This is a genomic window from Streptomyces sp. NBC_00234, assembly GCF_036195325.1.
Lineage (GTDB): Bacteria > Actinomycetota > Actinomycetes > Streptomycetales > Streptomycetaceae > Streptomyces.
On record NZ_CP108101.1, the window covers coordinates 6,405,445 to 6,463,115 of the forward strand.

Here is a 57,671-nt window from a genome sequence, read left to right on the forward strand (position 1 = left end):
CTCGTGCGCTGTCCCGGGCCCGACTTCGGGCCGACCGGACTGAAAGACTGGGCCCATGGCCGAAGCATCGGAGGTCCCCGTGGTGTCCGAAGTCCCCGTGGTGTCGGAAGTCGAGCTCTCCGCAGGCGTGATCACGTACGAGGACACGGGCGGCGACGGGCCGGTGGTCGTCCTCCTGCACGGTGTCGCGATGGACGGTTCCCTCTGGCGCAACGTCGTCGACGGGCTCCGCACCGGCTTCCGGTGCGTCGTACCGACCCTGCCGCTCGGCGGGCACCGGAGGCCCATGCGGCCGGACGCGGATCTCTCCGTCCTCGGGGTGGCCCGGCTGGTCGCGGAATTCCTCGAAGTGCTGGACCTCCAGGACGTCACGCTCGTGATGAACGACTGGGGCGGGGCGCAGTCCCTCGTCGCGGACGGACGGGACCAGCGGATCGGCAAGCTGGTGATCACATCCTGCGAGGCGTTCGACAACTACCCTCCGGGACTGCCCGGTTCCAATCTCCACGCCTCCGCGAAGGTGCCCGGCGGGCTGCGTCTCGCCTTCGCCCTGCTGAAGCTGAAGCCCATGCGGCGGCTGCCCATGACCTGGGGCCGGATGTGCAAGCGGCCCGTCCCGCACGAGGTGATGGACGCGTGGTTCCGGCCGCTGTGGACCTCCGCGGAGATCCGCCGCGATCTGAGGAAGTACGTCCTCGGAGTGCCGCCCAAGGCCGAACTGCTCCGCTGGGCCGAGAAGCTCCGCGACTTCGACCGCCCGGCGCTCGTCGTCTGGGCGGCGGAGGACAAGGTCATGCCACCCGAGCACGGGCGCCGGCTCGCCGCGCTCCTGCCCCAGGGGCAGCTGGTGGAGGTCGCCGACAGCTACACGCTCATCCCGGAGGACCAGCCGGCTGTGCTCGCGGCGCACATCAGCGCGTTCCTGCTGAAGGGCCGGCCGGCCTGATCCGAAGGAGGAGGCCCCAGCCCCTCTCGTCGAACCGGCGCTCCGGCGACGGAGGCGCGGACGGCGTGAAGCGGAGCTGCGGTGGAGCTTAAGAAAACCTCGATGGACCTGCGGCGCGGGGTGCGGCAGATTGCTTCCTGACGGCAGAGAGTGGTGCGCGGAGCCGGACGTCCGACGCGCACGGCGACCTGCCGTACCTCATGTCTTCCCCGGGCCGCAGGCTTCTTCCCATGCCCCCGGCCCGGGGTACTCAACGCCGTACCAGGCAACAGGGAGCCACAGCCGTGAAGGCACTCGTGAAGCAGAAGGCCGAGCCGGGGCTCTGGCTGATGGACGTGCCGGAACCGGAGATCGGTCCCGGAGACGTACTCATCAAGGTGCTCCGCACCGGCATCTGCGGCACCGACCTGCACATCCGGGCCTACGACGGCTGGGCCCAGCAGGCCGTGCGCACCCCGCTCGTCCTGGGCCACGAGTTCGTGGGCGAGGTCGCCGAGCTCGGTTCCGACGTCGTCGACATCAAGGTCGGCGACCTCGTCAGCGGCGAGGGCCACCTGGTCTGCGGCAAGTGCCGCAACTGCCTGGCCGGCCGCCGCCACCTCTGCCGCTCCACCCTCGGGCTCGGCGTCGGCCGGGACGGGGCGTTCGCCGAGTACGTCGCCCTCCCCGCCTCCAACGTCTGGGTCCACCGGGTCCCCGTGGACCTCGACATCGCGGCGATCTTCGACCCGTTCGGCAACGCCGTCCACACCGCCCTGTCCTTCCCCCTGGTCGGCGAGGACGTGCTGATCACCGGTGCCGGACCGATCGGCATCATGGCCGCGGCCGTCGCCCGCCACGCCGGCGCCCGCAACGTCATGATCACCGACGTCAGCGAGGCACGCCTCGAACTGGCCCGCAAGGTCGGCGTCAGCCTGGCGCTCAACGTCGCCGACGAGACGATCGCCGACGGACAGCGGCACCTCGGACTGCGCGAGGGCTTCGACATCGGCCTGGAGATGTCCGGCCGCCCCGAGGCGATGCGCGACATGATCGCGAACATGACGCACGGCGGTCGCATCGCGATGCTCGGACTGCCGTCCGAGGAGTTCGCCGTCGACTGGTCCCGCATCGTCACCTCGATGATCACCATCAAGGGCATCTACGGCCGCGAGATGTACGAGACCTGGTACGCGATGTCCGTGCTGCTGGAGGGCGGCCTGGACCTCGCCCCCGTGATCACCGGACGATACGGCTACCGGGACTTCGAAGCGGCGTTCGACGACGCGGCGAGTGGTCGCGGTGGCAAGGTCATTCTCGACTGGACCGTCTGACCACGCGCATCCGGTCCAGCCACCCGACGTATCCAGCTACCGAGCCGGGAGACACCCCTCATGTTCGACTCCGTACGTGACGACGTGCGCACCACCCTCGACGAGATCAAGGCCGCCGGGCTCCACAAGCCCGAGCGGGTGATCGGCACCCCGCAGTCCGCGACCGTCGCGGTCACCTCCGGCGGACGCCCCGGCGAGGTCCTCAACTTCTGCGCGAACAACTACCTGGGCCTCGCCGACCACCCCGAGGTCGTCGCCGCCGCGCACGAGGCGCTGGACCGCTGGGGCTACGGGCTCGCCTCGGTCCGCTTCATCTGCGGCACCCAGGAAGTCCACAAGGAGCTGGAGCAGCGGCTGTCGTCGTTCCTCGGCCAGGAGGACACGATCCTCTACTCCTCCTGCTTCGACGCCAACGGCGGTGTCTTCGAGACCCTCCTCGGCGCGGAGGACGCGGTCATCTCCGACGCCCTCAACCACGCCTCGATCATCGACGGCATCCGGCTCTCCAAGGCCCAGCGCTTCCGCTACGCCAACCGCGACATGGCGGACCTGGAGACGCAGCTCAAGGAGGCGTCCGGGGCACGGCGCCGGCTCATCGTCACCGACGGTGTGTTCTCCATGGACGGTTACGTCGCTCCGCTGCGCGAGATCTGCGACCTGGCCGACCGCTACGACGCCATGGTCATGGTCGACGACTCGCACGCCGTCGGCTTCGTCGGCGCCGGCGGACGCGGCACCCCCGAGCTGCACGACGTCATGGACCGCGTCGACATCATCACCGGCACCCTCGGCAAGGCGCTCGGCGGTGCGTCCGGCGGCTACGTCGCCGCCCGCGCCGAGATCGTCGCCCTGCTGCGCCAGCGCTCGCGCCCGTACCTCTTCTCCAACTCGCTCGCTCCCGTCATCGCCGCCGCCTCGCTCAAGGTCATCGACCTGCTGGAGTCCGCGGGCGAGCTGCGCGAGCGGCTCAACGCCAACACCGCGCTCTTCCGGACCCGGATGACCGAGGAAGGCTTCGACGTCCTGCCCGGCGACCACGCCATCGCCCCCGTCATGTTCGGGGACGCGGCGAAGGCAGGCCGGATGGCGGAGCTGCTCCTCGAGCGCGGTGTGTACGTGATCGGGTTCTCGTACCCGGTCGTCCCGCAGGGCGCCGCACGCATCCGTGTGCAGCTGTCCGCCGCGCACTCCACCGACGACGTGAACCGTGCCGTCGACGCGTTCGTCGACGCCCGGGCCGCGCTGGCGGAGTAGCCCGCCGGGCTGTCCGGGAGTTCCCGCCGGACCTGGGACAATAGGGCACATGATCGATGCACGGCGGCTGCGTATTCTCCGTGCGGTGGCGGACCACCGCACAGTGACTGCGGCAGCCGCCGCGCTGTATCTGACCCCGTCCGCCGTGTCCCAGCAGCTCGCCGCCCTTGAGCAGGAGACCGGCCACCGGCTCGTCGAACGCGGCGCGCGCGGGGCGCGGCTCACGGCGGCGGGGGAGATCCTGCTGACCCACACCAACGCGGTGCTGGCCCAGCTGGAGCAGGCCGAGGCGGAGCTCGCGGCGTACAGCGCGGGCGTGGCCGGTACGGTCACGGTCGCCGCGTTCGCCACCGGTATCGGCCTCGTCCTCGCCCCCGCCATCACCGAGCTGAACCTGACCGCGCCCGGCATCCGGGTCCGGGTCCAGGACGCCGAGGGCGACGCGAGTGTGCCGATGGTGCTGGACCGGCAGGTGGATGTGGCGGTCGCCGTGGAGTACCGGGGTGCTCCGGGGGCGGACGACGCGCGGCTGACCCGGGTGCCGCTGTACTCGGAGCCGTTCGACGCGGTGCTGCCGGTGGACCACCGGCTGGCCGGCCAGGACCAGGTGGCGGTCGCGGACCTCGCGAAGGACCCGTGGATCGGGCCGTACCCCGGCAACCCCTGTCACGACGTGGTGGTCCTCGCCTGCGAGTTCGCCGGCTTCGAACCCCGCCTCGAACACTCCTCGGACGACTTCCGCGCGGTCGTCGCGCTGGCCGGGGCGGGCGCGGGAGTGGCGCTGGTGCCGAGGTCCGCGCTGCGCGGAGTGGACCTCACGGGCGTGGTCGTCCGCCCGGTGAAGGGCAGCGCGCCCACCCGCCGGGTCTTCGCCGCGGTGCGCCAGGGGGCGGAGGGCCACCCCCTGATCAGGCCGGTCCTGGACGCGCTGGGCGCGGCGGGCACCCGCGAGGAGAGTCTGACCACGCGTATTCCGTGAGCCGTACCCGGCTACGGGGCGTACCCGATGCCGGGGAGCGCCACCGACGGCGCCGCTCCGGCCCCGCTGGCTCACGCGGGCTGCAGCAGGTCCCAGCGGTTGCCGTACAGGTCCTCGAAGACCGCCACCGAGCCGTAGACCTCGTGCCGCGGCTCCTCCAGGAAGGTGACCCCGGCGGCTCGCATGCGCTCGTGGTCGCCCGCGAAGTCCTCGGTGTGCAGGAAGAAGCCGACCCGGCCGCCGGTCTGCGCCCCGACGCTCCCGCGCTGCGCCTCGTCCTTGGCGCGGGCCAGGAGCAGCCCCGTCCCCGCCGGCCCGCCGCGCGGGCGCACGACCACCCAGCGGGAGCCGTCGCCCCGGTCGGTGTCCTCCACCAGTTCGAAGCCCAGGGCGTCGCGGTAGAAGGTGAGGGCTTCGTCGTAGTCGGTGACGACCAGGGTGACGAGGGCGATATGTGACATGTCATACCTCAATGTGACGTGTGACGGTAGGGCGTGAAGTTGTACGTGACACTAACGCTCCCGCCGCCCGCGCCAGCACAATGACCGGCATGGACACGAGTGACCTCGCCGCCCTGACGGCACGTGCCCGGCTTCTCGCCGTGCCCGGCCGCCGGCGCATCCTCGGGATCGTCGGCCCGCCGGGGGCCGGCAAGTCCACGCTGGCCGCCCGGCTCGTCGACGCACTCGACGGGCTGGCCGTCCTCGTCCCCATGGACGGTTTCCACCTGGCCGGGGCCGAACTGGACCGGCTCGGCCGCGCCGACCGCAAGGGCGCCCCCGACACCTTCGACGCCGCCGGGTACGCGGCCCTCCTGCGGCGGCTTCGCGACCCCGGTGAGCCGGGACCCGTCTACGCGCCCGCCTTCGACCGTGCGCTGGAGGAGCCGGTCGCCGGTTCCGTGCCCGTACCGCCGGACATCCCACTTGTCGTCACCGAGGGGAACTATCTCCTGCACGACGAGGGGCCCTGGGCTCCGGTGCGCGGGCTGCTCGACGAGACGTGGTACCTGGACGTGGACCCTGGCCTGCGGGTCCGCCGGCTCGTCGACCGGCATGTGCGCTTCGGCAAGTCCCGCCCGTACGCGGAGCGCTGGGTGACCGGTTCCGACGAGCCGAACGCCCGCCTCGTCGAGCGGGGCCGCGCCCGAGCCGACCTCGTGGTGCGTCCACCAGACCCCACCCGCTGACGGACCGCACCCGCTGACACACCCCCCTGACCGTCCCCACCCCTGACCGGCCGGGTTTCTCCTTCCCGTTCGCGTGGGCGCGCCCGTGCGGGCAGGATGCTGAGTGCCGTGTCGCGCCGCCAGGAGGTCCGCATGTCCAGCCCGAACCAGCCCGTGCCGTTCACCGCCGACGACTACCGGGCGCGTATGGCCCGCGCCGTCGAGTCCGCAGCCGATGCGGGACTCGCGGGCCTTCTCGTCGCCCCGGGCCCCGACCTCGTCTACCTCACCGGCTACCAGCCGACCGCGATCACCGAGCGCCTCACCGTCCTCGTCCTCGCCGCGGGCCAGGACCCGATCCTCGTCGTCCCGACCCTGGAGGCACCGGACGCCGAGCGCGCCGTCGGCGCCCCGGCGCTCACGCTGCGCGACTGGACGGACGGGAAGGACCCCTACGCGGTCACCGCACCGCTGCTGGACGCCGCGGGACGGTTCGGGATCAGCGACAACGCCTGGGCGATGCACCTCCTCGGGCTCCAGCAGCTGCTGCCCGGAACGTCGTACGCCTCGCTGACCGAGGCCCTGCCCATGCTCCGGGCGGTGAAGGACGCCCATGAGCTGGAGCGGCTCACGGCCGCCGGAGCCGCCGCGGACGCCACGTACGAAGAGATCCTGAAGGTGCGTTTCTCCGGCCGCAAGGAGACCGACGTGGCCGCCGACCTGGCGGCGCTCCTGACCCGGTTCGGTCATTCCCAGGTCGACTTCACCGTCGTCGGCTCCGGCCCCAACGGCGCCAACCCGCACCACGAGGCGGGCGAGCGCGTCATCGAGCGGGGCGACATGGTGGTGCTCGACTTCGGCGGCCTCAAGCACGGGTACGGCTCCGACACCTCCCGTACGGTCCACGTCGGCGAGCCCACCGCCGAGGAGCAGCGTGTGCACGACATCGTCCGCGAGGCCCAGGAGGCGGGCTGCCGTGCGGTCGCGCCCGGCGTCGCCTGCCAGGAGATCGACCGGGCGGCGCGCGCGGTCATCACCGAATTCGGCTACGGCGAGCGGTTCATCCACCGCACGGGTCACGGCATCGGCGTCACCACCCACGAACCGCCGTACATGATCGAGGGTGAGGAGCAGCCGCTGGTGCCCGGCATGTGCTTCTCCGTGGAGCCTGGCATCTACCTCCCGGGGCGCTTCGGTGTCCGTATCGAGGACATCGTGACGGTCACCGAGGACGGCGGGCGCAGGCTGAACACCACCCCGCGCGAGATGGCGATCGTCGAGTAGCGGGCAGCGGGCAGCGGGCAGCGGTCAGCAGGCAGCGAGCTGCGGGGCGGCGCCAACGGCCCCGCACACGTCAGTCGTCGGCGAGCACCACGCACGACTCCGGCGGCAGATGCAGCAGCCCGTCCGCGCCCGGTGCCTCGACCGGTTCCCAGGCCGCCAGCACCCGGCCGCCGCCGCTGCGGTGCCGGCCGCCGCCCAGCGGGATGGTGGCCGGTTTCCCGGAGAGGTTGACCGCGACCCGCAGATCCCCCCTGCGGTACGCGAGCCAGCGGGCGGACTCGTCGAACGCGGTCTTCACCGTCGCCAGGTCCGGGTCGCGCAGGTCGGGCATCACGCGGCGCAGCGCGATCAGTTCGCGGTACCAGGCGAGCATGCGGGTGTGCGGCTCGCGTTCCGGTTCGCTCCAGTCCAGGCAGGATCGGTCCCGGGTCGCCGGGTCCTGCGGATCGGGAATCTCCTCTTCCGCCCAGCCGTGCGCCCCGAACTCGCGCCGCCTGCCGTTGCGCACGGCCTCCGCCAGTTGCGGATCGGTGTGGTCGGTGAAGAACTGCCACGGGGTGCGGGCGCCCCACTCCTCGCCCATGAAGAGCATCGGGGTGAACGGGCCCGTGAGGACCAGGGCGGCCGTGCACGCCTGGAGGCCGGGGGAGAGGGAGGCGGCGAGCCGGTCGCCGAGGGCCCGGTTGCCGATCTGGTCGTGGGTCTGCGCGTAGCCGACGAAGCGGTGGGCGGCGGTCCGGGTGATGTCGACCGGGCGGCCGTGCGTGCGGCCACGGAAGCTGGAGTACGTACCGTTGTGGAAGAAGGCGCTGGTCACGGTCTTGGAAAGGGCCGCGAGGGGGGCGGCGGCGAAGTCGGCGTAGTAGCCCTGGGACTCGTCGGTGAGCGCGGTGTGCAGGGAGTGATGGAAGTCGTCGTTCCACTGGGCGTGCAGCCCGAGGCCCCCGCTCTCGCGCGGCGCCGTCGTGCGCGGGTCGCAGAGATCGGACTCCGCGATGAGCGAGAGCGGCCTGCCGGTGTCCGCCGCGAGGGTGTCGACGGCCGTGGAGAGTTCCTCCAGGAACGTGAGCGCCCGGCTGTCGGCGAGGGCGTGCACCGCGTCGAGCCGCAGCCCGTCGAGACGGTAGTCGCGCAGCCAGGCGAGCGCGCTGCCCAGCAGATACGCCCGCACCTCGTCCGATCCCGGTGCGTCCAGGTTGACGGCGGAGCCCCACGGAGTGTGGTGGGTGTCGGTGAAGTAGGGGCCGAACGCGGGGAGGTAGTTGCCGGACGGGCCCAGGTGGTTGTGCACCACGTCCAGGAGGACGCCGAGGCCCAGGCCGTGTGCCGCGTCGACGAAGCGTTTCAGCCCGGCCGGGCCGCCGTACGGCTCGTGCACGGCCCACAGCGACACCCCCTCGTACCCCCAGCCGTTGGTACCGGGGAAGGGGCAGACGGGCATGAGCGAGACATGGGTGATGCCCAGCTCGGCGAGGTGGCCGAGCCGTTCGGCGGCGGCGTCGAAGGTGCCCGCCGGGGTGTACGTACCGATGTGCAGCTCGTACAGGACGGCGCCGGGCAGTCCGCGCCCCGGCCACTCGTTGCGCCAGACGTACGCGTTCTGGTCGAACACGGCGCTCTCGCCGTCGGGGCCGTCCGGCTGGCGGCGCGAGCGCGGATCGGGGTGCACGGGCCCGCCGTCCACCGAGAAGCCGTAGCGGTCCCCGTCGGCGGCCTCCGCCAGGGCGGTCCACCAGCCGGGCCGCGTCGCGTCGCGTTCCATCGACTGCGTACCGTCGGCCGTCCGGAGCCCGACCGTCTCCGCGTCGGGTGCCCACACCTCGAACTGCATGCGCCACTCCTCGTCCGTGAACCGGATGCCCCGGCGAAGGGCCCGCCCGTTCTGGCGATCAGGGTCTGCCCCAGATCATTGCCCTGACGGCCTTCGCTCATACGTAGCAAGGCCGGGCGGCGGTGGAAGGTCCCTCGTGCGGCTGGTACCCGGACCGGGGCCGGCGCGGTGACACCGCGCCGGCTTCGGCGCCCGGTCGTCGGGGACCCGGGCCGGACGAGACGCCCGGCCCGATCCGAACGACAGGGCCGAGGTCGTGTCCGCAACGTCTCGTCCGGCCGGCCTTCTGGTGGACGACGACACGTTGCGACACTCCCTAGACCAGGTGGATGCGCTCCTGCGTCACGGGATGGCCGGCCCGCGCGAACGCGGCGGCCATCGGCACGTTCCCCTGGTCGGTCGCGCCCGTGATGAACTCGGCGCCCTCGGCGACCAGGAAGTGCGTGCACTCCACGAGCAGGTCGTAGCCGTAGCCGTGCCCGCGTGCCTCCGGTACGACGCCGATGAAGCCGATGCACGGACCCGAGGGGTTGTGGGCGGGTACATGGAGCCCGGCCAGCTCACCGTCCGGCGTGTACGCCAGCTGCCACCAGGAACGCGGCGAGGGACACCAGTTGAAGAAGTCCAGCTCCTCCTGGGCCGCCGCCTCCAGGCCCCCGGGGCCCTCGATGGCCCGCCGGGCGTGCGCGTCCAGCGTGGCGGAGTGGACCCGGCGCAGGACGTCGAGGATCACCGCGTCGTCCGGCTCCGGGCGGAACGTCAGACGGCCGGGACGCTCGGGAAGGCCGCAGTCCGGCGTCCACAGGTAGCGGTACCGCTCGACGAGCGGCTTCATGCCCGCCGCCGTGGCGGCGGCGATGCGGGCCTCTGCCGCCGCGCGGACCTCGGGGACCTCCCGCCAGTTCGCGGGCAGGATCAGCTCGTACTCGGCGTACAGCGAGGAGCGGCGCAGCAGTTCGGCGCCCGCCTCGTCCTCGCCCTCGGCGAAGTCGAACCAGTTGAGCAGGACGGGTTCGGTGTCGTCGGGCCCCGACCACCAGGCGGCCCGGGCGACGACGGTGTCGTCGCGCAGGGCGATCCAGGTCCACTCGGGCCGGTACTCCCCGCCGTCGCGGACCGTGCCGTAGCGGTGTCCGAAAGCGGCGCGGCCGACGAGGTCGTCGTCGTGCAGGGAATCGAAGAGATGGGCGTCGCTCTGGGTGAGCGCGCGAATGACCAGATCGGTCATGGAAGTGTCCTCCGGGACGAAGCGTGTGCGCTCCTCGTCAGACGGAGTCCGACACCGCCCTGCGGGCGGGACGGGAGCGCGGGATCGAAGTGGTACGGGGGGTGGTGCTTGTGCTGGTACGCACTCTTCTCGCCTCCTTCCTCGACCGGGGCCGTCGACTTCGTGGCTCACCGTATACGTGGCCCGGCCGGGCCGTCCACGGGTTTTCGCGAGGTTCCGTGAACGGCCCGTCGGCGGGCTCCGGGGCGGTCAGCCCCAGACCATGTTGAACGCGCGCTCGAAGTTCACGTACCCCAGGCGCTCGAAGGACTTCGCCATCGGGACGTTGCCGAGGTCGGTCGCCGCCCTGATCCGGTCCACGCCCTGTTCGACGAGCACCCGGGTGCCCTCGGCGAGGATGTCGTCGATGTAGCCCTTGCCGCGGTGGGCGGGGAGTACGCCGATGTACGCGATGATCGGGTGGTAGTTGTTGCGCGCCGGAATCACGAATCCGACCGGCTCACCGTCGGGCAGCTCCGCGATCCGCCACCACTCCTGCGGCGTCGAATAGCCCGCGAACTCCTCGTCGTAGTGCTTCTCGGCGGCCTCGCGGGCACCGATGCCGGTCGCCAGGTCGGCCTGGCCGTGGGCGTCGAGGGTGCCCTCCATCACCGGGGTCATCAGCGCGACCAGGTCCTCGCGCCCGGTGACCGGACGGAACACCAGACGGCCCGGGTCGGCCGGAACCGGCGTACCCTCGCGCCACTCCAGGCGCAGCCGCTCGACCAGCATCCGGGCGCCGGTCTCCTCCATGACGCGTATCCGGGCCTCGACGACCTCGCGGGCCGCCGGGTCCTCTCGCCAGTCGGGCGGAATGAACCGGCCGTACTCGGGCCGCTCGACGTCGGCGGGCACGACGGCGGCCATGGCCGTCTCCAGCAGCCGCACGCCGATCTCCTGGCGCTCCTGCGCGGGCAGGGTGTCGTCCAGGTCGAAGAAGTCCAGCGCGAGAGGGGCGCCGCCGTCCTTCGACGTCCACCAGGCCACCCGGGCCACGACCTGCTCGCCCCGCAGGGCGACCCACATCCACTCGGGGCGGCGGCGGCCGGTGGCGAGGTCGTCCGCCAGCTCGTGGTCGAGAACGTAGGAAAGACGGCAGAAGAGACCGAGCTCGTCCGGGCCGCTGAGCGGACGGATGGTCAGTTCCAGTGGTGCTACGGGCACAAAGTCTCCTTGAGAGGGAGGGCCGTCCGCGTTCTCGCGCACGGCCCGCGGCGCAGACGCTAGCAAGCCGGGGACCGCGCAGGTCAGCAGGGCGGAAAGCAGAGTTCTTCTGGACACCTCGGCCCGGTCGGACCGACAATCAGGAATGTGACGTCCTCCTTCGAGTTCCACACGTATCCCGCGCGGCTCTCCGACGCCCAGCGCGACCGTGTTCTCGGTGTGCTCAGAGAGGGTGCGGCGCAGGGCAAGCTCTCGCACGACACGTTCATGCGACGCATGGATCTGGCCCTCACCGCCCGGCGGGCCGAGGAGCTGGACGCACTCACCTGCGATCTGGAGACCGGCGGGGGCTGGTCGCGCGGCCTGTTCCGTGCCGTCGGCGGTGTGTCGGCCTTCTCCGTACGGCTGCGCAGGGCCTGGCAGTCCGAGCGGCTGCCGAAGCTCCTGCTGCCCGTACCGGGCCCGCGCCCCCTGCTCATCGGCCGCGACCCGGGGAACGGACTGCGGCTCAGCCACGAGACCGTCTCCCGGATGCACGCCGAACTCACCGCGCACGGAAGCCGGTGGATCCTGCGCGACCTCGGCTCGACGAACGGCACCTGCGTCAACGGCCAGCGGGTCACCGGCTCGGTCCCGGTGTGCGACGGGGACCAGGTGAGCTTCGGACGCATGAGCTTCCGGCTCACCGCACCCGCGCGCAAGCCGCTTGCCTGACCGCTGACATGCCCGGCTCCCCCTCGGGGGAAAGCGCCCGGGGGGTGGGTGGGGACAGCCATAGAGCCACTGGGCGGGCAGCCCCAATGACCACCGACTTCCCGGACGGGACGCTGATCGACGACAGATACAGCGTCCAAGGGGAGGTGCCCGCATGACGGGCAGAAAGCCGGTCACGGTTCGCATCGCACGCTGGTGTGCGACCCATCCGTGGCGAGCCGTCGTCGGGTGGCTCGTCTTCGTCGTCGTGTGCGTCGGCGCGGGCACGGCGGTGGGCACCAACAAGGCCACGTTCGAGGACTTCTGGGTCGGTGAGGCGGGACGCGCGGAGCAGCTCGCCGCCGGGAGCGGGCTCACCCCCGAACCCGTCGAGCAGATCCTCATCACCGGGAAGGGCGCGGCCCCGGCCGGCGGCACGGCCGGTTCGGCCGACGCCCGCTCCGCCGCGCAGGACATCACGGTACGGATGAGGGAGCTGCCCGCCGTCGTCTCGGTCGCCGCTCCCCGCGCCGCCCGCGACGGCTCGGCCCTCATGGTCGCGGTCACCCTGCGGGGCGACAAGGAGACCGCGAAGGAGGACGTCGACACCCTGCTCGCGCAGACGGCCGAGGCCCGGCGCGCGCACGAGGGGCTGCGGATCGAGGAGACGGGCAGCGCCTCCATCTCCAACGGGGTCAACGACAAGCAGGGGAAGGACCTCCAGCGGACCGAGGCGATCAGCCTTCCGGTGACGTTCGTGATCCTCTTCGTGGTGTTCGGGGCCGTGCTCGCCGCCGGAATCCCGGTGCTGCTCGCGCTCTCCGCGTTCGCCGGAGCGGTCGGTCTGTACGGACTCGCGACCTGGGTCACGCCCGACGCGGGCGGCGCCGCCCTCAGCGTGATCTTCATGATCGGTATGGCCGTCGGGGTCGACTACTCCCTCTTCTACCTGAAGCGGGCCCGCGAGGAGAGGGAGCGGTCAGGGGGCACCATCAGCCATGCCGCCGCGGTCGAACTAGCCGCGGCGACCTCGGGGCGCGCGGTGGTCGACTCCGGCATCGCGGTCGTGCTGGCGCTCGGCGGCCTCTACCTGATGGACGACGTGATCTTCTCGTCCATCGCCTCCGGCGCGATCCTCGTGACGCTGGTCGCGGTCGCCGGGTCGCTGACCGTGCTGCCCGCACTGCTCACCAAGCTGGGGCGCCGCCTCGACAGCCGGGCGACCCGGCGCGGCACGGCCACGGACCGGCGGGGACGCCCGGCGGGCGGCAGCCGGACGTGGGCGGCGATGCTGCGCCCCGTGATGCGCCGGCCGCTGGCCACCCTGCTGATCGGTTCGGCGCTGACGGCCGCGCTCGCCCTGCCCGTGCTCGGCATGAAGATGGGTACCGAGGGCAAGGAGACCTTCCCCGACAGCGTCCCCTCGGTCGCCGCCTACGGCAGGCTCGTCGAGGCGTTCCCGTCCGAGGGGCCCGCGCACCTCGTCGTCGTACGGGGCGCCGAACCCGCTGCCGCGCTGCGGAAGTTGGCCGAACGGGTGGCCGGTGAACCGCTCTTCGCCCATGACCGCGAACCGCGGCCGACCACGTCCGAGGACGGGCGCACCGCCCTGCTGCGGCTGCCCGTCCCGTACGCCCAGAACTCGCAGGAGGCCACCCGCTCCCTGGAGCTGCTGCGCACCGAGCTGATCCCGGAGACGGTCGGGAGGACCGCGGGCTCCGAGGCCGTGGTCAGCGGGGAGATCGCGGGCGGTGTGGACTACGCGGAACACCAGCGGGGCCGGCTGCCGTGGGTGATTCTCTTCGTCTCGCTGACGACGCTCGGGATCATGTTCGCCGCGTTCAGGTCCGCCGCCCTCGCGCTGCTCGGCGTGGCCCTCAACCTGGCGGCGGTGATGGTGTCCTGGGGTGTGCTGACCCTGGTCTTCCAGGGAACCTGGGCGGACGGGCCGCTCGGTTTCGAATCGCTGGGCTTCGTCGGATCACGCACCCCGCTGCTGGTGTTCGCGATCCTGGTCGGCCTCTCCACCGACTACCAGATCTTCGTGGTGAGCCGGATCAGGGAAGCCGTACGGCGCGGAGTGCCGACCCGGCAGGCCGTCGTCGAGGGGATCGCCGGCTCGGCCGGTGTCGTCACCAGCGCGGCCGTGATCATGGTGTCGGTCTTCGCCAGCTTCCTCTTCATCGACCGGGTGGAGATGAAGCAGATCGCGGTGGGGCTGACCGTGGCGGTGCTCTTCGACGCCGTGGTCCTGCGGGCACTGATCCTGCCGTCCGCCCTGGCCCTGCTCGGTGACCGCTGCTGGTGGCCGGACCGTCCGGCGCCGAGGGACGTGAGCGACGGCCCGCACCGGGATCGGCCGGGCGGCCACCGGCACGGGGACCACGCCGTCACCGGCCACGGAAGCGGCGCCCCGAAGGACTGACACGGGGCGGTGGGGGGAAGCGGCTGCCCGTGCGGCAGCCGCTTCCGCCGTCACCCGAACGGCCGCACGCCCGCTGCGGCCGGGGCCCGGCAGTGGTCGGCTGGGGGCACACGCGTCGGACGGCGACGCTCGCACTCGGGGGGTACGGATGCAGATCGGCCCACCCGCGGAGCCCCCCGGCACCGACAGTTCCCGGTTGCGGCCGGCGGCCGGCTCCCGCACCCGGGCGGGTGCGGCGGGACCCAGCGTCCTGATGCCCGGCGCGGACCGGGACCCTTACCGGCTGCACCTCTACCGCCGGCTGCGCGAGGACCACCCGCTGACGTACGACGCGGGCCTCGGCGCCTGGCTGCTCAGCCGGTACGCCGACGTCGCCGCCGCACTCACCGATCCCCGGTTCGCCGGATACCCGTACGAGGGCGCGCCCCGCGGCGGCCCCGCGCCCCTCGGACTCTGCGGCGGCAGCCTCGCCTGCGGACCACTGCCCCGCGGCGCCCGGCACCGGCCCGCCGCGGAACCGGCGCACCGCAGCGCCGTGGAGCGGACCGCCTACGTCCTGGCGCGCCGGATAGCCGACCGGCAACAGGCCGATCTCGTCGCGGAGTTCTGCCACTGGCTGCCGTTCGCCGGCGCCCTCACCGTGGCCGGGCTCTCCTGCGACGGGCCCGCCGGACCGTCCCGCGAGACGCTTCCCGTCCGGACGGCCCACGCCTCGGCGGCCACCTGCACCGTGCACACCGCCCTCCGTGAGACCGCACTCGCCTCGTTCCTCGCCAACGTGGTGGACGAGCCCTGCCTCCTGGCGGTCCTCGGCACCGACCCGGACCTGATCGCGGGCGCCTGGACGGAGACCCTGCGCCGCGACCCTCCCGTACAGATAGTCCTGCGCCGCACGCTGACGGACGTCCCGGTCAGCGGCGGCGTCCTCCCGGCCGGGGCACCCGTCGCCTGTCTGATCGGCGCGGCGGGCCGTGACCCGGACCGCTTCGCGGCACCCGACCGCTTCGACCCCTTCAGGCCCGACCCGGGCCGGCTCACCACCGGCCCGGCCCACTGCCCGGCCGTACTCCTCGGCCGGCTCGAAGCCGAACACGGGCTGCACGCCCTGCTCGACGCCATGCCCGGCATCCGCTGGGCGGAGGGGTTCCGCCCCACCGCCACCGGGCTCCTCACCCGAGGTCCGCGGACCCTTCTCGTACGGCCCTTCTGAGCAGTGCCACCGGCCGCTCGGCGAACAGCTCGGCCACCGCGACCTCCGGTCCCGCGAACTCCCGTCCGGGCGACAGCAGATCGTGCCACGGCCCCTCGTCCGGCAGGGCCAGCACCGTGCCGCGCCAGCCGCCCTCCTCCGCGAGGCGCAGGGACAGCCGGGTCACCGCGGTGACCGCCTCGCCCGACCGGGCGAAGGCCAGGCAGTGGGCCGCCGCCGGGCCGCGCGCCGCCAGCGGGGTGTACGTCCCCGACTCCCCGAACAGCTCCGGCCGCTCACGCCGCAGGCCGAGCGCCGCGACCGTGACCGCCGTCTTCTCGTCCGCCTCGCGGTCGGGCTCCCGGAACGGCCTGCGGTTGTCCGGGTCGACCAGGGCGACGTACTCCCGCTCCGTGCCCTGGTACAGATCCGGCACGCCCGGCATCGTCAGCTGCACCAGGGCCGCGCCCAGCACATTGGCCCGCACCTGGGGACCGAGCGTGGCCGCGAACCGCGTCAGCAGCGCGTGTGAGGGCCCCGCTCCGCTGCCGGGCCCGGCGGCGACGAAGTCCGTCACCGCCCGCTCGTACGCCGGATCGGGTTCGGTCCAGCTGGTGAACAGACCGGCCTCCCGTACGGCCTTGAGCAGCGCGGGTTCCAGCCGCGCGGCCAGCTCTCCGGGCGGCAGACCCGCGCAGCCGTACGCGGACTGCCACGCCTGCCAGGCGAGCTGCGGATCGGGGGCAGCCGCCGAGGTGGCCCGGGTCAGCTGCGCCACCAGGGACGACCACTGCTCGGGGCACTCCGAGAGCACCGCGATCCGGGCCCGCACGTCCGCGCTCCGCTTGGTGTCGTGCGTGGTCAGCACCGTGCCCGTGGCGGGCCAGTCACGGGCGATGCGGGTGCAGAACGCGTGGAACTCCTCCGGAGCGACCGCGGGAAGGCCGGGATCGCCGCCCACCTCGGTCGCCGAGATCAGCGGTACGTAGCGGTAGAAGGCGGTGTCCTCGACCGACTTGGCGTGCAGCGCGGACGCCGTCTGTGCGAACCGGGCGCAGAACGCCGTCTGCGCGTCGCCCTCGCCGAGCCGTCCGAGCGCCAGCTCCCGCACCACGTCGACGGCCGTCGCCTCCTCGGGCACGGAGAACACCGCCTTCGCGTCCCGTACCGCCTCGGCCGGAAGCGCCGACTCCGCGAGCTCCGTGACCGGGCCGCCCGCGGTGACGTACGGCCGGTAGACCGGAATCCGGACGAGCAGTTCGGTGACGGCAGCGCGCAGCGCCCAGGGGGCGTGGTCGCGCAGGGCGGGGTCCTGGGCGCAGACCTCGGTGGCGAGCCGGGTCAGCCACCGCGTCTCGGCAGCCAGTTCGTGGTTCACCACGCGGTACGCGGCCCGGCGCACCGTCGCCGTCCAGTAGCCCCCGCGGTCGCCGGGCGGTCCGGCGAAGTCCCGGTACCTGCCGAGCAGGTCCGCCGCGCCCGTCGGATCGGTGAAGAGGCCGTCGATCCGGTGGAGCGCGTCGTACCCCGTCGTACCGGCGACCGCCCAGCCCGCGGGCAGTGCTTCGGAGCCGGTGAGGATCTTCTCCACCACCGTCCACGCGCCGCCGGTCGCCGCGCTCAGCCGCTCCAGGTAGGCGGCGGGTTCCGCCAGCCCGTCCGGGTGGTCGATCCGCAGCCCGTCGACGACGCCGTCGCGCAGGAGTTCGAGGATCTTGCCGTGGGTGGCGTCGAAGACCTCGGGGTGTTCCACGCGCACCCCGATCAGTTCGGAGATGGTGAAGAACCGCCGGTAGTTCAGCTCGGTGCGGGCGAGGCGCCACCAGGCGAGCCGGTAGTGCTGGGCGTCCAGCAGCTCGGGCAGCGGCAGGCCGGCCGTCCCCTCGCGCAGGGGGAACTCCTGGGTTCCGTAGCGCAGCACCGGCGCGCCGGAGCCCTCCGCGGTGCCGGTCGCGAAGGTGCCGATCTCGTCGCCGAGCGGCCCCGCGAGCACGGGCAGCAGGACCTTGCCGTCGCCGGCCGTCCAGTCGATGTCGAACCACCGCGCGTACGGGGACGCCTGTCCCTCGCGCAGCACCTCCCACAGCTGCCGGTTGTGGCGGGGCGCGGCGGCCATGTGGTTGGGCACGATGTCCAGGATCAGTCCGAGGCCGTACTCCCGGGCGGTGGCGGACAGCTGCCGCAGCCCGGCCTCGCCGCCCAGCTCGGCGCGTACGCGGCTGTGGTCGACGACGTCGTAGCCGTGCCGTGAGCCGGGTACCGCCTCCAGGACGGGCGACAGATGCAGATGGGAGACACCGAGCGCGGCGAGATACGGCACTGCCTTACCGGCAGCGGAGAAGGGGAAGTCCGGTTGGAGCTGGAGCCGGTACGTGGCGGTGGGCGTCATGAACACGTAAGTACCCACCGGAGGGCCGTCTGTGTCACGGCCCTCACGGAAGGACCCCCTCCGGCGGCATCGGATTCACCCGCCGGAGGGGCCCGTTTCGCTAGGCCGGGCGCTTCAGCACCGTCAGACTCCGCCCGATCAGCGTGACGCGCTCGCCCGCCGAGACCTTCGGCCCGGTGCCCGGCGGCACCCCGTCCGGGCGGGCCGTGTCGACCACGATCTGCCACTGCCGACCGTGGTTCACCGGAACGGCGAATTCGAGGGTGTCGGCGCTGGCGTTGAACATCAGCAGGAACGAATCGTCGGAGATCCGCTCGCCACGCGGACCCGGCTCCGAGATCGCGTGCCCGTTCAGGAAGACCGTCAGGGCCTTGGCATGCGCGGCCTGCCAGTCCCGCTGGGCCATCTCCTTGCCCTCCGGTGTGAACCACGCGATGTCGGAGAGCTCGTCGTGCGTACCCTCCACCGGCCTCCCGTGGAAGAACCGGCGGCGCCTGAAGACCGGGTGGTCGCGGCGCAGCCACACCATGGCCCGGGTGAACTCCAGCAGACCGGTGTCCGCGCCCGGGCCGTTACCGGCCTCGTCCTCGTCCTCCTCGTCCTCCGCCGCGCGGGCGGCTGCGGGATCGGGCCAGTGGACCCACGCCAGTTCGTTGTCCTGGCAGTAGGCGTTGTTGTTGCCGTGCTGCGTACGGGCGAACTCGTCCCCGTGGCTCAGCATCGGTACACCCTGGGACAGCATCAGCGTGGCGATGAAGTTGCGCATCTGGCGGTTGCGCAGCTCCAGTACCTCCTTGTCCTCGGTGTCGCCCTCGGCCCCGCAGTTCCAGGACCGGTTGTGGCTCTCGCCGTCCCGGTTTCCCTCGCCGTTGGCCTCGTTGCGCTTGTCGTTGTACGAGACCAGGTCGTGCAGGGTGAAGCCGTCGTGGCAGGTGGTGAAGTTGATCGAGGCGAGCGGGCGCCGTCCGTCGTCCTGGTACAGGTCGGACGAGCCCGTCAGCCGCCCGGCGAACTCGGCCAGCGTCCGGGGTTCGCCCCGCCACAGGTCCCTCACCGTGTCGCGGTACTTGCCGTTCCACTCGGTCCACAGCGGCGGGAAGTTCCCGACCTGGTAACCGCCCTCGCCGACGTCCCAGGGCTCGGCGATCAGCTTCACCTGGCTGACCACGGGGTCCTGCTGCACCAGGTCGAAGAACGACGACAGCCGGTCCACCTCGTGGAACTGGCGTGCCAGCGTCGCCGCGAGATCGAAGCGGAACCCGTCGACGTGCATCTCGGTCACCCAGTACCGCAGCGAGTCCATGATCAGCTGCAGGACGTGCGGCGACCGCATGAGCAGGGAGTTCCCGGTACCGGTGGTGTCCATGTAGTACCGCTGGTCGTCGGCCAGCCGGTAGTACGAGGCGTTGTCCAGGCCCCGGAAGGAGAGCGTCGGTCCGAGGTGGTTGCCCTCGGCGGTGTGGTTGTAGACCACGTCGAGGATCACCTCGATGCCCGCCTTGTGCAGGGCCCGGACGGCCTGCTTGAACTCCAGTACCTGTTCGCCGCGGTCGCCCCAGGAGGCGTACGCGTTGTGCGGGGCGAAGAAACCGATGGTGTTGTAGCCCCAGTAGTTCGCGAGGCCCGCGTCCGCCAGACGATGGTCCTGGACGAACTGGTGCACCGGCATCAGCTCGATCGCCGTCACACCCAGCTCCGTCAGATGGGCGATCACCTCCGGGTGGGCCAGCCCCGCGTACGTACCGCGCAGTTCTTCCGGCAGCCCCGGGTGCAGCATCGTCAGGCCCTTCACATGGGCCTCGTAGATCACGGTGCGGTGGTAGTCCGTACGGGGCGGCCGGTCGTCGCCCCAGTCGAAGTACGGGTTGACCACGACCGAGCTCATGGTGTGCGGAGCGGAGTCCAGGTCGTTGCGGGCGTCGGGCCGGCCGAACGGATAGCCGTACACCGCCTCGCCCCACTCGATCTTCCCGGAGACCGCCCGCGCGTACGGGTCGAGCAGCAGCTTCGCCGAATTGCAGCGCTGTCCGCGCTGCGGCTCGTAGGGTCCGTGCACCCGGAAGCCGTACCGCTGACCCGGCATCACTCCGGGCAGGTAGGCATGCCGGACGAAGGCATCGGTCTCGCGGAGTTCCACCGCCGTTTCGGAACCGTCGTCGTGCAGGAGGCACAACTCGATTCGGTTGGCGGCCTCCGAGAAGACCGCGAAGTTGGTGCCGGCGCCGTCGTACGTGGCACCGAGGGGATACGCCTGTCCCGGCCAGACCTGCATAGATATGACTCTTCCACTTCTGATCCGGGTGGTGCGGGGTCTTCCTCCCGATACTCCCCGAAAGTAGGGCGTGCGCCTAGCACGTCGGCCGGTGCTGTCAACATCGGACTCTTCGGTACCGCTCCGGACAGGAATCCGTGCGCCCCGTGCGCCGGACCGTGCGCCGGGTGGTCCGGGGCGGGGTGCCTAATCACTATGAATCGGCTCACTCCACCCGATCTCGCCGAAGGGAACAGGCTTGATTCACATAGCAGTTGGGAAAGCAGCCTGCCCATCGGGCTGCACCGGCTCACCCTCGCGGAGTACCCTTCCTTGATCGTTGGTGGGGGAGTGGAAGGCGGTACGCGGGTGAGCTCGGGAGGTTTCGAGCTGCCCCCAGGTGACCCAGGTCACGAGGGGGAATCGACCGATGCCCCGCCGGGGGCGGTATCCCTTGCACAGCCCATGGAGATAGGCGCGGAGCTGGACTGGGGAGCGGATGCCTGGAGCGAGGTGCGTACGCGCGCCCAGCGGGCCGGCCGGGCCTACATCTGGCTGAATCTGGTCGAACAGAGGCTGCGCGCCGTGGTCGCCGCGGTGCTCCGGCCCATCTACGAGCCCGTGCACGGCGAGGACTGGGTGGTGGCCGCCGCGGGGCCGGCCGGGCAGGAGTGGGTGCAGCGCGCCGTCGCGGTCCGCGAGGTCTCGCGCCGCAAGGGCTATCTGCTCGACCCGGCCGACGACAACGTCCTCAGCTTCCTGACGCTCCCGCAGCTGCGGGAACTGATGGTCCAGCACTGGCCCTGCTTCGAGCCCTACTTCGACGACCGCCGCGACGTGGAGCTGGCGCTCGACGAGCTGGAGGTGGCGCGCAACGTGGTCTCCCGCAACCGCGCGCTGAACGAGGCGGTCCTCGCCCAGGCCGAACGGGCCTCCGCACGCCTTCTGGAGATCCTCGGCAGCGGGGCGGCGGTCCCGTCCGCCGACCGGCTGCCGGTGGACGCCGTCGAGGAGCTGGTCGGCGACCGGTACGCCGACGTGGTCTCCGTCCACCCCGACCGGGTACGGCTCCAGCGCCAGCTGCCCGCCGAGGACCTGTTCGGCGGCGCGCGGCGCCTCGACGCGATCGGCATAGGGCTCAACCTGCTCGTACAGAACTTCTCCGGCCGCCGGCTGGTCAGGCTCGCCGAATCGGGCTGCCGGGTCCGGCTGCTCTTCATCAACCCGGCGAGCAGTGCGGTCAAGCGCCGGGAGCGGGAACTGGGGCTCAAGAAGGGCGAGCTGAGCCGGGCGGTGGAGATGAACATCCTCCACATGCGCCGGGTCCGCTCCAAGCTCCGCGATCCGGGGGCCTTCCAGATCCAGGTCTTCGACGAGACCCCGCGCTTCACCGCGTATCTCGTGGACGGCGACGGTCCCGACGCGGTCGGGGTCGTCCAGCCGTATCTGCGGCGCGCGCGTGGCATGGAGGCGCCCGTGCTCGTGCTGCGGGGCGGAGGCCGCGCGGTGGTCCGGGCGGGCCAGGACAGCGAGCACGGGCTCTTCGAGATCTACCGCGAGGAGTTCGAGTCGGTCTGGACGGACTCCCGGCCGGTGTCCTGAGCCGTTCCGTTCCGCGGCCTTCGGGGCCACCGCCCCGAAGCGTTGTCAGTGGTGCGTGCGATGGTGGTCGTCATTCGGGGGAGAGCACCACGTAGGAGGTACGGGATGGGCTGGCACAGGGAGCCACTGGTCGGCTTCGACCTGGAGACGACGGGTACGGAGCCGCTGGAGGCGCGGATCGTGACCGCGGCGGTCGTCGAGGCGGACGGCCGCGACGGCGAGCCGCTGCGCCAGCGCACCTGGCTGGCCGACCCGGGCGTCCTGATCCCCGCGCAGGCTTCGGCGATCCACGGCATCAGCAGCGAGCGGGCGGCGGCGGAGGGCCGGCCGGTGCGCGAGGTGGCGGACGAGATCGCCGAGACCCTCGTGGACTACTGGCGCCGGGGCGTGCCGGTCGTCGCGTACAACGCCGCGTTCGATCTGACCCTGCTGACGGCCGAGTTGCGGCGCCACGGGCTGCCGTCGCTGAGCGACCGGCTCGGCGGGGCCGGGATCGGCCCGGTCGTCGACCCGTACACCATCGACCGTGCCGTCGACCGCTACCGCAAGGGGAAGCGCACGCTGGAGGCGGTCTGTGTCGAGTACGGGGTGGTGCACGGGGGCGCCCACGACGCGGGCGCGGACGCGCTCGCCGCGGTGCGCGTGGCGTACGCGATAGCCGGGCGGCACGGCTCGGTCGCCGCGCTGACCCCCGCCGAACTTCACGAGCGTCAGATCGGCTGGTACGCGGAGTGGGCGGCCGGCTTCCAGCAGTTCCTGCGCCGCAAGGGCACGGCCGACGCGGTGATCGACGGCCGCTGGCCCCTGCGCGAGCCGGCGCCGGTGGCGGGCTGAGCGTCGGTCCGCCCGGAACGGCCTCGTATCCGGGCCACATACACACCGTCAAAGACCCCAAAAGGGGCAAATGCCGCCTCGCGGCGTAGATTCACTCCCGTTGGATGGGCGATGCGGCAGATTCCGGCCGCCTCCTGACGGGACCCGTGGCACCCTCCCCCTGTCTGTCGGCCGTCCTTCCCAGTTCCTGGACCACGCCGCACGACGAGGGAAGACATGAGCCACGCCGACACCGGGACCGACGCGGCCCCGGGAGTCCCGACCGCGGCCAAGCTGACGCTGCTGACCCTGACCATGATGGTGGTCGGCTCGATGGTCGGCGCCGGAGTGTTCTCGCTGCCGCGCCGCTTCGCGCAGGAGACCGGTGTCGCGGGCGCCCTCATCGCCTGGGCCATCGCGGGCACCGGCATGCTGATGCTCGCCTTCGTCTTCCAGGCGCTCGCGATCCGCCGGCCCCGGCTCGACGCCGGTGTGTACGCCTACGCCAAGGCCGGATTCGGTGAGTACCTCGGCTTCTTCGCCGCGTTCGGGTACTGGGCGAGCGCCTGCGTCGGCAACGTGACCTACTGGGTCCTCATCATGTCGACGGTCGGGGCGATCTGGCCCGCGCTCGGCGACGGCGACACCGTGCTCGCGGCGGCGCTGTCCTCGGTGGGGCTCTGGTGCTTCTACCTCCTCATCCGCCGGGGCATCAAGGAGGCCGCGGCGATCAACCGGATCGTGACGGTCGCCAAGATCGTCCCGATTCTGGTCTTCGTCCTCCTCGCGCTCTTCTCCTTCGACGCCGACGTCTTCGCCGACAACTGGGCCGGCGCGGACTACGCCGGCTCCCTGTTCGACCAGGTGCGCGGCACGATGCTGGCCACGGTGTTCGTCTTCCTCGGTGTCGAGGGCGCCAGCGTCTACTCGCGCCACGCCAAACGCCGGGAGGACGTCGGGAAGGCGACGATCCTGGGCTTCCTCAGCGTCTTCTCCGTCTTCGCCTCGGTCACGATCGTCTCGTACGGGGTCATGCCGATGGGTGAGATGGCCGAGCTGCGGCAGCCGTCCATGGCCGCCGTCCTGGAATTCGCGGTCGGCACCTGGGGCAGTGTCTTCGTCAGCGTCGGCCTGATCGTCTCCGTCCTCGGGGCGTACCTCGCCTGGACGCTGATGGCCGCGGAGGTGCTGTTCGTCGCGGCCAAGGACGACGACATGCCCCGGTTCCTGCGCCGCTCCACCGCCGCCGACGTTCCCGTGCCCGCGCTCCTGATGACGACGGTGCTGACACAGGTCGTGCTGGTCATCACGCTGTTCTCCGACGACGCGTTCAACTTCGCGCTCGATCTGACCAGCGCCCTGACGCTGATCCCGTTCCTGCTCGCCGCGGGCTACTCGCTCAAGATCATGCTGAGGCCGGAGGAGGGCGACGCGGCCGACGGCCGCAGGCGCGACCTCACCGTGAGCGTCGTCGCGACGCTCTACACCGCGTTCCTGCTGTACGCGGCCGGCCTGAAGTTCGTCCTCGTGTCCTTCATCGTCTACGCCCCGGCGACGATTCTCTTCGTCATGGCCAGGCGGGAGCAGGGCAAGCAGCTGTTCTCCCCGGGCGAGCTGGTCATCCTCGCCGTGTCGGTCGCCGGCGCGGTCCTGGGCGTCGCGGCGCTCGCCGTCGGCTGGATCAGCCTCTGACGACCGACCGACCGACCGACCGACCGATCGACCGACCGGCGGGCTGGACCTACTGACCGGCCGCCGGCCGCGCCACCACCCGAGTCCACTCCGGAAAGGCACACCGTGACAAGCCTCGACACCACCGCCACCACACCGTACGGCGTCCACTCGGAGGTCGGCCGGCTCCGCAAGGTCCTTGTCTGCGAGCCCGGGATGGCCCACCGCCGTCTCACCCCCACCAACGCCGACGATCTGCTCTTCGACGACGTCATGTGGGTCGAGAACGCCCAGCGCGACCACGCGGACTTCGTGAACAAGCTCCGGCACAGGGGCGTCGAGGTCGTCGAGCTGCACGACCTCCTCGCCCGGACCATGGCGATCCCCGAGGCGCGGAACTGGCTCCTCGACCGCAAGATCACCGCCAACGAGGTCGGCATCGGACTCCTCGACGACACCCGCGCCTTCCTGGAGACTCTCACCCCGCGCCAGCTGGCCGAGCATCTGATCGGCGGCCTCGCCACCGCCGACCTGCCGGACGAGTTCCGCTCCGGATACGTGGCGCTCGCCCGGGAGTCCACCGGAGTCCGCGAATACCTCATGCCGCCGCTGCCGAACACGCTCTACACCCGGGACACGACCTGCTGGCTGTACGGCGGTGTGACCCTCAACCCGCTGTACTGGCCCGCCCGGCGCGACGAGACACTCCTGATGAAGGCGGTCTACCTCTTCCACCCCGACTTCATGGACGCCACCGTGTGGTGGGGCGATCCGGAGCGGGACTGGGGCCAGGCCACCTTCGAGGGCGGCGACATCATGCCGGTGGGCAACGGCGTCGTCCTCATGGGCATGAGCGAACGCACCTCGCGACAGGCCATCACCCAGGTCGCCCGGTCGCTGTTCGCGAACGGGGCGGCCGAGCACGTCATCGTCGCGGGCATGCCGAAGCTGCGGTCCGCGATGCATCTCGACACCGTGTTCACCTTCGCCGACCGCGACATCGTCACGCTCTACCCGGCGATCATGGACGCCGTCCACACCTTCTCGCTGCGTCCGGGCGACAAGGCCCCCGGTATCGAGATCACCGACGAGGGGTCACGGGCCTTCGTCGACGTGGTCGCCAAGGCGCTCGGACTGCCGGAGCTCCGGATCATCGAGACGGGCGGCGACGTGTACGCCTCCGAGCGCCAGCAGTGGGACAGCGGCAACAACGCCGTCGCGCTGGAGCCCGGCGTGGTCTTCACGTACGACCGCAACACCCAGACCAACACCCTCCTGCGCAAGGCCGGTGTGGAGGTCATCACCATCGTCGGCGCCGAACTGGGCCGCGGTCGCGGCGGCGGGCACTGCATGACCTGCCCGCTGGTCCGCGACGCGGTGATCTTCTAGGACCTGTCGCCCAGGTCCTCAGAACGGGTACCAGCGCACCTCGGGGTCGCCCTCGCGGAGCGACGCCACACGCCGGCGGAACTCCACGAGCGCCTTCTCGTTGGCCGGGGCGTGCTGCGCGACCCAGGCGCAACTCGCCGTCTCCCGGGCGCCGCGCAGGACCGCGCAGCCGTCCCACTCCCGGACGTCCCAGCCGTACGCCGCGGTGAACGCGTCGTACGCCGGGGCGGGCAGGCCGTACCGGTCGCGCGAGAGGGCCAGGACCACCAGGTCGTGTTCCCGGAGATCCGACGAGACCGTCTCCAGGTCGACCAGGACCGGTCCGTCCGGGCCGATGTGGACATTGCGGGGGAGCGCGTCGCCGTGGATCGGGCCCGGCGGCAGATGCGGGGTGAGGGCGGCGGCCGTCGCCGCGAAGTCGTCGCGGCGCTCGCGCAGGAAGCGGGCGTCCTCCGGGTCGATCGCGTCGCCCGCCAGCGTCAGCCAGCGCTCGACACCGCCGAGCAGCTCGCGTCGCGGCAGCGTGAAACCCTCGGGCGCGCCCAGCGCGTGCACACGGGTCAGCAACGGAGCCAGATCCCGCGGCTCGGCGGGCCGTACGGCGGGCGGGAGCCGGTGCCACAGCGTCACCGGGTGACCGTCGACGAGCCGTACCCCGGGCTCGGCGGCGCGTACGGCGGGGACGCCGGAGGCGGCGAACCACTGGGCGACGGCCAGTTCGCGTTCGGCCCGTTCCCGCAGCTCCGGGTGGCGGGCGGCGTCCCGGCCGACCTTGACCACCAGGTCGCCGACGGCGAACACGGCGTTCTCGCCCAGCGCGATCAGTTCCGCGTCGCCGTGCAGTCCGGCCGCGCTCAGTACCTCGCGCGCACGCATCTCGTTCATGGTCCCGATTTTCGCATCCCCGCAGGCCACCTTGACGAACGGACGGCCCGTCAGCACGATGACGGAGGCCACCTGGACGGCCAGACCGGAATGAATCCGATGCAATGGAGCAAAGGAGTCGAATCCGTGACACTGGCGACCGCAACGGAGCGGTCCGGACATAACGGTCCACGCGGCGGACAGCCCGGCCGGGAACGCCGGGCCGGACGGGAACGGCGGACCGGACGTGACCGGGCCGCCTGGTTCCTGGTCCTGCCCGCCCTCATCCCGATCCTGGTCCTCAGCGTCGGACCGCTGCTCTACGGCATATCCCTGGCCTTCACCGACGCGCAGTCCGGCCGCACCCGGTCCACCCAGTGGATCGGCGGGCTCAACTTCCAGGACCTGCTGCACGACGCGCTCTTCTGGGACTCGTTCCGGATCGGCCTCCTGTGGGCGGTCGGTGTCACCGTCCCGCAGTTCGTGCTCGCCCTGGGCCTCGCCCTGCTGCTCAGCCAGAACCTGCGTATGCGCTGGCTGGCGCGAGCGCTGGCGATCATTCCGTGGGCGATGCCCGAAGTGGTCGTCGGCATCATGTGGCGGCTCGTCTACAACCCCGACGCGGGCATCCTCAACGAGACCATCCGCGATCTCGGGCTCGGCGACGGCCGGGACTGGCTGACCGGCCTTGCCACCGCGCTGCCCGCCGTCATCGTCGTCGGCGTCTGGGCCGGCATGCCGCAGACCACCGTCGCGCTGCTCGCCGGACTGCAGAACACCCCGCACGAACTCCACGAGGCGGCGGCCCTGGACGGCGCGGGGGCCTGGCGCCGCTTCCGTACGGTGACCTGGCCGGCCCTCAGGCCGGTCGCCCTCGCCATCACCGCGCTCAACTTTATCTGGAACTTCAACTCCTTCGCGCTGGTCTACGTCCTGACCAACGGCGGCCCCGGTGGCCGCACCCGGCTGCCGATGCTCTTCGCGTACGAAGAGGCGTTCCGGTACGGCCAGTTCGGCTACGCCGCCGCGATGGGCTGCGTGATGGTCGCGGTGATCTCCGTGATGCTCGCCTGCTATCTCGTCGGCCGTCTCAGGGGAGGCGAGGACACGTGAGCCTCCGTACCAGCAGATCCGCCCGCGCCGGGCAGTACGCCGCGCTGCTCTGCTACCTCGTCTTCCTGGCGTTCCCGTTCGCCTGGCTGATCTCCACGGCGTTCAAGCCCGCCCGCGAACTGGGTTCGCTGCACCCGACCTGGATTCCCGAGCATCCGACCCTGGACAACTTCCGGCAGGCGTTCGACGAACAGCCGCTGCTCCAGGCCGCGGGCAACTCCCTGGTCGCGGCCGTCTCCGCCGCTCTGATCGCGGTTGTGATCGCCACACCCATGGCTTATGTGATGGCCCGCCACCGCGGCAGGCTGTCGAACGCCGCCACCGGCTGGGTCGTGGTCAGCCAGGCGTTCCCCTTCGTCCTGGTGATCATCCCGCTCTTCCTGATCCTCAAGAACCTGCATCTGATCAACTCGTTGTGGGGGCTGGTCATGGTGTACGTCGTCTGGTCGCTGCCGTTCGCACTGTGGATGCTGGCGGGGTACGTGCGTGCCGTGCCGCCCGAACTGGAGGAGGCGGCCTCCGTCGACGGCGCGGGAAAGCTCCGGACCCTGGTCTCCGTGACCGCCCCGCTGCTCGCCCCGGGCATCGTCGCCACGGCGCTCTTCGCGTTCATCACCGCGTGGAACGAGTTCTTCTTCGCGCTCGTCCTGCTCAAGACACCGGAGAAGCAGACCCTGCCGGTCGTCCTCACCCACTTCCTCGGCGCGGAGGGCGTGGCCGACCTCGGGCCCCTCGCCGCCGCGGCCTTCCTCGCCACCCTCCCCTCCCTCGTCCTCTTCGCGGTCATCCAGAGGCGGATCACCGGCGGTATGACGGCCGGGGCGGTGAAGAGCTGATGCGCGCACTCACCCGTACCGCCGCCGTCGTGGCCACCGCGCTGACCCTGCTGCTCAGCGGCTGCTCCGGCGGCGGGGAGCGGCCGGACGGCACGATCAGGCTGAGCTTCCAGTCGCTGGCCTGGCAGAAGGAGTCCGTCGAGGCCAACAAGCAGCTGGTGAAGGAGTGGAACGCGGCCCACCCCGACATCCAGGTGGACTACGTCCAGGGCAGCTGGGACAACGTCCACGACCAGCTGCTCACCTCCTTCGAGGGCGGTGAGGCGCCGGACGTCATCCACGACGCCTCCGACGACCTCGCCGACTTCGCGTACGGCGGCTACCTCGCCGACCTGCGCACTCTCCTGCCGGACCGGCTCACCGCGGACATTCCGGAGCAGTCCTGGCGCACCACCACGTTCGACGGCGGGGTCTACGGCGTCCCGTTCCTCCAGGAACCCCGGGTCCTGATCGCCAACACCAAGATCCTCGCCTCCTCCGGGGTGCGCATCCCGACCCCGGAGAAGCCGTGGACCTGGCCGGAGTTCCGGCAGATCACCAAGGAACTGACGGGCAAGGGGCGGTACGGGATCGCCTGGCCGCTGAAGGAGCCGGTCTCCGTCACCCTCAACCTCGGCCTCTCCGCCGGAGGGCAGCTCTTCCACCGGGGCGCGGACGGCAAGGTGACCATCCGCTTCGACGAGGGTGACCAGGTGATCCCCGGAACCGTTCACGACCAGGTGACCACCGACCGCAGTGCCGCGCGGACGGCGCTGGGCATGGGCGGCTCCGACACCCTTCCCGGATTCTTCGGCGGCAGGTACGCCATGGTCCCGCTGGGCTTCGCCTACCGGCAGCAGATCGTCGAGCAGGCACCCGAGGGATTCGAGTGGACGGTCCTGCCCGCCCCGGCCGGCTCCGACGGGCTCGCCCAGGGGGTGAGCCCGCAGACCCTTTCCGTGGCCGAGGACAGCCCGTACAAGAAGGAGGCGATGCGGTTCGTCGACTTCCTGCTGCGGCCCCCGAACATGGTCCGGCTGGCCAAGGGCGACTGGATGCTCCCGACCGGCACCGAGGCCCTCGCCGACCCCGCACTGCACACCGCCGAGAACGGCTGGTCGACCGGTACCGCGCTGGCGAAGGCACTGCGCCCGGCGCCCGCCCAGTCCGTACGCGGCTACCCCGAATGGAAGGACAAGGTCGCGACCCCCGCCCTCCAGGAGTACTACAGCGGGGCGATCGGCACCGAGGAGCTGAGGAAACGCCTGGTCGAGGACGGCAACCGGGTCCTGGCCCGCTACCAGCGCTGAGCGGCCCGCGCCTATTGAGTGGACGAGACGTCTCGTCTTGCCTAGGGTGAGCGCATGACGGAATCCCCGCGTGCGCACATCGCCATGTTCTCCATCGCCGCCCACGGGCACGTGAACCCGAGCCTCGAAGTCATCAGGGAACTCGTCGCCCGCGGGCACCGCGTCAGTTACGCCATCCCCGCTTCGTTCGCCGAGAAGGTCGCGGCCACCGGAGCCGAGCCGGTGCTCTACACCTCGGTCCTGCCCGTCGACGACGACCCGGAGGCATGGGGCACCGAACTGATCGACAACATCGAACCGTTCCTCGAGGACGGCATCCAGGCGCTGCCCCAGCTCGTCGCCGCCTTCGAGGGGGACGAGCCGGACCTCGTCCTGCACGACATCACCTCCTACCCGGCCCGCGTCCTCGCCCACCGCTGGGATGTCCCCGCCGTCTCCCTCTGGCCCAACTTCGTTCCCTGGGACGGGTACGAGAAGGAGGTGGGCGAGCCCATGGCCGCCGGCCTCAAGCAGACCGAGCGGGGCAGGGCCTATTACGCGCGCTTCGACGCCTGGCTCGCGGAGAACGGCCTGGGCGAGGTGCCGGCGGACGACTTCGTGTCCCGTCCGCGCCGGGCCGTCGTCCTCATCCCGGAGGCGCTCCAGCCGCACGCCGACCGGGTGGACCGCACCGTCCACACCTTCGTCGGCGCGTGCCAGGGCGACCGGGCCGACCAGGGGGAGTGGCGGCGCCCGGCCGGCGCCGAGAAGGTCCTGCTGGTCTCCCTCGGCTCCTCGTACACCAAGCAGCCCGCCTTCTACCGCGACTGCGTCGAAGCCTTCCGTGATCTGCCCGGCTGGCACGTGGTGCTCCAGATCGGCGCCCACGTCGATCCGTCCGAACTCGGGGACGTACCCGCCCATGTGGAGGTGCACTCCTGGGTGCCGCAGCTCGCGGTGCTCAGGCAGGCGGACGCCTTCATCACCCATGCGGGCGCCGGCGGCAGCCAGGAGGGGCTGGCCACCGGCACGCCGATGGTCGCCGTTCCGCAGGCCGTCGACCAGTTCGCCAACGCGGACATGCTCCAGGGACTCGGTGTCGCCCGGCATCTCCCGATGGAGGAGGCGAACGCCGGGACCCTGCGCGAAGCCGTGCTCGCCCTCGTCGGCGATCCGCAGGTGGCGGCCAGGTCGGCGGCCGTGCGGAAGCGGATGGCGGAGGAGGGCGGCACGCGGCGGGCCGCCGATCTCATCGAGGCCGAACTGCCCGCGTGACGAGGGGCCCGCGGGCCCGGTTCAGCAGGCAGGGGTGCAATCAGGCCGTCTCCACTCGCCGTTCGGCGAGCCCGGAGGCGGCCTTTGCTTTCCGCGGGGCGGTCGCACCCGGTCATCGCGAGGCAAGATCCCTGCGCATAAAGGCAGTTGACGGCTGTGTCCGACTTGGCCGGGCGTGGCCGATTTCTTATTACGAAACCTTGTTGAGTAAGTCACAGCTGCATGAAGGTCTTGATCTGAGCGTGTCAATCGGTCAGGGTTTCGAGCCAGCCCCCGGAGATCTTCCGGCCGAGGGCCAATCCCCCCACAAAGAATGACGAGGAGATCCCTCTTCATGGCAACTCACAAGCGCGCACGCCGGATCAAGCTGACCGCGGCCATCACCGCGGTGGCGGCGGCAGCCGGAGTCACCCTTCTCTCCACCTCGTTCGCGGGAGCCGCACCGGCACCCGCGACGGGCACGGTCTACGGCGCGGACGCGGCAACAGCCGTCTCCGGCAGCTACATCGTGATGCTGGACGAGAAGGCGGACAAGGCGAAGCTGGCCCAGGAGTACGGCGGCAAGCTCAAGCGGAACTACAAGTCCGCGATCAACGGCTTCTCCGCCAGCGGCCTGTCGAAGAACGAGGCCGAGCGGCTCGCCGCCGACCCGGCCGTCGACAAGGTCGTCCAGAACAAGAAGTTCACGATCAACGCCACCCAGGACAACCCGCCGTCCTGGGGTCTCGACCGGATCGACCAGGCCGAGACCGCCGGTGACAAGGCGTACACCTACCCGGACGCCGCCGGTGAGGGCGTCACGGCGTACGTCATCGACACCGGTGTCCGCGTCACGCACAGCGACTTCGAGGGCCGCGCCACGTCGGGCTTCGACGCCGTGGACAACGACGACAACGCCGACGACGGCAACGGCCACGGCACGCACGTGGCCGGCACCATCGCCGGAGCCGCCCACGGAGTCGCCAAGAAGGCGAAGATCGTGGCGGTCCGGGTGCTCGACGACTCGGGCTCCGGGACCACCGAGCAGGTCGTCGCGGGCATCGACTGGGTCACCGCGAACCACCAGGGCCCGTCCGTCGCCAACATGAGCCTCGGCGGCAGCGCGGACCCCGCGCTCGATGCCGCGGTGCAGAAGGCGATAGCCGCCGGCGTCACCTTCGGGGTGGCCGCCGGGAACGAGTCCAGCGACGCCGGCGAGGGCTCGCCCTCCCGCGTCCCGGAGGCCATCACGGTCGCCTCGTCCACGGTGGACGACGAGCAGTCGTCGTTCTCCAACTTCGGTTCGGTCGTGGACATCTACGCCCCTGGATCGGACATCACGTCGGCGTGGAACGACAGCGACGACGGCACGAAGACCATCTCCGGTACGTCCATGGCGACTCCGCACGTCGTCGGTGCCGCGGCCGTCTATCTGGCCGGACACCAGGACGCCACTCCGGAGCAGGTCGCGACGGCGCTGACCGAGGGGGCCACCCCCGACGCCATCTCCAACGCGACCCAAGGCACCGCGAACAAGCTGCTGAAGGTCGTCGAGTAACCGACCGTGAGCAGTGGCCGGGCGGCGGTCGGCAACCGCCGCCGCCCGGCCGCACCGAATCCGCGACCGCCGCGCCCTCCCCCACGGGGCGCGGCGGTCGCTCCGGCCGGGAGCATCGTCCTATGGTGTGCCCATGACCACGACGTACACGGTTTCCCCGCGGGGAACCGATGCGAGGCGGCCACACGGGTGCGGTGGAATCGTCCTGACAACCCGTGGCCGGAACGCCCCTGCGGAACCTGTGGAGATGACCCGTGACTGAACCGTCGCCCGCCGTGGCAGCAGCCATCGACGGAGAGCTGCGGCTCCTCGATCCGGTGGTCCGTGCCTCCGCGGACCTCCTTGTCTCCCTGCTCCACCCCGAGTTCCGCGAGATCGGCACCAGTGGACGGCTCTGGAACCGGGATTCGATCATCGCCGCCCTGACCGCCGTCGACGCCCCGAGCCCCGGCCCGCTGACGGCGTCACGGATGCGGGGCGTCCAGCTCTGCACCGACCTCGTGCACCTCACCTTCGACACCGAGTCCAAGGGCCTGCACTCCCACCGCAGTTCCCTGTGGCGGCTGACCGGGGACGGCTGGCTCCTCTTCTTCCACCAGGCCACGCCGTACGTCGACGATCCGTTCGCCGAGGTCTGACCTCCCTGTACGCCCCCGCCTCCGGCCGGACCGGTCGGAGGGGGCGGGACTCCCCGCCGCGAGAGGTTTAGGTTAGCCTTGCCTTCGTTTTGGCTGGAGGTGCGCGGTCGGGAGTCTCGTTTCCGACGCTCCGGGGATCCCGAGGGGGAAGGCGAGTGGGGGCTGACACGCCCGGGCGCGGCATCATCCGCCGCGCCGTCGCGGGGCAGCGCAGGGACGTCGTCGTCGGCTCCGTGCTCGGCGCGGCCCACCAGACCGGCGAGGCACTCGTCCCGGTACTGATCGGTCTCGTCGTCGACCGTGCCGTCGTCGACCCGGACGGCGGGGCGCTCGCGCGCTGGCTCGTCGTCCTCGCCCTCGTCTACGCGATGCTCTCGTTCGGATTCAGGTTCGGTGCCCGAGCCGGTGAACGCGCCGCCGAACAGGCCGCGCACCTGCTGCGCCTGGACGTCGTACGCCGGGTACTGGCACCGCACGGCGGGGCGGAGGCGGGGCGGCCGGCCGGCGCCCTGGTGAACGTCGCCACCGAGGACGCCCGCCGCGTGGGCGCCGTGAACATGGCCCTCACCCTCGGGATCGCGGCCGTCGTCGGCGTAGTCGCGGGCGCGGTGCTCCTGCTGCGGGCCTCCGTCCCGCTCGGGCTGCTCGTCCTGGTGGGCGCCCCGGTCCTGATGGCGCTGGGCCACTTCCTCGCCCGGCCCCTGGAACACCGCAGCGAGGCCGAACAGGAACGGGCCGCCCACGCGTCCGGAGTCGCCGCCGACCTCGTGGCGGGAGTCCGCGTACTCAAGGGCCTGCGCGCCGAACGCGCCGCAGTCGACCGCTACCGGCACACCAGCCGGGCCTCCATGGCGGCCAACGTGCGCGCCGCCCGGGCCGAAGCCCTCCAGAGCGGCCTGATGCTGACGCTCACCGGCCTCTTCATCGCCCTGGTCGCCCTCGTCGGCGCCCGCCTCGTCCTCAGCGACTCCATCGGCCTCGGCGCCCTCGTCTCCGCCGTCGGACTCGCCCTCTTCCTGCCCGGACCGATCGGCATGCTGGCCTGGGTCGGCGCCGAGTTCGCCAAGGGACGGGCGTCCGCGGCCCGGATCGCCGACGTGCTCGCCGCACCCGGGGAGTCCACCGGAGGCACCGGGATGGTCGCCGTGCCCGTACGCGGAGAGCTGCGGCTGCGCGGACTCTCCCACGACGGACTCACCGGACTCGACCTCACCGTCGAGCCGGGCGAACACCTCGGTGTCGTCGTCACCGACCCCGGCCACGCCGCCGCACTCCTGAACTGCCTGGCCCGGCGCGGCGACCCGGCGGCCGGCACCGTCGAACTCGACGGCATCCCCCTCACCGGCCTGGACCCGGACTCCCTGCACGCGGCGCTCCTGGTGGCCGAACACGACGCGCAGCTCTTCGACGGCACCCTCCTGGACAACGTCACCGCCGCCGCGCCGCCGGGAGCCGACCCGCTCCCCGCGATGACCGCCGCCGCGGCGGACGAGGTCGCCGCGGCCCTGCCCGGCGGCACCGCCGCTCAGGTCGGCGAGCGCGGGCGCTCCCTCTCCGGAGGCCAGCGCCAGCGCGTCGCCCTCGCCCGGGCCCTGGCGGCCGACCGCCACGTCCTGGTCGTCCACGACCCGACCACCGCGGTGGACGCCGCCACGGAGGCCCGCATAGCCACCGGCATACGGACCGCCCGGACCGGCCGCACCACCGTGCTCGTCACCAGCAGCCCCGCCCTGCTCGCCGCCACCGACCGCGTCGTCCTCATCGACGGCGGCACGATCACGGCCCGCGCCACCCATCAGGACCTGGTCCGCGACAACTCCGTCTACCGCGCGGCGGTGCTCACATGACCACGCCCCCCGACGGCAGGGAACTCCTGCCCGTCGCGTCCGCCGCCCGCACCCGGGCCGCGCTGCGCACCCTCGTACGTCCCGACCGGGGCCGGGCCGTCGCCGGACTCGGTGTCCTGATCGCGGCCACCGCCGTCGGCCTCCTCGTCCAGCCGCTCCTCGGTCACGTCGTCGACATCGTTGCCGAGGGCCGCCCCGCCGCGGCGCTCACCCAGCCGGTTCTCCTGCTCGTCCTGGTCGCGGTCGTCCAGGGCGTCACGACGACGGTCGGGCTGACCCAGGTGGCCCGCCTCGGCGAGACCGTCCTGGCCCGGCTGCGCGAGCAGTTCGTCGAACGCGTCCTCACCCTCCCCGCCGACCGGCTGGAACGCGCCGGGGCCGGCGACCTCACCGCCCGCGTCACCGGCGACGTCGCCCGGGTCGCCGAAGCCGTCCGCTCCGCCCTGCCCGAACTGGCACGCTCGGTCCTCGCGATCGTCCTCACCCTCGGGGCGCTGGCCCTGCTGGACGTACGGTTCCTGCTCGCGGCCCTCCTCGCCGTCCCCGTACAGGCACTCACCGCCCGCTGGTACGTGCGCCGCGCCGTCACCCTGTACGCCGACCACCGGGTGGCCAATGGCGCCCAGCAGCAGCAGCTCCTGGAGACCATCGGCGGCGCCACGACCGTACGGAGCCACCGGCTGGAGCGGCAGCACACCGAGCGGGCGGCCAAGCGCTCCGGCGCCGCCGTCGAGCTGACGATGCGCGCGGTCCACCTCGTGCTTGGCTTCTACGGGCGCCTCCACATCGCCGAGTACATCGGCCTGGCGGCGGTCCTGGTCACCGGGTTCGTACTGGTCGGCGACGGTGCCGTGTCGGTGGGTACGGCCACGGCCGCCGCCCTCTACTTCCACAGCCTGTTCGGGCCGGTCAACGCCGCGCTCGTGCTGCTCGACGACGCCCAGTCGGCGGCGGCCGGACTCGCCCGGCTCGTCGGAGTGACCGACCCCGGCGGCGAGGGGACGCGGGACGCCCCGCCGGCCGCCCACCTCCCGCGGCAGCGGACGACGTCCGCCGCGGCGGCGGCCGTCACCGTCGACGCGGTCAGCCACGCCTACGGCACCGGACGCCCCGTACTGCACCAGGTGTCGCTGACCCTGGCACCCGGCGAGCACGTCGCGCTGGTCGGCACCAGCGGGGCCGGGAAGTCCACGCTGGCCCGGCTGGTGGCCGGCGTCCAGCAGCCCACCGAAGGAACCGTCCACGTCGCGGGCGCCGCCGAGGGCCCCTCCGTCGTCCTGGTCACCCAGGAGGTCCACGTGTTCACCGGCACCCTCGCCGAGGACCTCCGGCTGGCCCGGCCCGCCGCCACCGACGAGGAACTGCGCACAGCGCTGTCCACCGTGAACGCCCTGGCCTGGGCCGAGGCCCTGCCCGACGGGCTCGGCACGGTCGTCGGCGAGGGCGGCCACCGCCTCGACGCCGCCCGCGCCCAGCAACTCGCCCTCGCCCGGCTCGTCCTGGCCGACCCACCGGTCGCCGTGCTCGACGAGGCCACCGCCGAGGCGGGCAGCGCGGGCGCCCGCGACCTGGAGCGCTCCGCGCAACAGGCCCTCGCCGGACGGACCGCGCTCGTCGTCGCCCACCGGCTCACCCAGGCCGTGGCCGCCGACCGGGTCGTCGTGCTCGACGGCGGCCGGGTCGTCGAGAGCGGCACGCACACCGAACTCCGCGACGCGGGCGGGCCGTACGCCGCCCTGTGGCGGGCCTGGTCCGGCAGCCGGACCGCACCGCACCCCTGATCACCCGGCGGCCCGGCCCGGACACACCGCCGTACCGACCCTCCCCGACGTACCGAACCCACCGAAGGACTCCGTCATGTTCCGCTTGTTCCAGCGCACCCGGCTGACCGCCGTGGCAGCGTCCGCCCTGCTGATGTTCTCGGTGGCCGCCTGCGGCTCCGGCGACGGCGACGACGGCGGGACGGCCGACGGCGGCTCGGCGAAGAAGGGGGCCTTCCCCGTCACCCTGACGCACAAGTACGGCAGCACCACCGTGAAGTCGGAGCCCAAGCGCGTCGTGACCGTGGGCCTGTCCGACCAGGACGCCGCCCTCGCCCTCGGCACGGTCCCCGTCGGCACCACCGAGTGGTTCGGCGGCTACCCGGGCGCCATCGGCCCCTGGGCCCAGGACGCGCTCGGTGGCAGGAAGGCGCCCACCGTCCTCAGGGACACCGGCACCGGACCGCAGGTCGAGAAGATCGCCTCGCTGCGCCCCGACCTGATCCTGGCCCTCTACTCCGGCCTCACCAAGGACCAGTACCGCACCCTCTCCAAGATCGCCCCGGTCGTCGCCCAGCCCAAGGACCTCCCGGACTACGGCATCTCCTGGCAGGACCAGACCGAGGCCGTCGGCAGCGCCCTCGGCAAGGCCGACGAAGCCACCGCGCTCGTCGCGAAGACCGAGAAGCACATCGCCGACGTCGCCGCGGAGCACCCCGAGTTCAAGGGCGCGAGCGCCGTCATGGCGACCCCGTACGAGGGCACGTTCGTCTACGGAACCCAGGACAACCGCTCGCGTCTCCTGAACTCCCTGGGCTTCGCGCTCCCCACCGACCTGGACAAGGTCATCGGTGACGCCTTCGGCGCCAACATCAGCAAGGAGCGCACCGACCTCCTGGACACCGACGCCGTCGTGTGGCTCGTCACCGACGTGGCCAAGGACGGCAAGAAGCTGCACGCCGACCCGCTCTACGGCGACCTGAAGGTGGCCAAGGAGGAGCGCGAGGTGCTGGTCGACTCGAACAGCGACTTCGGCAACGCGGTCTCGTTCGTGAGCCCGCTCAGCCTCCCGTACACCGTCGACCGTCTGGCGCCCCTGCTCTCCGCGGCCGTCGACGGAAAGCCCGCCACCAAGGTCACCGCGCCGGCCTCCTGACCGGCCGGATCACCGACCAGCCCCTGTGACCCGCCCCCTGTGACCCGCCCGTGAGGAACCCGGACCGTGGAGCAAGCCCCGTGACCCGCCCCGCCCGATGGCGCCCCGCTCTGCTCGTGGCCCTGCTCGTCGCCGCGCTGGTGGTGCTCGGCCTGCTGTCGATCGGTCTCGGCGCTCTGCGGATCCCTCCCGGCCAGGTGATCGACGCGCTGACCGGCCACCCGGCCAGTGAGCGGATCGAGGACATCATCTGGTCGGTGCGCGTTCCCCGTACGGCACTCGGGCTCGCCGCGGGTGCCGCGCTCGGCCTGTCCGGCTGCGTGATGCAGGCGCTGACCCGCAATCCGCTGGCCGACCCGGGCATCCTGGGGGTGAGCGCGGGGGCGGCCTTCGCCATCGTGCTCTCCGCCGGGGTGGCCGGGATCGGCTCGCTGTTCGGCTACATCTGGTTCGCGTTCGCCGGGGCCATGGCCGCCAGCGTCGTGGTCTACCTGTTGGGGCGGCTGGGACGTTCCGGGCCCACCCCGGTGAAACTGGCGCTCGCCGGAATCGCGGTGACGTCCGTACTGTCCTCGCTGACCAGCGCCGTCGTCCTCACCGACCCCGACGCGCTGGACCGCTTCCGGTTCTGGTCGGCCGGCTCGCTCGCCGACCAGGAAACCTCCACGGTCCTGAGCATCCTGCCCTTCCTGGGGGTCGGGGCCCTGCTCGCACTGGCGAGCGCCCCGGCCCTCAACAGCATCGCCCTCGGCGACGACGTCGCCGCCTCGCTGGGCCGCCGGCTCGGCCTCGTCCGGCTCCAGGGCGTGCTGGCCATCACCCTGCTGACGGGCGCCGCCGTCGCGGTCATCGGCCCCGTCGTCTTCATCGGCCTCGTCGTCCCGCACGTCGCACGGGTCCTCGCCCAGTACGCCGGAATCGGCCCCGACCACCGCGCGCTGCTGCCCCTGTCCGCGGCGCTGGCCGCCTGTCTGCTGCTCGCCGCCGACATCCTCGGGCGGGTGATCGCCAGGCCCGTCGAGGTACAGGCCGGGATCATCGTCGCCTTCATCGGCGGACCGTTCTTCATCGCCCTGGTCCGCCGGCGCAAGCTCGCGGAGGTATGACCATGACCCCCCGTGCCCGTCCCGCCCCGGCGGACGACGCCCAAGTACCCGCCCCGCGCGCCTCCGTGGGCGGGCGGCCGTTCCGGCTGGCCAGGCCGCCGGTCTCCGGCATCCTGCACCCGCGGCAGCTCGCGGTGACCGCGGCCCTCGCCGTCGCCGTGTTCCTCGCCCTGTGCTGGGACGTGTCGGTCGGCGAGTACGGCATCCCCCTCACCGATGTCGCCCGGGCGCTGCTGGGATCCGGCGACGCCGGCACCCTGCTCGTCGTCCAGGAACTGCGGCTGCCCCGGGCCATGGTCGGGCTGCTGGCCGGCATCGCGTTCGGAATGTCCGGCGCCCTGTTCCAGACCATGACCCGCAACCCGCTGGCCAGCCCCGACATGATCGGCCTCACCCAGGGCGCCGGGACCGCCGTGGTGGCGGGCATCGTGCTCGGCTGGGACTTCGGGCCCGGCACCCAGGCGCTCGGCCTCCTCGGCGCGCTGACCAGTGCCCTCCTCGTCTACGGGCTCGCCTGGCGGCGCGGCACCACCGGCTACCGGATCATCCTGGTCGGCATCGGCGTGTCCTGGATCTGCCTCAGCACCACCGACTTCCTCCTCGCACGGGGCGGCAGGTTCCAGGCGCAGGAAGCCCTCGGCTGGCTCGTCGGCAACCTCAACGGCCGCGACTGGCAGCAGGCCGGACCCCTCGCCGCAGCCCTCGCCGTGCTGCTGCCCGCCGCCCTGCTGATCGGCCGTCTGATGCGGACGCTCCAGCTCGGCGACGACGTCGCGACCGGGCTGGGCACCCGTGTACAGACCGTGCGGTTCGTCGTCCTGCTCACCGGCGTCGGCCTGGTGGCCTTCGCGACGGCAGCCGCCGGACCGATCGCGTTCGTCGCGCTGGCCGCTCCGCAGATCGCCCAGCGGCTGTGCCGCACGGCCTGGCCGCCGCCCCTGGCCGCCGGACTCACCGGCGCCCTCGTCGTCCTCGCGTCCGACGTCGTCGCGCGCGAAGTGATCCCCGGCACCGAACTGCCCGTGGGGATCGTCACCGGTGTGCTCGGCGCCCCGGTACTGCTGTGGTTGCTCATCCGCGTCAACCGCGCGGGCTCAGGAGGCTGAACCGATGTCCGACGCCGAACCCGACCTCCGGGCCGAGGGCCTGCACCTGGGCTACGACGGCCGTCCCGTCGTCACGGACCTCGACCTGGCCGTGCCGCCGGGCCGGGTCACCGCGATCGTCGGCGCCAACGCCTGCGGCAAGTCCACCCTGCTCAGGGCGCTGGCCCGGCTGCTGGCCCCGCGCGAAGGAGCCGTCCGGCTGGACGGCCGCGCGCTGCACTCCATCCCCACCCGGGAACTCGCCCAGCAGCTCGGCATCCTCCCGCAGTCACCCGTCGCCCCCGAGGGCCTGACCGTCATCGACCTGGTCAACCGGGGACGTTCGCCGCACCAGACCTGGTGGCGGCAGTGGACCAAGGCCGACGAGCAGGCGGTGCACGACGCCCTGGAGGCCACCGGCACCACCGACCTGGCCGACCGCGCCGTCGACGAACTCTCCGGCGGACAGCGCCAGCGGGCCTGGATCGCGATGGCCGTCGCCCAGGGCACCCCGGTCCTGCTCCTCGACGAGCCGACGACCTATCTCGACCTGGCCCACCAGATCGACGTGCTGGACCTGGTCACCGACCTCAACCGCCGCGAGGGCCGCACCGTCGTGATGGTGCTGCACGACCTCAACCAGGCGTGCCGGTACGCGGATCACGTCATCGCCATGAAGGCGGGCCGCATCGTGGCCGAGGGAGCACCCGAGGACGTCATCACGGCCGCGACGGTGGAGGACGTCTTCGGACTGCGCTGCCAGGTCACCGCGGACCCGGTGAGCGGCACCCCGCTCGTCATCCCGGTCGGCCGGCACCACACCCCAGCAAAGGCATAGGGCCCCGCGAAAGCGGGGTCAGGCGCTGAGCGCCGTCCGCCGTTCGGACCGCGCCGCGTCGTAGCGGTCCACCAGCAGCCGGGCCAGTTCCGGCGCGGCGCCCAGGACTCCGGCGAGCACATCCGCGCCGGCCTCCGCCGCACCCGCGGCGATCCGGTCCGGCAGACGGCCGGGCGCGATGACGTACGGGGCGACCGCGACGCGGCGCACCCCGTCGGCCCGAAGGGCCCGCACCGCGTCAGCGGTGCGGGGAAGAGATGCGGAGGCGAACGCAGGCCGCACGGCGCACCAACCGGTGTGCCGCAGCTCCCGCGCGATTTCAGCGATCACTGCGATCGCCTCCGGGTCCGTGGAGCCCGCCGAGGCCAGGACGAGCCCGGTCGAGCCCTTGTCGCCGGGGGAGACCCCGGCCTCGTACAACCGCTGTTCCAGCGCCGCGTTCAGGAGCGGCGAAGGGCCAAGGACCTCGGCCTGCCGGACGCGCAGCCGCGGCAGACGTGTCCGGGCCTCGCGCAGCACCGACGGGATGTCGGTCTTGGCGTGGAAGGCCCGGGTGAGGAGCAGGGGCAGGGTGACGACGTCCTGCGCACCCTCGGCGGCCAGGCGTTCCAGCACCCGGGGCACCGAGGGCGCGTTGAACTCCAGGAAGCCCGTTTCCACGCGCAGCCCCGGCCGCAGCGCCCGTACCCGCTCGGTGAGCGCGTGCACGGTCGCCGCGTGCCGCGGATCGCGGCTGCCGTGGGCGACGACGAGGAGGACGGGGGACGGCATACCGGTACTCAGCCCTTCACGAGGAGGCCGCGGCTGCGCAGGACCCACCGCTCCAGCGGACTGAAGATCAACAGGTCGATCGCGATGCCGACGAACAGGATGAGGAGGATCGAGAGGAAGATCCCCGGCATGTCGAAGTTGTTGCGGCCGTTCTCCAGCAACTGCCCCAGCCCCAGGCCGAGATCGGGGGAGGAGGCGATGATCTCCGCTGCCATCAGGGAACGCCAGGAGAAGGCCCAGCCCTGCTTGAGGCCCGCCAGGTAACCGGGCAGAGCCGCCGGCAGGACGATGTGCCAGGTGCCGCGCAGCCCGGTCGCACCGAGGGTGCGGCCGGCCCTGAGGAACAGCGGCGGCACCTGGTCGACACCGGAGACCAGGCCGTTGGCGATCGAGGGGACCGCGCCCAGCAGGATCACCGCGTACATCATCTTGTCGTTGAGCCCGAGCCAGATCACGGCCGGCGCCACCCAGGCCACCGAGGGCAGGGACTGGAGCCCGGACAGGATCGGGCCGATGGCGGACCGGACGAACTTCACCCGGGCCACCAGCAGACCCAGCGGCGTACCCAGGGCGACGGCCAGCAGGAATCCGAGCAGGCCGCGCGAGACGCTGGTCCAGATGACCTCCAGCAGCGTCCCCTGGAGCCACATGTCGACCGCGCTGTCCCAGACGGCGGACGGCGGCGGCAGCTTGTAGTCCTCGGTGACCTGCGCGGTGACCAGCAGCTGCCAGACCGCCACCACCAGCACCACCGCGAGCAGCGGCGGCAGGACCTTGCCGACCAGGACCTCGCGCACCGGGGTCCGCCGCACCTGCACGGCGTCCAGGGCGTCGAGTCCGGCTTCGAGACCGGCCAGATCGTCGGTCTTGATGTCAGTGCTGGCCATGTCGGCGGATCTCCCCACGCAGTTCTTCGGTGATCTCGACGGAGAGCTCCGCCACCGCGGTGTCCTCGATGCGGCGCGGCTGCTCGATGTCGACCGTCCACTCCCGGGCGATCCGGCCCGGCCGGGACGACAGCAGCACGACCCGCTGGGCGAGCCGCACCGCCTCCCGCACGTTGTGGGTGACGAAGAGGACCGAGGCGTTCGTCTCGCGCCAGATCCGGGTCAGTTCGTCGTGCAGCACGTCGCGGGTGATGGCGTCGAGCGCGGCGAACGGCTCGTCCATCAGAAGCAGTTGGCTGTCCTGGGCGAGCGCGCGGGCCATCGCCACGCGCTGGCGCATACCGCCGGAGAGTTCATGGACCCGCTTGCCGAACGCCCCGCCCAGCCGCACGAGTTCGAGCAGCCGCTCGGCCTCCGCGCGACGGTCCTGCTTCGGCACCCCGCGCAGCCGCAGGGCGAGTTCGATGTTCTTGCCCGCGGTCAGCCACGGGAAGAGGGCGTGCTCCTGGAACATCAGGGCCGGCCGCCCGCCGGGGGTCTCGATGGACCCCGCGGTCGGGCGGTCGAGTCCGGCCACCAGGTTGAGCAGAGTCGACTTTCCGCACCCGGAGGCTCCCAGGAGGGTGACGAACTCGCCGGGAGCGACATCGAGCGTGATGTCGTCCAGGACGAGCTGCTGACCCGTGGGTCCGGCGAAGGACTTCGAGACGTGCGAGATACGAGCGGCGTGCTCGACCGCTGCACGGTCCTCGGCCTTGGTGAGGGTGGTGGTCGCCATGGTCGTCACCTCCTGGGAATCCTGGAACGGATGGGCGGTCGGGCTACTTGACGCCGAGACCGGCGTCGCTGACCTCGGGCTTGCCCGCGGCCTTCAGGATCTTGTTCAGCGGACCGAGGTCGTAGATGCCCGTCAGGTCCGTCTCCTCCAGGAGACCGGCCTTCACCGCGTGGTCGGCCTGCGCGCCGAGCGTGGCGGCCAGCGGGTCGTCCGTGAACTGGATGGACTTCCACGCCGGGTCGATGACCTCGGGAGCCAGCTCCTTGCCGCTGAGCTCCTTGAGCGCGGCGTTGGCCGACGCCTTCGCCTTGTCCGGGTTGGCGTTGATCCACGCGTTGGTGTTCACCGAACCGCGCAGCACCGCCTCGACGACGTCGGGGTGCTCGGAGAGGAACTTCTGCGACACGATGATGTTCGTGATCACGAACTTGTTGCCGGGCCACAGCGTGGACTCGTCGAGGAGGACCTTGCCTCCCTCGGCGACCAGCTTGGACGCGGTCGGCTCGGGCACCCAGGCGCCGTCCAGGGAACCGGCCTTGAAGGCGTCCGGCGTCACCTTGTTGTCCGAACGGACCACGGAGACGTCGCCCTTGCCGCTCTGGGCGTCGACCTTCCAGCCCTTCTCGGAGATCCAGTTGAGGAACGCCACGTCCTGGGTGTTGCCGAGCTGAGGAGTGGCGATCTTCTTGCCCTTGAGGTCGTCCAGGGTCTTGATCTTCTTCGGGTCGACGACCAGCTTGACGCCGCCGGAGGCCGAACCGCCGACGATCCGCAGGCTCTTGCCCTCGGACTTCGAGAAGCCGTTGATGGAGGGCGAGGGGCCGATGAAGCCGATGTCGATCGCGCCCGCGTTGAGGGCCTCGATCTCGGAGGGCCCCGCGTTGAACGTCGAGGGCTTCACCTCGGTGCCGCCGAGCTCCTTGGCGATCAGGCCCTCCTGGATACCGACCAGGGCGGTGGCGTGCGTGAGGTTCGGGAAGTAGCCGATCTTCACGCTGTCCGCGGAGAGCTTCTTGCCGTCGGCGGAGACGTTCGACTTCTTGGAGTCGTCGTCCTTGGCGTCGGAGCCGTAACCGCAGGCCGTGAGTACCACGGCGAGCAGCGGCAGAGCGGCGGCAGCTGCGAGGCTGCGGCGAACGGTGGAACGTGGGGCAGACACGGGAGGCTTTCCTCTCGTCGTCCCGGCGTTCACGTCCCCCGGAAGTCCGGGGACGCGGCCGGGTGGTCGGCAGGTCTTCGTCTGAACTGGCGGTGCGGGTGGTGCAAGCGGGCGCGCAGGCAGTGCGCGTACGTCATCACGCACATCGCCCGACCCCGCCCTGGCCGCTGCCGAGGGCGCCGCTGCCGACCCGGCCGCCCTCCTTCGCGAAGGTCGAGAAGACGTCGATACCCATCAGAAGTCCCATCCGGCGTCGTCGCCCGCCGGGGTCTCGTCCTGGACGGACCCGGCGACCTCGGCGAACGAGGCGCCCGCCATGCCGGCGGAGAGCGTGGTGCCGTCCGCGGGGTCGATCAGCAGGAACGACCCGGTACGGCGGGAGTCCGCGTACGAGTCGAGCGCGAGCGGTTCCGCGGTGCGCACGACGACCCGGCCGATGTCGTTGGCGACCAGCTGCCCCGGCGCGGGGTGCTGGGAGAGGTCGTCGAGGGTCAGGCGGGACGGGATGTCCTTGACGATCGCCTTGACCGTCCGGGTGGTGTGCTTGAGCAGCACCCGCTGGCCCACCGAGAGCGGCTGGTCGGCCACGTGGCAGACCGTCGCCTCGACGTCCTGGGTGACCGCGGGCGCGTCGTCGGCGGGGGCGAGCAGGTCGCCGCGCGAGACGTCGATGTCGTCGGCCAGCCGGATGGTGACGGACTGCGGTGCCCACGCGACGTCGACGCTCTCACCGAGCGCGTCGATCCCCGCGATCGTCGAGGTGCGGCCCGAGGGAAGGACGGTGACGGACTCGCCGACGCGGAAGGCTCCCGCGGCGATCTGGCCCGCGTAGCCGCGGTAGTCGGGGTGCTCGGCGGTCTGCGGACGGATGACGTACTGCACGGGGAACCGGGCGTGGCAGGCGGTGAGGTCGTGGCTGACCGGCACCGTCTCCAGGTGTTCCAGCACGGTCGGGCCGCCGTACCAGTCCATGTTGGCCGAGGGCTCCACGACGTTGTCACCGGCGAGTGCCGAGATCGGGATCGCGGTGATCTCCGGGACGCCGAGGGACGCCGCGTACGCGGTGAACTCCTTGGCTATGGCGGCGAACACGGGCTCCGCGTACGCGACCAGGTCCATCTTGTTGACGGCCAGGACCACGTGCGGGACGCGCAGCAGCGCGGCGACGGCGGCGTGCCGGCGGGTCTGTTCGACGACACCGTTGCGGGCGTCGACGAGGACCACGGCCAGCTCGGCCGTCGAGGCCCCGGTCACCATGTTGCGGGTGTACTGCACATGGCCCGGTGTGTCGGCGAGGATGAACCGGCGGGCCGGCGTGGCGAAGTAGCGGTAGGCGACATCGATGGTGATGCCCTGCTCGCGCTCGGCCCGCAGTCCGTCGGTCAGCAGCGCCAGGTCGGGCGCCTCCTGGCCACGGCTGCGCGAGGCGTGCTCGACGGCCTCCAGCTGGTCGGTGAGGACCGACTTGGAGTCGTGCAGCAGCCGTCCCACGAGGGTGGACTTGCCGTCGTCGACCGAGCCCGCGGTGGCGAAGCGAAGCAGCGTGGTGGTCGACACCTCGGCGGCCTGCTGGGTGGGTGTGGTCATGTTAGAAGTACCCCTCGCGCTTGCGGTCTTCCATCGCGGCCTCGGACATCTTGTCGTCGGCGCGCGTCGCGCCCCGCTCGGTGAGACGGGAGGCGGCGATCTCGGTGATCACGGCGTCCAGCGTGGTGGCGTCGGAGTCGACGGCGCCGGTGCAGGACATGTCGCCGACGGTGCGGTAGCGCACCAGCCGGGTCTCGACCGTCTCGTGGTCCTTGGGGCCGCCCCACTCGCCCGCCGTCAGCCACATCCCGGAGCGGCTGAAGACCTCGCGCTCGTGGGCGAAGTAGATCCCGGGGAGCTCGATGCCCTCGCGCTCGATGTACTGCCAGACGTCGAGCTCGGTCCAGTTCGAGATCGGGAAGACCCGCACGTGCTCACCGGGCGCGTGGCGGCCGTTGTAGAGCTGCCACAGCTCGGGGCGCTGCCGGCGGGGGTCCCATTGCGAGAACTCGTCGCGCAGCGAGAAGACCCGCTCCTTGGCGCGCGCCTTCTCCTCGTCGCGGCGCCCGCCGCCGAACACCGCGTCGAAGCGGAGCTGCTGGATGGCTTCGGTCAGCGGCACCGTCTGGAGCGGGTTGCGCGTGCCGTCGGGGCGCTCGCGGAGCTTCCCGGCGTCGATGTACTCCTGTACGGAGGCGACGTGCAGCCGCAGCCCGTGCTTCTCGACGGTGCGGTCCCGGTACTCCAGGACCTCGGGGAAGTTGTGCCCCGTGTCGACGTGCAGCAGCGTGAACGGCACCGGCGCGGGCGCGAACGCCTTGAGCGCCAGGTGCAGCATCAGGATCGAGTCCTTGCCGCCGGAGAACAGGATCACCGGCCGCTCGAACTCTCCCGCCACCTCGCGGAAGATGTGCACGGCCTCGGACTCCAGGGAGTCCAGGTGGCTGAGCGCGTAAGGATGGACGGTGCCTTCCGGCACGGTGGCGACGGTCGTCACGCCAGGCCCCTCTCGGTGAGCAGCGCGCGCAGCGCGCTTGCGGACTCCTGCACGGTCTGCTGGTGCGACTCGATCCGCAGATCGGGCGACTCGGGTGCCTCGTAGGGGTCGTCGACCCCGGTGAGACCACTGATCTCGCCCGCTGCCTGCTTGGCGTACAGCCCCTTCACGTCCCGCTCGGAGCACACCTCGACGGGGGTGGCGACGTGCACCTCCAGGTAGGCGGTGCCCTCGGTCCGGTGGCGCTTGCGGACCGCGTCGCGGCTGTCCGCGTACGGCGCGATCACCGGGACGAGCACCTTCACGCCGTTCGCCGCCAGCAGTTCGGCGACGAAGCCGATCCGCTGGACGTTGGTGTGGCGGTCCTCGCGGGAGAAGCCGAGGCCCGCGGAGAGGAACTCCCGGATCTCGTCGCCGTCGAGCACCTCCACCTTGTGCCCGTCACCGCGCAGCCGGCCCGCCAGCTCGTACGCGATGGTCGTCTTGCCCGCGCTCGGCAGACCGGTCAGCCAGACGGTGGCCCCTGTCTCCGTCACGCTCATCGAAGTCTCCTGATCCGTTGTCATCAGCCGTGCAGCCCGCACTCGGTCTTGCCCCGCCCGGCCCACCGGCCGGCCCGTGCGTCCTCGCCCTCCAGCACCCGCCGGGTGCAGGGCGCGCAGCCCACGGAGGCGTATCCGTCCATCAGGAGCGGGTTGGTCAGCACGCCGTGTTCGGCAACATAGGCATCCACGTCGTCCTGCGTCCAAGAGGCGATTGGCGAGATCTTGACCTTGCGCCGCTTCTCGTCCCAGCCCACCACCGGTGTGTTCGCCCGGGTCGGTGATTCGTCCCGCCGCAGGCCGGTCGCCCACGCGGTGTACGAAGTCAGGCCGTCCTCAAGGGGCTTGACCTTCCGCAGGGCGCAGCAGAGGTCGGGGTCGCGGTCGTGCAACTTCGGCCCGTACTCGGCGTCCTGCTCGGCCACGGTCTGCCGCGGGGTGAGCGTGATGACGTTCACGTCCATCACCGCGTCCACCGCGTCCCGGGTGCCGATGGTCTCGGGGAAGTGGTAGCCGGTGTCGAGGAACACCACGTCCACACCGGGGGCGACGCGCGAGGCGAGATGCGCGACCACCGCGTCCTCCATCGAGGACGTGACGCAGAACCGCGTCCCGAACGTGTCGGTCGCCCACTTCAGGATGTCGGTCGCGGAGGCGTTCTCCAGGTCCCGTCCCGCCTGTTCGGCCAGTTCCCTCAGGGCCTCGTCGGTGAGCTCGCCGGCTTGCAGAGTGCCCGTCATATCCCGTCCCCTTCAACGTCGTTGCGCTTCAGTCCCTGGGACAGCAGCCCCAGGAACTTCAGCTGGAACGCGCGGTTGCAGGAGGCACATTCCCAGGCGCCGTGCCCGGTCTCGTGCGGACGCAGGTCCTCGTCGCCGCAGTACGGGCAGTAGAACGGCGCGGCTCGTTCGCTCATGACAGCGACTCCGCGCTGGCGCGGGCGGCCCAGGTCGCGAAGCGCTCGTCGTCCTCGCGCTCCTCCTGGAAACGGCCCAGCACGCGCTCGACGTAGTCGGGCAGTTCGGCCGAAGTGACCTTGAGGCCACGGACCTTGCGGCCGAAGCCGGCCTCCAGGCCCAGTGCGCCGCCGAGGTGCACCTGGTAGCCCTCGACCTGGTTGCCCTCGTCGTCGAGCATGAGCTGGCCCTTGAGACCGATGTCGGCCGTCTGGATACGGGCGCAGGCGTTGGGGCAGCCGTTGATGTTGATCGTCAGCGGCTCCTCGAAGTCCGGCATGCGGCGCTCCAGTTCGTCGATGAGCGAGGCGCCGCGCGCCTTCGTCTCGACGATGGCCAGCTTGCAGAACTCGATCCCGGTGCAGGCCATGGTGCCGCGCCGGAACGGCGACGGCCTGACCTGGAAGTCGAGCGCCTCCAGACCGGAGACCAGCGACTCGACCCGGTCCTCCGTCACGTCGAGGATGATCATCTTCTGCTCGACGGTGGTACGGAGCCGGTCCGAGCCGTGCGCCGCGGCGAGGTCGGCGATCTTGGCCAGGGTGGAGCCGTCCACGCGGCCGACGCGCGGGGCGAAGCCGACGTAGAACCGGCCGTCGCTCTGCTGGTGGACGCCGATGTGGTCGCGCCAGCGGGAGGAGGGCTGGGCGGGCGGCGGTCCGTCGAGCAGCGGGCGCTTGAGGTACTCGTCCTCCAGCACCTGGCGGAACTTGGCGGGACCCCAGTCGGCCATCAGGAACTTCAGGCGGGCGCGGGTCCGCAGCCGGCGGTAGCCGTAGTCGCGGAAGATGCCGACGACTCCGGCCCAGACGTCCGGGACCTCGTCGAGCGGCACCCAGGTGCCGAGCCGCTCCGCGAGCCGCGGGTTGGTGGAGAGCCCGCCGCCGACCCAGACGTCGAAACCGGGGCCGTGCTCGGGGTGGTCGACACCGACGAACGCGATGTCGTTGATCTCGTGGACCACGTCCTGCACCGGCGAGCCGGAGATGGCGGTCTTGAACTTGCGGGGCAGGTTGGAGAATTCGGGGCTGCCGATGTAGCGGTCGTGGATCTCGTCGACCGCCGGGGTGCCGTCGATGATCTCGTCCGCCGCGATACCCGCCACCGGGGAACCGATGATCACGCGGGGGCAGTCACCGCACGCCTCGGTGGTGGAGAGCCCGACGGCCTCCAGCTTCTCCCAGATCGCCGGAACGTCCTCGATGCGGATCCAGTGCAGCTGGACGTTCTGCCGGTCGGTGATGTCGGCGGTGCCCCGCGCGTACTCCTGCGAGATCTCACCGATGACGCGGAGCTGTGCGGTGGTCAGCCGGCCGCCGTCGATGCGGACGCGGAGCATGAAGTAGCGGTCGTCCAGCTCCTCCGGCTCCAGGATCGCGGTCTTGCCGCCGTCGATGCCGGGCTTGCGCTGGGTGTAGAGGCCCCACCAGCGCATCCGTCCACGCAGGTCGTTGGGGTCGATCGAGTCGAAGCCGCGCTTGGAGTAGATCGTCTCAATACGTGTCCGCACGTTGAGACTGTCGTCGTCCTTCTTGAACTGCTCGTTCCCGTTGAGCGGGGTGAAGTGCCCCATCGCCCACTGGCCCTCGCCACGGTGGCGTCCGGCCTTGCGGCGGGGCGCGGTGGTCGCAGGCTGTTCCGGGGTGGCGGCCATGACAATACGTCCTTCGGGACTGCGGGAGGGCGGCTCTGAACTGCACACTCGCGCGGAGGCGCGGCGGTGCGCTGGGTCAGTACAGGTAAAGGGATCTCGGCGATGCTGGGTTTCTCAGCTCGCCGGACAGATGGCGCTGGACATGCGGCCGAGGTCGACGTGCCGCCGACTCACCAAGGCAATTCCAGTTCCAGACATGACGGAAGCGTGTCACGCGCAGTTCCGAGCAGTCCACCACGATCCACAATGTGGACGACATGGTCTCGAACAGTGAGACCCTGTGTCCTCCGTCACTCCCGTGGGGTCGACAAGTCGACTCAGGCGGTGTGCGCCCCGGGCCAGGGGCCGGGCGTCTCGACCTCCGCCTCCTGCTCGATCCGGGTGTCGAAGAGCCGGAAACCGCGGCGCAGGTAGTTGTCCATGGCGTGCGGGCCGTCCTTGGAGCAGGTGTGGAGCCACACCCGCTTCGTCGGCGTCCGCTCCTGCCAGCGCTCGGCCAGGTCCCAGGCGCGTGCCACGCCGACCGAGAGGAGGTGCCCGCCGATCCGCCGTCCCCGGAAAGCCGGGATCAGGCCGAAGTACATGATCTCCACGACGCCGTCGTCCTGCGGGTCGAGCTCCACGTAACCGGCCGGGGTGCCGTTCTCGTACGCCACCCAGGTCTCGGCCCCGGGCCGGTCCAGGGCGTCCTGCCACTGCGCGTACGACATCCCGAGCCGGTCGGTCCACTGGATGTCGCCGCCGACCGCCGTGTAGAGGAAGCGGCTGAACTCGGGCAGCGGCCTCTCGGAGCGTACGACCCGCACATCGCCGTCGGGGGCGGCGGAGGGCCGCAGGTCGGCGGGCGAGGTCTGCTCCAGGGACCAGATGGTCACCGGGGCGGTGGCGGTGTCGGGGCGCGAGGGGGTGCTCATACGGCCAGGGAATCACGCCGTTCGATTTCGGCCAAGGCGGGTCCGGGTCCTGGTCAGGGCCCGGACCCGGTCCCGGGCCCCTAGGGCCGCGGCTCAGCAGGAGCCGTTGATGGCCCCGTTGACGCCCGTCCACATGTACGCGTCGCTCACCCACGTACCGTCCGAGAGTCTGTTCCAGAGACTGGTGGTGCCGTAGCGGCCGGTGTGCGAGGTGCCGTTCGCGGAGCAGGACACCGTGACCGTGGCCCCGTCGGCGACGGAGCCGCTGACGGCGTAGCCGGTGCCCGGCCCCGTGCGCCTGTTGACCGAACCGCCCCCGTTGGCGTCGATGACGCCCTGGTTCAGGCCGAGGGCGCCGTAGTTGTAGAGGTTGCCCCCGGCGCCGACGCGGACGCTGCCGTGCAGCGCCGAGCCCTGGTAGGCGGCGCCGCCGTTCTCGACGACCCACTTGCCCAGCCCGTGGCCGGCCAGCCCCACGTAGGCGCTGTTCTGTCGCAGGCCGAAGTGGACGTGGCGCCCGTAGGCCGCGCCGCCGCACGTGACGTCCGTACCGGTGTTGCCGAGGAAGGCGCCGGCTCCCACGGCGGTGCCGTTGGCGCTGATGTTGCTCCACAGGTGGTAGTAGTCCGTGGAGTAGCCGCGGTCGTGGATGACGCGGACCCAGCCCGTGCACATCGTGTACGCCGTGCCCCCGCGCGCCGCGCGTACCGCCTGGTCGCCCCCGGCGAAGTCCGCCGAGCTCCAGGGGGCCTCGGTGCCGCCCCAGCCGTGCGGACCCGAGGTCATGGCCCAGGTCTGGCCGGTGGCCCAGGGAAGGGCCATGCCCGTGCGGAAGTCACTCCCGGCGAGCGGTGTGATCCCGTCGGTGCGCGCGGCCGGCTGTCTGCCGTCCTGGTCGGCGAAGAGCGGCTTCTCGGCGGCCCTGGTGAGGGTGGAGCGGGCCGAGAGCTCGGCGAACCGCTGCTCGCCGTCGAACGCCACCTGCCAGGAGCCCTTCTCCCGGTGGGCGATGAACAGCCAGCCCTCCGGCATCCGGTCCGCGCCGGGCTCGGTGGCCAGCACGGCGGTGCCGTGGGCCCAGGCCCCGGCCTCGCGCGTCACCTTCACCACCGGCCGGCCGGCCGGGGCCGCGGCGCCGGTCCGCTGCTGTCCGCGGTCGTGCAGATGCGCGGTCACCGCGGCCTCCGGGCCGGGGACGGCCACCGCCCTCCCCGAACCGGCCGCCACGGACGGTCCTGCGGTGAGCAGTGTGCTCGCGGCTGCCACCGCGAGGGTCGTCACGATTCTCGCGAGGGACGACGTGCGGCGTCTTCGATGCGACATCAATCCGATTCCTCCGACGAGGGCGCAGCTCGTTCCCGGGAATGGGTCCGGGGAAGGGTCTACGCGCATGGACAAGTCAGGAAGCAGACTCCCGGGAAGATCTGTACATGACAAGACGGCCTCGTGGTCCGCCCCCCTTGCGACTCCGCGCGCCGCTAGGTCCCGCGCGTCCCGACCACCACCGGCGCCTTCGAGTGCGGCAGCAGATCGGCCGGATCCTCCGGGTGGACCACCTCCACCTCCACCCCCTCGCCGAAGCGGTACGGGCGGTGGGCGAGCACCTCCGCGAGGTGGCGGCGCAGCCGCGAGATCTCGGCCCGGACCGTCACCGTCCTGGTCGCGTCCCCGAAGATGTCCTGCGCCAGCTCCGCGGCCGTGCGGCCCTCCCGGTGCAGAGCCAGCGCGTACAGCAGCTCCGCGTGGCGCGGCGAGAGCCGCTGGGTCCACGTGCCCACCGGGGTGATCACATGGGCCGTCAGCCCCCTGGCCCTGCTCAGGTCCAGCACCACCCGGCGCGGCGGCCCGTCCAGGCTCGCGTCGGCCACCTGCACCAGCCAGCCGCCCGGCAGCGGCTCCACCCGGCACATGCCGAGGGACGGCAGCCACACCCGCCCCGCCTGCAAGGACTTCGGCAGGGGCAGCCGGTCCACCGGCGGCATGCCCGTGACGGCGGCCAGCCAGCCGTGGTTGTCCACGGCCAGCACCCGCCCGCTCAGCCGGCAGAGGATCGGAGCGGCCACCGACCGCAGCCGCTCGATCGCGACCAGATGCCGCATCCTGATCTCGCTCTCCGCGAGCTTGGCCACCGAGTCGACCAGCGCCAGCGTGGCCGGGTGGAAGGTCCGGGCCGGGCCGCTGATGTCCAGGATGCCCACCAGCCTGCCGTCCCGGGGGTCGCGCACCGGAGCGGCGGCGCAGGTCCAGGTGTGCAGCGAGCGGACGAAGTGCTCGGCGGAGTGGACCTGGATCGGCTTGCGCGTGGCGAGCGTCGTGCCGATGGCGTTGGTGCCCGTGGTCGCCTCCGACCACGCGGCGCCCTCCTCCAGGCAGATGCCGTCGGCCTGGCGCAGCACCGCCGCGTGCCCCTGGCGCCACAGCACCCGGCCGTCCACGTCGGTGACCACCATGATCTGCTGCGAGGCGTCGGCGATGGAGGCCAGGCCGTTGCGCAGCAACGGCATCACCTCACCGATCGTGGACGCGTTGCGCCGGTGCTCGATCTCGTTCGAACCCAGCAGCTCGCTCTCCGTGGACTGGTCCGGGTCGAGGCCGCTGCGCACCACCCGGTCCCACGAGGCGTCGATCTCCGCGCGCGGGGCGGTCTTCGCGCGCAGGCCGGCCTGTCTGGCCTCCCGTGCCTCGTGGAGCAGTCGCGCGGTTCCGTCGGCCGACGGATCAACTCCTCGCGGCTGCCCTGCGCGGCTGGTCCGCATCACACGTTCCCCCTTATCGGTCTTCCCCGTTCGTTCCGCTGCGGGTGAGCCCGCGTCCGGCCGACCGCGGCCGGCCGGGTCCCATCCTGCCGTTGTCCGACGCCGTGTGCGGGAACTCCATCAATGCTTGCAACCCCTTGCAACTCTGGTCAGTGGGTGCACGACCGGACGAGAGTGACGGAACACCGTACTGCGGGGCCTGTGTCCCGCGGTCAGGTGTTGCACAAGCATGGAGGGTGGTGCCGTGTCGGCGCAGCACCACCCTCCGTCGCTTTTCCCCGGGAGCCCCGCTCCTACCGGTCGTAGGCCCGCGCGCGTTCCACCACCGAGGCCAGACCGGGACTGTGCGGCAGCGTGCCGAACGCCGAGCCCCAGTCGCCGCCCAGCCGTGAGGCGCAGAACGCGTCGGCGACCTCCGGCGGTGCCCAGCGGATCAGCAGCGAACCCTGGAGCACCAGCGCCATGCGCTCGGTGATCCGCCGGGCCCGCGCCTCGACCGCCTCCAGGTCGGCCAGTTCGGTGAGCAGGCCCTTGACCGCCGCGTCGAGCCGGTGGTCCTCGCCCCGGGTCGTGCCGATCTCGCGGAGGAAGGCGTCGAGGGCCTGCGGTTCGCGTTGCAGCGCCCGCAGCACGTCCAGCGCCTGTACGTTCCCCGAGCCCTCCCAGATCGAGTTGAGCGGCGCCTCGCGGAGCAGGCGCGGCATGCCGGACTCCTCCACGTACCCGTTGCCCCCGAGGCATTCCAAAGCCTCGCCCACCACCGCCGTGCACCGCTTCGTCACCCAGTACTTGGCGGTGGGCACAGCGATCCGCAGGAACGCGCGCTCCTGCGGCGTGTCCGCGTCGTAGGCCGCGGCCAGCCGCATCGCGAGCGTCGTCGCCGCCTCCGACTCCAGCGCCAGGTCCGCGAGTACGTTGCGCATCAGCGGCTTCTCGATCAGCAGGCCGCCGAACGCCCTGCGGTACGCCGTGTGATGGACCGCCTGCGCCACCGCCTGCCGCATCAGCGCCGCCGAACCGATCACGCAGTCGAGCCGGGTGGCCGCCACCATCTCGATGATGGTGCGCACCCCGCGTCCCTCCTCGCCGACCCTGCGTGCCCACGTCCCGTCGAACTCGACCTCGGCCGAGGCGTTGGACCTGTTGCCCAGTTTGTCCTTGAGCCGCTGGACGGCGAACACGTTCCGGGTCCCGTCCGGCAGCACCCGCGGCAGGAGGAAGCAGGTCAGGCCTCCGGGGGCCTGCGCGAGCACCAGGAAACCGTCGGACATCGGTGCCGAACAGAACCACTTGTGGCCGGTGAGCAGGTACTCCCCGTCCGCCGCGAGCGGCTCGGCCCGCGTCGTGTTGGATCGCACATCCGTGCCGCCCTGCTTCTCGGTCATGCCCATCCCGAAGAGCACACCGGCCTTCTGCGAGGCGGGCCGCAGCCCCTCCTCGTACACCGTCGACGTCAGCAGCGGCTCCCACTCGGCGGCCAGAGCCGGGTCGGTCCGCAGGGCCGGCACCGCCGCGTGCGTCATCGACAGCGGGCAGCCGTGCCCCGCCTCGGCCTGCGTCCACACCAGGAACCCGGCCGCGCGCCGCACATGACCGCCCGGCCTGCCCCAGGCGTCGGTCAGGCCCGCCGCGACCCCGTGGCCCAGCAGCCGGTGCCAGGACGGATGGAACTCCACCTCGTCGATCCGGTTGCCGTACCGGTCGTGCGTACGCAGCCGCGGCGGGTTCTCGTTCGCCCGCGCCCCCCACTCCTGCGCCTGGACGGACCCCGCGGACCGGCCCAGTGTGCCGAGCTCCTCCCGTACCCGGTCGAGGAGCCCGGGTGCGATATGCCGCTCCACGGCCTCGGTGAGGACGAGATCGGCGTGGAACACGTCATAGCCGACCAGCGGCGGAACCTGGTTGGTCACTGTGTGGGTGGTGGCTGCCATGCCGCTACGGTAAGGAGGTGCAGGCAGCAAATGAAACACCCGAGCGGCCATCGGGGCGACTCCACCGGGCTCGTGTCCTCTACCGCAACGTATCCAAGCGGCAGATGGCATGGCAGTTGCTCAAGGACACCGTCAACTCGTGCATCGAGTACCGCATCCTCGGCCTCGCGGCCGAGGCGGCGTTCTTCACGCTGCTGTCGCTCCCACCCCTGCTGCTCGGTCTGATCGGGCTGCTCGGATACGTCGACGAGTGGACGACCACCACCACGGTGGCCTCCATCGAGCGGAACATCCTCAACGCGGCGCAGACCGTCCTGTCCCAGCGGGGCGTCAACGACTTCGCCAAACCGCTGCTCGACGACGTGACCACGGGCGCCCGCCCCGACGTGATCTCCATCGGCTTCGCGATCGCCCTCTGGTCCGGCTCCCGCGCGGTGAACGTCTTCATCGACACGATCACCGTCATGTACGGACTCGACGGGGAGCGGGGCATCGTCAAGACCCGGCTGCTCGCCTTCCTGCTGTACGTCGTCGCGCTGCTGCTCGGCGCGGTGGTGCTGCCCCTGCTCGTCGTCGGGCCCGACCGGGTCGTGGAGTTCGTGCCCTGGGGCACGGAAGTCATAGCCGTCCTGTACTGGCCGCTGGTCATCCTGCTGACCATCGCCTTCCTCACGACGCTCTACCACGTGTCGGTGCCGGTCCGTTCGCCGTGGATCGAGGACGTACCGGGGGCGCTGGTGGCCCTTGCCATGTGGGTCGTCGGCAGCTTCCTGCTCAGGATCTACCTCACCAGCACGGTCGAAGGCCCCACGATCTACGGCTCGTTGGCCGCCCCCATCGCTGTCCTGTTGTGGATCGGTATCTCCGCTTTCGCGGTATTGGTCGGCGCCGCGGTCAACGCGGCCATCGACCGGGTGTGGCCCTCGCTCGCGACCGCCGCGGCCCGAGCGGCCAACGAGCGGGCCCGGGCGGCGCAGGCCGCCGAGTTCGTGGCCCGTACGCGGTACGCCGCGGGCGCGCACGAGGACGACGAGGACGACGAGGACGTGTACATGCCGTCCGAGTTCCCGGAGCGCTGGTCGCGGTTCCTGCCGCCGGACGACCTGAAGTCCCGGCTGCACGCGAGCCGCGACAAGGAGACGAAGACAGGCCCGTAGGGAGTGGTCCCTGATGTACGAGGAGTGGGCGTCGCGCATCGACGGCGCGGTCGTCTGGAGGGTGAACCACCGGGGCGGCCCCGCCCGGCCGGTCCTCCCCGACGGGTGCATGGACCTGCTCTGGTCCGGTGGCGGGCTCCGGGTCGCGGGACCCGACACCCACGCCTTCCTGGTGTCCGACGAGGACGAGGGGCCCTGCGCCGGGATTCGTTTCGCTCCCGGAACGGCACCGGCCTTCTTCGGCGTACCCGCCCACGAACTGCGTGACCGGCGGGTCGCCCTCGCCGGCCTCTGGCCCGGCGCCCACGTCCGCAGGCTGACCGAGCGGATCGGCGAGGCGGCCGACCCCGTCGCCGCGCTGGAGAGCCTCGCCCTGCGCACAGCGGCCGACGCCGGACCGCCGGACCCGCTCACGGTCTCCGTCGCCGCGCACCTGCGCCAGGGCCGGTCGGTCGCCGACACGGCCAGGGCCGCCGGGCTGGGCGCCCGCCAGCTGCACCGCCGCTCCCTGGACGCGTTCGGCTACGGGCCCAAGACGCTGGCCAGGATCCTGCGACTGCAGCGCGCGCTGGGCCTCGTACGGTCCGGAATGCCGTACGCCGAGGCCGCGTACGCCGCCGGCTGCACCGACCAGGCACATCTGGCCCGCGAGATGCGCGACCTGGCCGGCACGACGCTCGGTGACTATCTG

General features: G+C 71.8%; 49 protein-coding genes (1 of these 49 running past the window's edge). 27 read left to right on the forward strand and 22 right to left on the reverse strand.

What is annotated here, in order from left to right; translation table 11 throughout:
- Window positions 1–100 precede the first annotated feature (100 nt).
- From OG230_RS28165 to OG230_RS28180, 4 genes are all read left to right on the forward strand, one after another.
- A complete protein-coding gene (locus OG230_RS28165) occupies window positions 101–946 on the forward strand; it encodes an alpha/beta fold hydrolase (protein WP_328911559.1) in 846 nt (281 codons plus the stop codon).
- Between the two features lie 284 nt (window positions 947–1,230).
- Complete coding sequence (tdh, locus tag OG230_RS28170) at window positions 1,231–2,259, forward strand: L-threonine 3-dehydrogenase (protein WP_328906527.1); 1,029 nt, start codon at window positions 1,231–1,233, stop codon at window positions 2,257–2,259.
- A gap of 60 nt (window positions 2,260–2,319) precedes the next feature.
- Entirely contained in the window at window positions 2,320–3,513 is a 1,194-nt protein-coding gene (locus OG230_RS28175; protein ID WP_328906528.1) for a glycine C-acetyltransferase, read from the forward strand.
- Between the two features lie 49 nt (window positions 3,514–3,562).
- Window positions 3,563–4,492, forward strand: a complete 930-nt coding sequence (locus OG230_RS28180) for a LysR family transcriptional regulator (RefSeq protein ID WP_328906529.1) — start codon at window positions 3,563–3,565, stop codon at window positions 4,490–4,492.
- A gap of 71 nt (window positions 4,493–4,563) precedes the next feature.
- Here OG230_RS28180 and OG230_RS28185 read toward each other — a convergent pair whose 3' ends face one another.
- Window positions 4,564–4,953, reverse strand: coding sequence for a VOC family protein (locus OG230_RS28185; protein ID WP_328906530.1), 390 nt, complete (start codon window positions 4,951–4,953; stop codon window positions 4,564–4,566).
- 89 nt (window positions 4,954–5,042) lie between these two features.
- Between OG230_RS28185 and OG230_RS28190 the strand changes: the two genes are divergently transcribed.
- Window positions 5,043–5,681 (forward strand): nucleoside/nucleotide kinase family protein, encoded by a 639-nt coding sequence (locus OG230_RS28190; RefSeq protein WP_328906531.1) that lies wholly within the window; start codon window positions 5,043–5,045, stop codon window positions 5,679–5,681.
- 132 nt (window positions 5,682–5,813) lie between these two features.
- Window positions 5,814–6,944, forward strand: coding sequence for a M24 family metallopeptidase (locus OG230_RS28195; RefSeq protein WP_328906532.1), 1,131 nt, complete (start codon window positions 5,814–5,816; stop codon window positions 6,942–6,944).
- Between the two features lie 70 nt (window positions 6,945–7,014).
- Here the strand turns inward: OG230_RS28195 and treZ are convergent, their stop codons facing one another.
- The 3 genes from treZ to OG230_RS28210 form a co-directional block, all read right to left on the reverse strand.
- The gene (treZ, locus tag OG230_RS28200; RefSeq protein WP_328906533.1) at window positions 7,015–8,775 is read right to left on the reverse strand and encodes a malto-oligosyltrehalose trehalohydrolase; all 1,761 of its coding nucleotides are present in this window, start codon (window positions 8,773–8,775) and stop codon (window positions 7,015–7,017) included.
- Between the two features lie 316 nt (window positions 8,776–9,091).
- The gene (locus tag OG230_RS28205) at window positions 9,092–10,003 is read right to left on the reverse strand and encodes a GNAT family N-acetyltransferase (RefSeq protein WP_328906534.1); all 912 of its coding nucleotides are present in this window, start codon (window positions 10,001–10,003) and stop codon (window positions 9,092–9,094) included.
- Between the two features lie 249 nt (window positions 10,004–10,252).
- Window positions 10,253–11,206, reverse strand: a complete 954-nt coding sequence (locus OG230_RS28210) for a GNAT family N-acetyltransferase (protein WP_328906535.1) — start codon at window positions 11,204–11,206, stop codon at window positions 10,253–10,255.
- 147 nt (window positions 11,207–11,353) lie between these two features.
- Between OG230_RS28210 and OG230_RS28215 the strand changes: the two genes are divergently transcribed.
- The 3 genes from OG230_RS28215 to OG230_RS28225 all read left to right on the forward strand — a co-directional run bounded on the left by OG230_RS28215 (window position 11,354) and on the right by OG230_RS28225 (window position 15,534).
- Complete coding sequence (locus tag OG230_RS28215) at window positions 11,354–11,920, forward strand: DUF1707 and FHA domain-containing protein (RefSeq protein ID WP_328906536.1); 567 nt, start codon at window positions 11,354–11,356, stop codon at window positions 11,918–11,920.
- A 154-nt stretch (window positions 11,921–12,074) separates the two neighbouring features.
- Window positions 12,075–14,324, forward strand: coding sequence for an MMPL family transporter (locus tag OG230_RS28220; protein WP_328906537.1), 2,250 nt, complete (start codon window positions 12,075–12,077; stop codon window positions 14,322–14,324).
- Window positions 14,325–14,472: 148 nt separating this feature from the next.
- Window positions 14,473–15,534 (forward strand): cytochrome P450, encoded by a 1,062-nt coding sequence (locus OG230_RS28225; RefSeq protein WP_328906538.1) that lies wholly within the window; start codon window positions 14,473–14,475, stop codon window positions 15,532–15,534.
- On the opposite strand, the gene treY is transcribed toward OG230_RS28225, so the two are convergent.
- Together treY and glgX are read right to left on the reverse strand one after the other, a co-directional pair.
- A complete protein-coding gene (gene treY / locus OG230_RS28230) occupies window positions 15,494–17,902 on the reverse strand; it encodes a malto-oligosyltrehalose synthase (RefSeq protein WP_328906539.1) in 2,409 nt (802 codons plus the stop codon). The two genes, OG230_RS28225 and treY, sit on opposite strands and share 41 nt — an antisense overlap.
- Window positions 17,903–18,002: 100 nt before the next feature.
- Complete coding sequence (glgX, locus tag OG230_RS28235) at window positions 18,003–20,174, reverse strand: glycogen debranching protein GlgX (protein ID WP_328906540.1); 2,172 nt, start codon at window positions 20,172–20,174, stop codon at window positions 18,003–18,005.
- Window positions 20,175–20,522: 348 nt separating this feature from the next.
- On the opposite strand from glgX, the gene OG230_RS28240 reads away from it, so the two are divergent.
- The 4 genes from OG230_RS28240 (at window position 20,523) to OG230_RS28255 (ending at window position 25,628) form a co-directional block, all read left to right on the forward strand.
- Window positions 20,523–21,755 carry an SAV2148 family HEPN domain-containing protein gene (locus tag OG230_RS28240; RefSeq protein ID WP_328906541.1) on the forward strand — a complete coding sequence of 411 codons (1,233 nt, stop codon included), beginning with the start codon at window positions 20,523–20,525 and terminating at the stop codon, window positions 21,753–21,755.
- 105 nt (window positions 21,756–21,860) lie between these two features.
- Window positions 21,861–22,589, forward strand: coding sequence for a 3'-5' exonuclease (locus OG230_RS28245; protein ID WP_328906542.1), 729 nt, complete (start codon window positions 21,861–21,863; stop codon window positions 22,587–22,589).
- Between the two features lie 216 nt (window positions 22,590–22,805).
- Complete coding sequence (locus tag OG230_RS28250; RefSeq protein ID WP_328906543.1) at window positions 22,806–24,260, forward strand: basic amino acid/polyamine antiporter; 1,455 nt, start codon at window positions 22,806–22,808, stop codon at window positions 24,258–24,260.
- Between the two features lie 105 nt (window positions 24,261–24,365).
- Window positions 24,366–25,628, forward strand: coding sequence for an arginine deiminase (locus OG230_RS28255; RefSeq protein WP_328906544.1), 1,263 nt, complete (start codon window positions 24,366–24,368; stop codon window positions 25,626–25,628).
- 18 nt (window positions 25,629–25,646) lie between these two features.
- Here the strand turns inward: OG230_RS28255 and OG230_RS28260 are convergent, their stop codons facing one another.
- Window positions 25,647–26,513, reverse strand: coding sequence for a phosphotransferase enzyme family protein (locus OG230_RS28260; protein ID WP_328906545.1), 867 nt, complete (start codon window positions 26,511–26,513; stop codon window positions 25,647–25,649).
- Between the two features lie 99 nt (window positions 26,514–26,612).
- Between OG230_RS28260 and OG230_RS28265 the strand changes: the two genes are divergently transcribed.
- The 12 genes from OG230_RS28265 (at window position 26,613) to OG230_RS28320 (ending at window position 40,951) form a co-directional block, all read left to right on the forward strand.
- Window positions 26,613–27,605, forward strand: a complete 993-nt coding sequence (locus OG230_RS28265; protein ID WP_443051394.1) for a carbohydrate ABC transporter permease — start codon at window positions 26,613–26,615, stop codon at window positions 27,603–27,605.
- Window positions 27,602–28,441, forward strand: a complete 840-nt coding sequence (locus OG230_RS28270) for a carbohydrate ABC transporter permease (protein ID WP_328906546.1) — start codon at window positions 27,602–27,604, stop codon at window positions 28,439–28,441. The genes OG230_RS28265 and OG230_RS28270 overlap by 4 nt, the downstream gene beginning before the upstream one ends.
- A complete protein-coding gene (locus OG230_RS28275; RefSeq protein ID WP_328906547.1) occupies window positions 28,441–29,730 on the forward strand; it encodes an ABC transporter substrate-binding protein in 1,290 nt (429 codons plus the stop codon). Before OG230_RS28270 ends, OG230_RS28275 begins: the two co-directional genes overlap by 1 nt.
- A gap of 54 nt (window positions 29,731–29,784) precedes the next feature.
- Window positions 29,785–30,984: a macrolide-inactivating glycosyltransferase gene (gene mgt, locus OG230_RS28280; protein WP_328906548.1), complete on the forward strand. Its 1,200-nt coding sequence runs from the start codon at window positions 29,785–29,787 to the stop codon at window positions 30,982–30,984.
- Between the two features lie 334 nt (window positions 30,985–31,318).
- A complete protein-coding gene (locus OG230_RS28285; RefSeq protein ID WP_328906549.1) occupies window positions 31,319–32,521 on the forward strand; it encodes a S8 family peptidase in 1,203 nt (400 codons plus the stop codon).
- Window positions 32,522–32,775: 254 nt separating this feature from the next.
- Window positions 32,776–33,159, forward strand: a complete 384-nt coding sequence (locus OG230_RS28290; protein WP_328906550.1) for a nuclear transport factor 2 family protein — start codon at window positions 32,776–32,778, stop codon at window positions 33,157–33,159.
- 155 nt (window positions 33,160–33,314) lie between these two features.
- On the forward strand, window positions 33,315–35,006 hold the full coding sequence (locus OG230_RS28295) for an ABC transporter ATP-binding protein (RefSeq protein ID WP_328906551.1): 1,692 nt from the start codon (window positions 33,315–33,317) through the stop codon (window positions 35,004–35,006).
- The gene (locus OG230_RS28300) at window positions 35,003–36,787 is read left to right on the forward strand and encodes an ABC transporter ATP-binding protein (protein WP_328906552.1); all 1,785 of its coding nucleotides are present in this window, start codon (window positions 35,003–35,005) and stop codon (window positions 36,785–36,787) included. Before OG230_RS28295 ends, OG230_RS28300 begins: the two co-directional genes overlap by 4 nt.
- Window positions 36,788–36,863: 76 nt before the next feature.
- A complete protein-coding gene (locus tag OG230_RS28305) occupies window positions 36,864–37,922 on the forward strand; it encodes an iron-siderophore ABC transporter substrate-binding protein (RefSeq protein ID WP_328906553.1) in 1,059 nt (352 codons plus the stop codon).
- Between the two features lie 80 nt (window positions 37,923–38,002).
- Window positions 38,003–39,028, forward strand: a complete 1,026-nt coding sequence (locus OG230_RS28310) for a FecCD family ABC transporter permease (protein ID WP_328906554.1) — start codon at window positions 38,003–38,005, stop codon at window positions 39,026–39,028.
- Window positions 39,029–39,030: 2 nt separating this feature from the next.
- Complete coding sequence (locus tag OG230_RS28315; protein WP_328906555.1) at window positions 39,031–40,134, forward strand: FecCD family ABC transporter permease; 1,104 nt, start codon at window positions 39,031–39,033, stop codon at window positions 40,132–40,134.
- Window positions 40,135–40,138: 4 nt separating this feature from the next.
- Window positions 40,139–40,951 carry an ABC transporter ATP-binding protein gene (locus OG230_RS28320; protein WP_328906556.1) on the forward strand — a complete coding sequence of 271 codons (813 nt, stop codon included), beginning with the start codon at window positions 40,139–40,141 and terminating at the stop codon, window positions 40,949–40,951.
- Between the two features lie 18 nt (window positions 40,952–40,969).
- Here OG230_RS28320 and OG230_RS28325 read toward each other — a convergent pair whose 3' ends face one another.
- The 15 genes from OG230_RS28325 to OG230_RS28395 all read right to left on the reverse strand — a co-directional run bounded on the left by OG230_RS28325 (window position 40,970) and on the right by OG230_RS28395 (window position 55,823).
- Window positions 40,970–41,722, reverse strand: coding sequence for a sirohydrochlorin chelatase (locus tag OG230_RS28325; protein WP_328906557.1), 753 nt, complete (start codon window positions 41,720–41,722; stop codon window positions 40,970–40,972).
- 8 nt (window positions 41,723–41,730) lie between these two features.
- A complete protein-coding gene (locus OG230_RS28330) occupies window positions 41,731–42,609 on the reverse strand; it encodes an ABC transporter permease (RefSeq protein WP_328906558.1) in 879 nt (292 codons plus the stop codon).
- The gene (locus OG230_RS28335) at window positions 42,596–43,387 is read right to left on the reverse strand and encodes an ABC transporter ATP-binding protein (RefSeq protein WP_328906559.1); all 792 of its coding nucleotides are present in this window, start codon (window positions 43,385–43,387) and stop codon (window positions 42,596–42,598) included. The genes OG230_RS28330 and OG230_RS28335 overlap by 14 nt, the downstream gene beginning before the upstream one ends.
- A 43-nt stretch (window positions 43,388–43,430) precedes the next feature.
- Entirely contained in the window at window positions 43,431–44,546 is a 1,116-nt protein-coding gene (locus OG230_RS28340; RefSeq protein WP_328906560.1) for an aliphatic sulfonate ABC transporter substrate-binding protein, read from the reverse strand.
- Between the two features lie 234 nt (window positions 44,547–44,780).
- Entirely contained in the window at window positions 44,781–46,133 is a 1,353-nt protein-coding gene (locus OG230_RS28345; protein WP_328906561.1) for a sulfate adenylyltransferase subunit 1, read from the reverse strand.
- A 1-nt stretch (window position 46,134) separates the two neighbouring features.
- Window positions 46,135–47,070, reverse strand: coding sequence for a sulfate adenylyltransferase subunit CysD (gene cysD / locus OG230_RS28350; protein ID WP_328906562.1), 936 nt, complete (start codon window positions 47,068–47,070; stop codon window positions 46,135–46,137).
- Window positions 47,067–47,636, reverse strand: coding sequence for an adenylyl-sulfate kinase (cysC, locus tag OG230_RS28355; RefSeq protein WP_328906563.1), 570 nt, complete (start codon window positions 47,634–47,636; stop codon window positions 47,067–47,069). Before cysC ends, cysD begins: the two co-directional genes overlap by 4 nt.
- Window positions 47,636–48,352 (reverse strand): phosphoadenylyl-sulfate reductase, encoded by a 717-nt coding sequence (locus tag OG230_RS28360; RefSeq protein ID WP_328906564.1) that lies wholly within the window; start codon window positions 48,350–48,352, stop codon window positions 47,636–47,638. Before OG230_RS28360 ends, cysC begins: the two co-directional genes overlap by 1 nt.
- Window positions 48,349–48,528 (reverse strand): hypothetical protein, encoded by a 180-nt coding sequence (locus OG230_RS28365; RefSeq protein WP_328906565.1) that lies wholly within the window; start codon window positions 48,526–48,528, stop codon window positions 48,349–48,351. The genes OG230_RS28360 and OG230_RS28365 overlap by 4 nt, the downstream gene beginning before the upstream one ends.
- Window positions 48,525–50,222 carry a nitrite/sulfite reductase gene (locus tag OG230_RS28370; RefSeq protein WP_328906566.1) on the reverse strand — a complete coding sequence of 566 codons (1,698 nt, stop codon included), beginning with the start codon at window positions 50,220–50,222 and terminating at the stop codon, window positions 48,525–48,527. The genes OG230_RS28365 and OG230_RS28370 overlap by 4 nt, the downstream gene beginning before the upstream one ends.
- A 114-nt stretch (window positions 50,223–50,336) precedes the next feature.
- On the reverse strand, window positions 50,337–50,420 hold the full coding sequence (locus OG230_RS28375) for a putative leader peptide (protein ID WP_309486338.1): 84 nt from the start codon (window positions 50,418–50,420) through the stop codon (window positions 50,337–50,339).
- 119 nt (window positions 50,421–50,539) lie between these two features.
- On the reverse strand, window positions 50,540–51,136 hold the full coding sequence (locus tag OG230_RS28380; protein ID WP_328906567.1) for a GNAT family N-acetyltransferase: 597 nt from the start codon (window positions 51,134–51,136) through the stop codon (window positions 50,540–50,542).
- Between the two features lie 93 nt (window positions 51,137–51,229).
- A complete protein-coding gene (locus tag OG230_RS28385) occupies window positions 51,230–52,459 on the reverse strand; it encodes a M23 family metallopeptidase (RefSeq protein WP_328906568.1) in 1,230 nt (409 codons plus the stop codon).
- 155 nt (window positions 52,460–52,614) lie between these two features.
- Window positions 52,615–53,892, reverse strand: a complete 1,278-nt coding sequence (locus OG230_RS28390; RefSeq protein ID WP_328906569.1) for a helix-turn-helix domain-containing protein — start codon at window positions 53,890–53,892, stop codon at window positions 52,615–52,617.
- Between the two features lie 293 nt (window positions 53,893–54,185).
- Complete coding sequence (locus tag OG230_RS28395; protein ID WP_328906570.1) at window positions 54,186–55,823, reverse strand: acyl-CoA dehydrogenase family protein; 1,638 nt, start codon at window positions 55,821–55,823, stop codon at window positions 54,186–54,188.
- A gap of 17 nt (window positions 55,824–55,840) precedes the next feature.
- Between OG230_RS28395 and OG230_RS28400 the strand changes: the two genes are divergently transcribed.
- Complete coding sequence (locus OG230_RS28400; protein ID WP_328906571.1) at window positions 55,841–56,980, forward strand: YihY/virulence factor BrkB family protein; 1,140 nt, start codon at window positions 55,841–55,843, stop codon at window positions 56,978–56,980.
- A 13-nt stretch (window positions 56,981–56,993) separates the two neighbouring features.
- On the forward strand, window positions 56,994–57,671 hold the 5' portion of the coding sequence (locus OG230_RS28405) for an AraC family transcriptional regulator (protein WP_328906572.1). The gene runs 72 nt beyond the window's last position; 678 of the gene's 750 nt are visible here — the first part of the coding sequence; the start codon lies at window positions 56,994–56,996; its stop codon lies beyond the right edge, outside the window.

Coding starts and splice junctions, on each gene's coding strand:
- OG230_RS28175 (WP_328906528.1), top strand. CDS start 2,320: ATGTTCGACTCCGTACGTGACGACGTGCGCACCACCCTCGACGAGATC.
- OG230_RS28180 (WP_328906529.1), top strand. CDS start 3,563: ATGATCGATGCACGGCGGCTGCGTATTCTCCGTGCGGTGGCGGACCAC.
- OG230_RS28185 (WP_328906530.1), bottom strand. CDS start 4,953: ATGTCACATATCGCCCTCGTCACCCTGGTCGTCACCGACTACGACGAA.
- OG230_RS28190 (WP_328906531.1), top strand. CDS start 5,043: ATGGACACGAGTGACCTCGCCGCCCTGACGGCACGTGCCCGGCTTCTC.
- OG230_RS28195 (WP_328906532.1), top strand. CDS start 5,814: ATGTCCAGCCCGAACCAGCCCGTGCCGTTCACCGCCGACGACTACCGG.
- treZ (WP_328906533.1), bottom strand. CDS start 8,775: ATGCAGTTCGAGGTGTGGGCACCCGACGCGGAGACGGTCGGGCTCCGG.
- OG230_RS28205 (WP_328906534.1), bottom strand. CDS start 10,003: ATGACCGATCTGGTCATTCGCGCGCTCACCCAGAGCGACGCCCATCTC.
- OG230_RS28220 (WP_328906537.1), top strand. CDS start 12,075: ATGACGGGCAGAAAGCCGGTCACGGTTCGCATCGCACGCTGGTGTGCG.
- OG230_RS28225 (WP_328906538.1), top strand. CDS start 14,473: ATGCAGATCGGCCCACCCGCGGAGCCCCCCGGCACCGACAGTTCCCGG.
- treY (WP_328906539.1), bottom strand. CDS start 17,902: ATGACGCCCACCGCCACGTACCGGCTCCAGCTCCAACCGGACTTCCCC.
- glgX (WP_328906540.1), bottom strand. CDS start 20,174: ATGCAGGTCTGGCCGGGACAGGCGTATCCCCTCGGTGCCACGTACGAC.
- OG230_RS28245 (WP_328906542.1), top strand. CDS start 21,861: ATGGGCTGGCACAGGGAGCCACTGGTCGGCTTCGACCTGGAGACGACG.
- OG230_RS28250 (WP_328906543.1), top strand. CDS start 22,806: ATGAGCCACGCCGACACCGGGACCGACGCGGCCCCGGGAGTCCCGACC.
- OG230_RS28260 (WP_328906545.1), bottom strand. CDS start 26,513: ATGAACGAGATGCGTGCGCGCGAGGTACTGAGCGCGGCCGGACTGCAC.
- OG230_RS28265 (WP_443051394.1), top strand. CDS start 26,613: ATGCAATGGAGCAAAGGAGTCGAATCCGTGACACTGGCGACCGCAACG.
- OG230_RS28275 (WP_328906547.1), top strand. CDS start 28,441: ATGCGCGCACTCACCCGTACCGCCGCCGTCGTGGCCACCGCGCTGACC.
- mgt (WP_328906548.1), top strand. CDS start 29,785: ATGACGGAATCCCCGCGTGCGCACATCGCCATGTTCTCCATCGCCGCC.
- OG230_RS28285 (WP_328906549.1), top strand. CDS start 31,319: ATGGCAACTCACAAGCGCGCACGCCGGATCAAGCTGACCGCGGCCATC.
- OG230_RS28300 (WP_328906552.1), top strand. CDS start 35,003: ATGACCACGCCCCCCGACGGCAGGGAACTCCTGCCCGTCGCGTCCGCC.
- OG230_RS28305 (WP_328906553.1), top strand. CDS start 36,864: ATGTTCCGCTTGTTCCAGCGCACCCGGCTGACCGCCGTGGCAGCGTCC.
- OG230_RS28315 (WP_328906555.1), top strand. CDS start 39,031: ATGACCCCCCGTGCCCGTCCCGCCCCGGCGGACGACGCCCAAGTACCC.
- OG230_RS28320 (WP_328906556.1), top strand. CDS start 40,139: ATGTCCGACGCCGAACCCGACCTCCGGGCCGAGGGCCTGCACCTGGGC.
- OG230_RS28325 (WP_328906557.1), bottom strand. CDS start 41,722: ATGCCGTCCCCCGTCCTCCTCGTCGTCGCCCACGGCAGCCGCGATCCG.
- OG230_RS28330 (WP_328906558.1), bottom strand. CDS start 42,609: ATGGCCAGCACTGACATCAAGACCGACGATCTGGCCGGTCTCGAAGCC.
- OG230_RS28335 (WP_328906559.1), bottom strand. CDS start 43,387: ATGGCGACCACCACCCTCACCAAGGCCGAGGACCGTGCAGCGGTCGAG.
- OG230_RS28345 (WP_328906561.1), bottom strand. CDS start 46,133: ATGACCACACCCACCCAGCAGGCCGCCGAGGTGTCGACCACCACGCTG.
- cysC (WP_328906563.1), bottom strand. CDS start 47,636: ATGACAACGGATCAGGAGACTTCGATGAGCGTGACGGAGACAGGGGCC.
- OG230_RS28360 (WP_328906564.1), bottom strand. CDS start 48,352: ATGACGGGCACTCTGCAAGCCGGCGAGCTCACCGACGAGGCCCTGAGG.
- OG230_RS28365 (WP_328906565.1), bottom strand. CDS start 48,528: ATGAGCGAACGAGCCGCGCCGTTCTACTGCCCGTACTGCGGCGACGAG.
- OG230_RS28370 (WP_328906566.1), bottom strand. CDS start 50,222: ATGGCCGCCACCCCGGAACAGCCTGCGACCACCGCGCCCCGCCGCAAG.
- OG230_RS28375 (WP_309486338.1), bottom strand. CDS start 50,420: ATGTCTGGAACTGGAATTGCCTTGGTGAGTCGGCGGCACGTCGACCTC.
- OG230_RS28380 (WP_328906567.1), bottom strand. CDS start 51,136: ATGAGCACCCCCTCGCGCCCCGACACCGCCACCGCCCCGGTGACCATC.
- OG230_RS28385 (WP_328906568.1), bottom strand. CDS start 52,459: ATGTCGCATCGAAGACGCCGCACGTCGTCCCTCGCGAGAATCGTGACG.
- OG230_RS28390 (WP_328906569.1), bottom strand. CDS start 53,892: ATGCGGACCAGCCGCGCAGGGCAGCCGCGAGGAGTTGATCCGTCGGCC.
- OG230_RS28395 (WP_328906570.1), bottom strand. CDS start 55,823: ATGGCAGCCACCACCCACACAGTGACCAACCAGGTTCCGCCGCTGGTC.